Below are 43,457 nucleotides of genomic sequence, written 5' to 3' on the forward strand. Positions count from 1 at the left end.
CTGTTTGTTATGGCCTGTGCTTGGTTCTGTTTGTGGGTGATCGCCTACTACTTTGTCAACGATCCAGAGCTCGCCATTCTGCTTTTCCCATTCGCCTTACGATTGGGGATTGCGCTGCACACTCGCACCGCGTACTGGCCAACAATCTACGTATCAGAATGGGCGCTGACGATTGCACTTGCGACCCTATTAGAGCAACCTCAATGGCTCACAGTGCTGATCGCCAGTGTTGCCAGCATCCCTGTCACACTGATTGCGAAAAAATACTACTACGGTGACCAAAACCGCCACTTAGCCGTCATGGGCATTGTGATCATCATTACTGCCTTCATCAACGTAATGGCGGTCGGATTTCACGTGCCTTCTGTTTACATGGTATGGCTGGCTAGCATTTCTGGAGGCTTGCTCGTGGTGCCTATGTGCTACCTGTTGTGGAGCTATTTGTTCCAAAGTCGTTGGTCTCCGCTTAGCTCTCTCCTACTTAGTAATGCCGTTGTATTTCAGGTGCGTCATATCGTGCTTTATGCGCTGCTTTTGATCGGCAGTATTTTGGTGCAAACCAGTTTACCTGAAGAGCTAAAACGATTTGCGCCATTTTGTATGGCTATCCCAATCATCGTGTTGGCACTTCGTTACGGCTGGCAAGGAGCCCTGCTCGCCACCATGCTCAACAGCATTGCGCTGATTGCGGCTCGCAGCGGCGTATCAAATCTAGAAATCACCGATTTGTTATTATCTCTCTCGGCGCAAACCATCACCGGCATTATGCTCGGCTTAGGGGTTCAGAAACAAAAAGACCTCAATCACAAACTGCGCGGCGAACTTGCACGCAATCAGAATTTGTCTCGCCAGCTTATCAAAGCGGAAGAATCGGTAAGACGCGATATTGCGCGCGAGCTACATGACGAAATCGGCCAGAACATCACGGCAATCCGCACACAAGCCAACATCATTAAGCGGGTAAATAACACAGAAACACGCGTAGGTTGCGCAGACATGATTGAAAGACTTTCGCTCAACGTGTACGACACCACTAAGCGACTGTTGAGCAAGCTAAGACCCAAAATGCTGGATGATTTGGACTTGCAAGAATCCGTCGAGCAACTGACGCGAGAGATGGAATTCGCCAATCACGGAACAACTGTTCAATTGAACTGGCAAGGCGATTACACCAGCCTGAGTGACACACTCAAAGTCACCCTATTCCGTTTATGCCAAGAGTCATTGAATAACGCCGCCAAGTACGCAGGAGCGCAGTTGATCAATATTGAGCTGACAATTGGAGAAACGGCACTGTCACTGATGATTCACGATGATGGTGTCGGTTTCAAAGTTCAGGACAGTATGAAAGGCATGGGCGTTCGCGGCATGCAAGAGCGTGTGCACGCGTTAGGTGGAAAAATGGTTATCTACTCCACCAGCAATCAAGTGACTGGCACACAAATCAGCATTACTCTACCTAAGGTGTAACTCAAGATGTTTGGATTTTTACGTTCACCTAAATTTACTCAACCGAGTCTGAGCAACGAGCAAATCGACCAGCGTTACCGCCATTGGCGTTTGCACATTATGTTGGGGATGTACATCGGCTACGCAGGTTTCTACTTTACCCGTAAGACCTTTAACTACGCCGCACCAGCGATGATTACCAACCTTGGCTTAGATAAAGGCGATTTGGGTCTTATCGGTACACTTTTCTACATCACCTACGGCTGTTCGAAGTTTATTTCTGGCACGATTTCGGATCGCTCTAACCCTCGTTATTTCATGGGATTAGGATTGATTGCGACAGGTCTGGTCAACATCGCGTTCGGCTTTTCTAGCTCACTCGCGGCTTTCATTACTCTGTGGATCTTAAACGCGTGGTTCCAAGGCTGGGGCTGGCCTTCATGCTCCAAGCTGTTAACCACTTGGTATTCACGTTCCGAGCGTGGCTTCTTATGGGCGATTTGGAACACCGCACACAACGTTGGTGGCGCGCTGATCCCTATTTTGGTGGGCTATTTAACGTTGCACTACAGCTGGCGTGAAGGTTTTATTCTACCCGGCATCATCGGGGTGTTGCTCGGTCTATTCGTTTGTTGGCGATTGCGCGACAAACCCACAACAATGGGTTTACCAAGTGTCGGCCAATGGCGCAACGACGCACTAGAACTTGCGCAAGAAAATTACGGACGTGGCCTCACCTACCGCGAAATTCTGAAATCGTACGTATTTAACAACAAATACATCTGGCTGCTCGCGTTCAGTTATGTGTTGGTTTACATCGTCCGAACCGCAATCAATGACTGGGGAAACCTGTACTTGACCGAGCAGCATCACTATAGCCTGATTAACGCCAACGCTGCTCTGTCGATGTTTGAAATCGGAGGTTTTGTTGGTTCATTGGTTGCGGGTTGGGGCTCAGACAAACTCTTTGGCGGTAACCGTGGGCCAATGAACTTGCTGTTCGCGATTGGGATTTTCTTATCTGTCTCTGCGCTTTGGCTGATGCCTCTGACCAACTTTGCATTCCAAGCGGCGGGATTGTTCTCCATCGGCTTCTTTGTCTTTGGGCCACAAATGCTGCTCGGTATGGCAGCGGCTGAGTGCTCTCACAAAGATTCTGCCGGCGCGGCAACAGGATTCGTGGGCTTGTTCGCCTACATGGGCGCAGCATTGTCAGGTTACCCACTGGCGTTAATTCTTGAAGAATATCATTGGACGGGTTTCTTCATCACTATTTCAGTTTGTGCAGCCGTCATTGGCCTTTTGTTGCTGCCATTTTTGCAAGCGCAGCCATCACGAAAACCTCTCGAACCAAAGCCTCGGTTGTAAATCGACTTATCGCCCTTAGGGCAAATTGGCGAGTGACCTAACCGCGCTCGCCCTCCTTATTTAACGTATCTCTGCTCAATTTTTCTTCCGATTCAGTTCGGAGGGTTAACTATGGGAAAAATTCATGAATTTGAACACTATTTCATCGCATAGCTTCTTTCAAATGAACAACAAAATCCAAAACTACGCTTGGGGAAGCACCTCTTCTATTCACGATTTGTTTGGATTTTCTAACGAAACGAATGAGCCTCAAGCAGAAGTATGGATGGGTACTCACCCAAACGGCTGCTCTGAAGTTCAGGTTGAGCAAAACACGCTGCCTTTGTCTGAACTGATCAAACAAAACCAACCCGCTTATTTATCAGCAGAAACCGCAGCAAAATTTGGCGACCTGCCCTTTCTGTTTAAAATCTTAGCGGCCGAACACGCACTGTCGATTCAAGTTCACCCAAGCAAGCAAGATGCCGAAATAGGCTTCGAAAAAGAGCAAAGTGCTGGGATCCCACTAAACGCGAGCCATCGTAACTACAAGGATCCAAACCACAAACCTGAGCTGGTATACGCACTGACAAGTTACCAAGCCATGAACGGTTTTCGCTCGTATGCCGAGATTATTGAGGCATTTAGCCTTTGCGATATCGATGAGCTACGCGCGCCTCTTGACACATTCAAACGCGAAATCAACTCACAAGGTTTACGCGATTTCTTTGTGCACATTCTTACCATGGAAGGAGAAACAAAAGAGCGAGCACTGAAACAGCTTCTTGCCCACGCTTCACGTCAATCGGAGCAAGGCACTGACAGCGACGTTTTCCAGCTCATCTTGGATCTATCCACTCAATACCCTGGCGATGTCGGCTTGTTTGCGCCATTACTGTTGAATGTCATCACGCTGCAACCTGGCGAAGCGATGTTCCTGAGCGCAAGAACGCCACACGCTTACATTAAAGGTACGGGATTAGAGATCATGGCGAACTCAGATAACGTTTTGCGTGCAGGACTCACGCCGAAACACATGGATGTTGAAGAACTGGTTAAATGCACAGACTTTGTGCCTAAGCCGTTTAACAGCCTTGTTCTAGAACCCAATGCCGATGGTTGCCAAAGCCTTTATCCGGTCCCAGTGGCAGACTTTAGTTTCAGCATTCTTAACCAACCGAACAATGAAGTGGTTGATGCCAATAGCGCAGAGATTTTGATGGCGATTGATGCCGACCTGACACTCATCAGTGATAACGGTGAGACGTTAACCGCCGCGAAGGGACAATCTGTATTTGTTCCTGCTTACGTTGGCCATTACCGTATTCAAAGTGCGGGACGTGTGGCTCGCGCCTTCAACTAGTTTTTGAACAACCGATTCAAACTAACGTCTGACCCAAGGGACTGGGTTAGACAATTTATTCCTTTCATAGATTGAACCATTCCGCTCTTAAGGCACTCATGCTTACACCTTGTCGAATCCAAACACCTACAGGCCAGTTTCTCTAAGAGGCATAACCTCCCGGATCTGCCATTTACTGCAACATTCATTGTCAAAACCCATTTATGTCCGGTAAATTCGTCGCTCCAATATCAAATCACTTGGATAATAAAGGCGCTTGCACAGTGGTATTTGTTGCAAAACGTATAATCAACGTTGTAATCAAAGCCTCAATCACTACAATCTCTGGTTCGATTTTTCAGTTAACGTTTGTATGCCGAAGTTAAACCAAGATAACCCTGTTCAAAGCTCCGCCCTTTCCGATATCGAAACCAGCAGTAAGATTCAATCGGCATTAGAACCGAAGTTTCACAAGCCAGAGAAACGTCTCTGCTTAAGCCCTGGCCTGTCGGATAAGCATTTGGCGCGCCGTTGGCAAGTATTGGAACACGTGACCAATAAAGATCATCTCCTTGATCCTTTCACGCAGTCACATTGCGATGCTTACTCCAACAACATCGAGCACTTCATTGGTACTGTTAATGTGCCGGTCGGCATTGCAGGCCCTTTGCGCGTCAACGGCTTGTATGCGAACGATGACTTTTTGGTTCCGCTCGCAACGACAGAAGCCGCGTTAGTCGCTTCCTACAACCGTGGCGCAAATCTTATTACCGCCGCTGGTGGCGCGAGCGCATTGTTGCTGAGTGAAGGGGTGAGCCGAACGCCAGTGTTCGCCTTTAATAACCTTGCCGACGCTGGCCAGTTCGTCAGTTGGGTTGTGACCCAGTTTGACGCATTTCGTCAAATTGCGGAATCCACCACCTCACATGGCAAACTCAAAGACATCAATGTAAATATCGAAGGAAACCACGTTTATTTGGTCTTTGAATACGTGACTGGTGACGCTTCCGGACAAAACATGGTGACCATCGCAACAAACGAAGTGTTCCATCATATTTTGGCGACCAGCCCAATCAAACCAACTCAAGCATTCTTGGATGGCAACTTATCAGGCGACAAAAAACCAAACGCGCACACACTGCGCTCGGTACGCGGTAAGAAAGTATCCGCCGAAGTGACCATTCCTGCTGAGTTGGTGGAAAAATATCTGCATACGACGCCGGAGTCTATGGTTCAATTTGGCAAAATGACCACAGTGGGCGGTTTACTCAGCGGGACAATTGGCGTCAACGCGCATTACGCAAACGCGCTTGCCGCGCTGTACATTGCTTGTGGTCAAGATGCCGCTTGCGTTGCAGAGTCTGCCATTGGAATCACTCGTATGGATGTGGACGCTCAAGGCAACTTGTACGCGTGCGTGACCTTGCCAAACATCATGGTGGGGACGGTTGGTGGTGGTACTGGCCTTCCAACGCAAAAAGCATGTTTGGATATTTTGGGTTTGCACGGCAACGGCAATGCGAAAGCGTTAGCCGAAGTCGCAGCTGCGCTTTGTCTGGCTGGCGAACTCTCGATCGTGGGCGCATTTTGTGCCGATCACTTTTCTCGTGCTCACCATAAGCTTGCCCGAAAATAACCTTTGTTGCTTTGTACAAGAGAACATCCGTGTGGTTTTCTCTTGTGCAAACCAATGGACTTTATTTATTGGCTCAATAATTTCTTGAAACTAACTTAAGCCTTAACAAACATACCAATCTCTTGTTAACAGTACTTTAGCTGTCCCCCTTCTATATCCATTGCGATATCTCTGCTTGTTACTCTTCATTGGCCATATTTAATATCAGTATCTTAGAAAAAATAGCATCAAAAACTTCTAGCACTATAGTACCAAATTCATCGTTTGAGTTTTTTGTTCACCACTTATAGCTACTATACTCGCCTATGCAGCTGCTTGATTTTCATAAATTTACTAAACAGCTCAAAAGAGCTTAATAACTCCCGTTAAATGGACTTAAATCGTTACTTCGGGTAAGCGAGTTAACTATGAGACGTCAGAAGCTAAATAAAATCTCTGCTTGGGTACTAGGATTGGCTATCTTATTGCTGAGCCATGTGCCTAATGTATCAGCACAAATACAGCAATCCCCATCCGATCAAACCGTTGCGCGTTTTCTCTATCAAACCTCTTTTGGACCAACTCCTGCGTTAATTAATGAGGTTAGGGAAAACGGGTTAGGGGACTGGATACAGAAACAAATCAACCTGCCAGCAACCTACCATCAACCACTTTATCAAACGCCTTTTTCTAAAGGCCTACAGTCAAACCGAGAAAATGCTTGGTATCAGATTGTTGTTACTGCTGAAGATCAGCTCAGACAGCGAACGGCTTATGCATTGAGTCAGATCGTAGTCGTTTCTCGTTATGGCGGCGTTCTTTCCAGCAAACCTACAGGGTTAGTGAATTACTACGATCTGTTGGTTGAGCATGCGTTTGGCAACTACCGAGACCTGTTGTATGACGTTTCCATCCATCCAGTCATGGGGAGCTATTTGTCTATGCTCGGTAGTGCAAAAGAAAATAGTGCGACAGGAACGCTTCCCGATGAGAACTTTGCTCGAGAGTTAATGCAGTTATTCACTATCGGTTTGTATGAACTCAATTTAGATGGCAGTAAAAAGCTAAACCACGCAACAGGCAAACCTATCCCCACGTACAATCAAACTGATATTCAAGAGCTCGCGCGAGCATTAACTGGATGGAAAAATTCCGACATCGCATTCGTGAAACCGATGCGAGTTATCAGTCAAAGACACGACACCGGCGAGAAGCGATTTCTAGGGAACGTGATCCCATCGGGTCTAACCGCACAAGAAGAGCTTTCAAAAGTGATTGATATGTTGATGTCTCACCCAAATGTTGCTCCATTTGTTTCAAAGTTACTTATCCAACGTTTGGTCAGTTCAAATCCAAGCCCAGAGTACGTCGCGCGTGTTGCTACGATATTTAACAACAATGGGGAAGGAGAAAAAGGCGATCTAACCGCCGTTGTTCGAGCCATATTGCTCGACCCTGAAGCATTAGGGATGACGGATACCCCGCCTATAAAAGTGAAAGAACCGATACTGGTCCTGACTAATTTTCATCGAGCATCAGGTTTTACGGTTAAAGGATCACGTTACGAAGACGCAACAACGATGATGAACATCGCTAATCAAGGGCCGCTTCGTTCTCCTTCCGTGTTTAATTTTTACTCTCCAGACTATCAGCCGTCTAACGAGTTTACGGAGTCTGGTATTAACTCTCCAGAGTATGAACTTCTCAATTGGTCTGTTTATACCGATTTGGTCAACTATATGTTAACCAGCACTCGTAGAGGAGGTGGTGATTCCTACCACTTCGATCTTAACGAGCTTTATCTTCTTCTAGACGATCACCATGCCTTAGTCGAATTGGTTAACGAGCGTTTCTTTGCTGGAACGGCTTCTGCTGAATTGAAAGAGCTCATGCTCACCGCCCTGAATGATTATCGTGGGGACTATGTGCCAACAACAAAACTCGCTCTAGTGATATTTACCGCCATTTCTGGCGACGAATTCTATATTCAGGATTAGGAGTGAATTATGGATATTTCACGACGACATTTTATACAAAGCACGCTATCGATGGGCGCACTAGCCTCTCTTAGTCTGCCAGGTTACTCTCTCGCAGCGCCATCCAATGACTTTCGAGCATTAATATGTGTGTATTTAGCTGGCGGAAACGATGCGTTCAACACCGTACTGCCATTATCGGAGGCGCACTATCATCAATATTCCAAAGTCAGAGGGCCACTCTCTGTCGCCAAAGAAGACATACTCCCTATCAATTTGAGTGCTGTCGATAGCTCAAATCACCCAGTGAAGCTCGGCTTACACCCAAAGTTAAATGCGTTAACTTCCGTTTTCGAACAAGGCGATGCCAGCATCGTGCTCAATAGTGGCATTCTCAACCATCCCGTCACCAAACAAGCTATTGAGCAAGGTGAAGCATCACTACCCGAGCAACTGTTTTCTCATAATTCTCAAACAGACGCTTGGTTACTTGGTGGAATGAGCGAGTCTAAAAATCTTGGTTGGGCTGGCAGAATGTTGGATGTATTAAACTCTGAATCAGAAATAACACCGCTATACAGTGTGCATGGCAACTCGCTTTGGTTACGGGCAATGGAACACCGCCAAACCGTCCTGAAAAAAGATCGTGCAGTTCAGCTTACCGCGATTGATAACCCGCTATACAAGGGGATCTATGATCGCCTTCTCTCTCATCAAACTGACAATCCATTTAATGGTCATTTTAATTTGATGGTTGATGAGTCGATGGTAATGAGCAGTGTACTGAGCGAGCAACTCAACCACATTGCTGACGAGCCGCTGTTTACGTCATCGACGCTCGGCAAGCAGATGCAAACCGTGTACAAATTGATAGCAAGCCAAGATGTCCTGAAGCAGCAACGACAAGTCTTTTTCGTTAAACACTCTGGGTACGACCTGCACGATTCGCAATTGGCACGTCATCCAGTGCTACTTGAGGATCTCGCGACAAACCTTTTAGCAATGTATCGTGCGGTCGAACGGTTAGGGCTAAACAAGCAAGTCACCTCTTTCACTATGTCTGACTTCGGTCGACGGATGATGAGCAACGGAAATGGTACCGATCATGGCTGGGGTGGCCATCAACTATTAATTGGAGGCGCGGTAAATGGGAAACAACCTATCGGTACATGGCCGGAACTAATACTGGGCGGAAACGATGATTACTCTCAAGGCCGACTCATACCCAAAATTGCCGCTGATCAAGTTGGTTCAACACTAGCGCAGTGGATGGGCGTGAGTGATAACGCTGCACTGGAATATGTGTTCCCGAACATCCGTAATTTTACTCATTCAAACCTAGGTTTTATGGCTTAAGATATTTTACAGGTTAGCTGTAGAACGCATCATCAAATAAGGGAGCCTCGCGCTCCCTTACTCATCTTATGTTTGCAGAGTGTCCGTTACACCTCGTCGCGACGGCGTTCGTTACACAGCTTAATGGCACGCTCAAGTAATTCTAACGCGGATTGCTCACATTCAGGCAGAACCGCATCACTTTCAGAAACTGGCGTTACGCGGTCACCCCATTTCAATACTGCCGCACCCCATGTCAAACCTGCACCAAACGCAGCAAGAAGCATATTATCACCTGGGTTAACTCGACCTTGCTCTACCGCTTCACACAATGCAATTGGCACCGTCGCAGCTGAAGTATTGCCATAGTTTTGAATGTTAACAAACGCTTTGTCGTGTGGAATTCCAGACAGGTCACACAAGGTTTGAATAATACGAATATTCGCTTGATGCGGAATCACAACATCGATTTGTTCCGTCGTTAACTGTGATGTTTTCAGTACGGTTTTCGCAGCTAGCCCCATGCCTTTTACTGCACGTTTGAAAATTTCTTGTCCTACAAAGTTGAAATCCCAGTAACCGTTGTCTTCCGCAAAGCGATCCATACAAGTACCAAACTTTGGTACGGACAGAATATCGCGGCCTTTTGCGTCACAACCGATTTGAGACTGTAGTAAACCCGTTTCTTTTTCCGTTCTTGATAACACAACGGCGCCCGCACCATCACCAAATAGAACAGCGGTATCTCGCATTGCCCAATCGATGTAGAAAGACAATCTTTCCGCACCAATAATGATCGCGTTACGATAGTTACCTGATTGAATCAAACGTGTGCCCGTTTCTAGGCCATAGACAAATCCCGTACATGCGGCATTTAAGTCAAAGGCAGCGGCTGCACGAATACCTAGGTTCTGCTGTACCTTAGACGCGATATTTGGAATCAATGAATCTGGTGAACAAGTCGCCACAATGATTAAATCCACGTCTGTTGCATCGACGCCTGCTCGAGCTAATGCATGTTTAGCAGCAACGGTCGCCATGTCTGACGTGTTTACATGACTAATACGGCGGTTTTCGATACCAGTGCGGGTACGAATCCACTCATCGGAAGTATCGAGGAAAGTGCTAAGATCATCGTTAGAGAGCACGGCTGGCGGAACACATTTCCCCCAACCTGTAATTTCAGCGTAGTAATTTGTCATCGCAGACCTATTTATTGTTGTATTTTAATAAAATTTCTTAGAACCTTAGGCTCAAATACAAACCTGCGCTGCGTTATTTCGGCAGGTTAAAAAATAAGTATACAAATAATGAGGCTGACTGGTAAGTCATGTTTTCATCAATACGTAATAAAGGAAGAAGTCATGTCATCGTTTAAAACTCGCTGCCCTTCGTGCGGCGGTCTAAATCGTGTCCCTAATGAGCGCGTTGCCGAATCTGCAACTTGCGGTAAATGTAAAAGTGCACTTTTAGACGGCTCGCCTATCGAAGGTACACAAGATAACTTTTCTGCTCTATTACAAAGTGATATGCCTGTTGTAGTAGATTTTTGGGCCCCATGGTGCAACCCGTGCGTTGGTTTTGCTCCTGTTTTCTCTGATGTTGCTCATGAGCAAGCCGGAACAGCTCGTTTTGTTAAGATTGATACCGAAGCTCAACAACAACTTGCGGCGCAATTTGGTATTCGCAGTATTCCTACCATTATGGTTTTCAAGAATGGTCAACGCGTTGATATGATCAATGGTGCGTTACCTAAAACTCAATTCGATCAATGGTTAAATCAAGCACTTACTAAATAATCTTCCACGCCAACCTTGTTTGTAGGTTGGCGTTTTTATGCAACTTATCAACCTATCTAGTTAACAAATATTATTTGTCGAAACGACTTAAATTTATCATTTTACTTGCCTAACTATTAGCCTCATATTCGCGCCGAATAACCCTCAGATTTCATTTAACTTATAGGCGCAAAACAGTGGAAAACACAGTCGTTCCTGCAGCATCACCACGAGTTACAGTTCCAGTCGTCGCACTGTCTCTTTATGCGGTGGCTTCGGGCTATTTAATGAGCTTGATCCCTCTCATGCTCGGTGAATACAACATCTCAGCAGATTACGCGAGTTGGTTGGCGAGTGTGTTTTATGGCGGCTTATTAACCGGTGCTATTTTTATTGAACGTATCGTACGTCAAGTTGGTCACCGTAACGCGTTTATTGGTTGCTTGGCCGTATTTTCGCTAACTATCGTCACACTACCCGTGTTTGCTAACGGATTGATGTGGCTTGCCGCTCGCTTTATTGCGGGTATCGCGGTTGCTGGTGTTTTTGTCATTGTTGAATCTTGGCTAATGTCTGGAGACGAAGCATCGCGTGCGAGACGTTTGAGCTTGTACATGCTATCGCTTTATGGTGGTTCAGCATTAGGCCAGTTTGGTATTGGCGTGCTTGGCGTAAGTGGCGGCGTTCCGTTTATTGCGATCACGACGTTGATCCTAATGGCGATGCTGGTGCTAATGTTCATTGAGTGTGAGCAGCCAAACAGCCATGAATCAACCGCTTTATCATTTAAGCAAATTGCCAAACTAAACCATGCAGCAATTATTGGTTGTGTTGTTTCAGGTTTGACCTTAGGTGCGATCTACGGATTAATGCCAGTTGAGTTAACTAACCGTAAAATTAGCCATCAAGACATTGGTACATTGATGGCGCTAGTGATTCTAGGTGGCATGCTAGTTCAACCAATGGTGACCGCGTTAAACAAATACATGAGCCGCACAGTGCTAATGGCGTTTTTCTGTATTTTGGGTATTTTTTCGATCGGTATGACGTTTATTTCCTCGTCAGCCGTGGTATTGGCTGCTGCATTATTCTTTTTAGGTGCAGCTACTTTTGCCTTGTACCCGATTGCAATCAACTTAGGTTGCGAAGGACTTGATGAACGCTTTATTGTCTCTGCGACACAAGTCATGCTGTTTAGCTACAGCATCGGCTCTGTTGCTGGTCCTGTTGTCGCTGATAAATTTATGGGCCAAGAACACGGCTTGCTAGGCTACTTGTTTGCCGCTTTGGTTGCGACTGGCGTATACATGCTACTTGCTGCGAGCAAAACCAAGCAGCGTATGGCCGCTGGCCTCTAATCACGCCGCTTCTACTCAACGAGCTCAACGAAAACGAGGGCATGTCGCCCTCGTTTTTTTATTCTTCGCATTTTTGTTTAGATAAACGCTTGTGACGGTTTGACGCGTTCGCTGCAGGCTTTTCCGGTACCATGCGCTTTTCATGAAGCAAATGACGAACCGCCAAGATGGGATGTTTCAGTAACATTCTGGGGCCAGAGTAACGCATGACCAAACGCATTTGTTCTTTCGGCTCTGGTTTGTAGCAGTGAATCGGACATTTATTACACGTCGGTTTATTCTCTCCATAAGGACAGCGGTCGAGGCGCACTTCTGCGTATTCAAGCAGCTCACTACATTCTGAGCATAAGTCACGTTTTGTTCCATGATGGTCATGACAGTAAACCTCTACCATGGCTTTTACTGTCTTAAATTCAGTGGCGAGTTTGCCAAGTAAAATATCGCTCATGCGCTATCCAAAAATCACAACATCATTGTGTAAAGTTCTAACGTGCGGCCATTATCATATTGCTGCTCAACTCGTTCAAACTCAAAGCCCAGTTTTTTGAGCAAACTTATACTACGAATATTGTCATTGTTGGTGATGGCAACCAAATTATCGAGTTTCATTTCCTCTCTAGCGTATTCCAGCACTGCGGTTGCAGACTCCGTTCCGTAGCCGAAGCCATAAGCGGAAGGTAAAAATCCATATCCGAGATCATAGTGTTGTAATGTGTCACGTTTAACCAACCCACAAATCCCGATGGGTTGCCCATCTTCTTTCTTCTCTACAACGAGTAAACTCACGCCTTTAATTTGTTGCATGCGTAGCATGTTTTCTTTTATGTAACGCGCCGCTTCATATTCGGTACGAATTTGTTTGTCTCCGACAAAACGGTAGAAGTCTGGGTGGTTATAAAGTTTTAGTATAAATGGTGCATCATCTACACTCACAAGACGCAGTATCAAACGTTCGGTGTACAGTGTTTTCATTTGGGCTCCATTAAAACGCGATAGATGATTGGACATAGGAACGTACTTGAATTTTGCGACCGATACCGGCGCTTATTTAGTTGTAACTTGATAAAAAAGTAACTATCCTGCCTCGCTAAATTAAAGGACCACCACCATGAACCGCAAGAAGAAAATCAATCAGATCTTGAAAGCGAAGCAGAAGAAGCATAACGCTAAGCTACATAAGAGCAATAAGCCGCGTTATATCTCCAAAGCTGAACGCGCGAAAATGGAAGCTGAAGAACAAAACCAAGCTTCAGAACACACGGAAAACGTTGTAGACACAGCGCAGACAGATCAAGCCTAAAAGAAAAGCCGCTTCAAGCGGCTTTTTTGATATTCGGAGATAGTTAGCTTTAGTATTCGACACTGTAGTTCAGTGTGAATGTGCGACCTCTTCCTTTGTAGTCGTACGCTGCAGCATCGTAGTGTGCTGCATAAAGAATCTGCGCACGTTGTCCCCAAGCGGTTGTGTAGTCTTCGTCAAATAGGTTTTGAATACCAAAACCTAACTGCCCGATAGGTAGTGTTACGTTACCAAGAAGATCAAACGTAGTGTATCCATCTAGTTTATTGTTTGCGTCATCTTCGTAATCAAACATCGTCTGGCTTTGTAAACGTACTGAATAGCCATCCTGATAGTAAGCCGCCCACGCGTTCGCTTTTGATGTACTTGCTTTACCCGCGCTTAGATCTTCCCACTTACCGTTGGTTTTAAGCTCAGAAACCACATAGTGACCTGATGCACCTAACAAAATATCACGGTTTACCCAGTAGTTAATGTTTGCTTCGGCACCGTATACACGTTGCTCGTCATCAACATTGGTGATTAGGAGCGTCTTCTTGTCATACTTGATTGAGTTATCCAAAACCGAATAGTAACCCGCCGCTTGCAGTGCGACAGTATCCGTATCTAATCGGTAACCAATTTCATAGCTGTCCGTTTTGATGCCCGACATTTTTGAGTCAGATACATTAATGCTATTGTTCAACGCGTAGTGACCATTTGCATCCGCGGCATCGTAGCTACCTTGGCCGTAGTACTTTGCAGGATCAGCGAGTTCGAAACCTTGAGAGAAGTTCGCCCAAAGCTGAGATTCATCGTTAAGCTGATAAATGGTGCCCAAATTAAATAAGCTCACAGAGTAGTCAGTGCTGCCACCTGGTACCGCATCCGCTGATACACCATTACCCGATGCGATCTTCTTTTGTATACTATAGGCAACAAAATCATCAATCTTATTGTCCATGTATTGGTAGCGGTAGCCTGCTTGTACTGACCAATCTTGATTGATTTGGTAATCCCCTTGGACAAACATTGCGTAAGACGCCACATCAACATCTGGGTAACGCCCCACTTCGGCATAGGTTCGATTAATTAAGTTCCCAGAGCTGTTCGCAATGGTTGGATCGAACAGAGCCTGGTTACTTTCAAAACGGTCTAAGTACGCATCGACACCATAAACAAGTTTGAATGACTCCCAGCTTTTAGCTAACGCTAAGCGCCCAGCAAAAACTTCTGTTTTTTGTTGAGAGGCACTTTGGTAATAAGGAGTAAAGGTTTGGTCTTCACTACGGTAAGATAACTCGCCTATCAGTTGATGACCGAATACGCTGTCGTGAGCGTAGTTCGCACTTAAGAGAACTCGCTCTGTACCATGTTCACGGTCGGAATCGAACCCCTCTCGTACATTAACAAATTTATTGTTAACAATGTACAAACCGTATGGCGAGTCTTGCTGGCTGTCATAGTATTGTGCGACAAGGTTTAACTTGCTGGCATCGGAGATTTGAATCTCGGTCGATCCCATAACATCGAGCGTTGAATTATACTGCAAAGAGCCCTGTGAAATGTCTGGGGTGACAATGTCGCCATTTGCGTCAAATGCACCTTGTGTCTCGGTGTACACAACCGAACCTCTAGCGGTAATTCGCTCATTACCACCCGAGATAGACTGAGCGAGTTTGTAATCAAAGTCATCGCTGCTATTAAAGCCTGTAGTGCCACTCACGTAGGATTCAAACGACAAGTCATCCGAGTACGCTTTCTTGGTGATAATGTTAATAACACCACCAGTAGCGCCTGCACCATAAATGGAGGTTGCACCAGATAGTACTTCAATTCGCTCGATGTTGAATGGGTCTATTGCGTCTAACTGACGACTAATCGGGCGAGAAGACTGTAACGAGACACCATCAATCATTACCAACATTGCTCTACCGCGAAGGTTCTGACCATAGTTAGTTCGACCACCGGTGCCGACGTCTAAAGAAGGGATGGTTGCAGAAAGAATATCACCCAGTGTCTTGCCCGCACGATATTGCTGAGCAATCTCTTCTTGGCCAACAAACCAAACCGTTCCTGGAATATCGGAGATCGATTTCGGCATCACACTGCCTACAACAACCAATTGCTCATCGCTTGGAGTCGATGTTTGTTGAAGATCTTCTGCTGCTATTGAGCTAACTGCGTATCCACTGCTCATCGCAAGTACGATGAGATTGAAAGAAAACGTCCTTTTCATCATTGTATTTATCTTTTTGTTGTCAACAAGAGCATGCAATGATACTTATTCTCACTCTCAAATCGAGCACTGTTACACAAGTTAAATAAATGTTAATTAAGAACCTTCTTGCTCATAAGCTGTCGATTTTCCTCTAAACGAGGACAATCTGCACAAAGCTTTCTGCCTTCACACTTATAGACTAAACAACAACTTTTTCTTACTAACTTTAGCGACTGATCTGATTCCGTCTCATGAAGTGAGCGGCTATTATCAACATCCAAACCCATTGCGCTTAGCCACAAGACCGCATGCTCCTGAAGTGTCGAGTTAGTCATTTGCGGAAAGCGCTGTTGGAGACGAATTAAACAAGCCATGATTCCGTCCGACATCAATTGATGGGTGAAGCCAGGACGAATGCGTGTCCATTGACTCATCTCTTGTTGATAGAAGTCGAACAGTTCTCGGATTTGACGCCCCGCCTCTTTTATCAACGCTTCTGGCTCGCCATGTATATGCGCTTCGTCGGCGAATCGGTACCCAGAAACAAAACAAGGTTTGAGGTGCTGCGCTATCTCGCGAATGTTTGGCAACGTGTGGTAACCGTAAATAGAGATGAATGCGACATAAACTGGCTGCCAACAAAGTAAATCCCACGTTCTTGTCAACCAATATGCTTTTCCCGCTTCCGGATGAGCCTCCGAGATTTGCTGGTAAAGGCCTTGGATGATCGGGTTGATATCATTCTCGATATGGATAGCTTCTTGCCCTATCTCGCCGATATCACCGTGTAGGTAAGGTGTAATCTCACTCGAAGTTTGAAACAGTTGCGGGAAAAATTGCTCAGACATGATGGCTTATTGTTGGTGTAGTCATTCTGACACCTTTATACCCAAGCACCAATCGCAATGCAAACTATTATTCTTTGCGTTTTCATAACAAAGAAGCACTCTTAGGGTTAGTTATGAATGTATTTCCGAGTTCTGTGAAGCTGTAAGGTCTGGTTACGTATGCGATGAATAGCAACAAACTCTTAAACCTCTTCGCATTTAACGCTCACATGATCGCAAAAATACACAGCATAAAAACACCCTGATAAAACTGTGTTAACAGTTTCCCTGTGTAGCGTGAGTTATTGCCAATAATTGAATATTGCTGTTTCTTATCCAGCGGATTGTGAACAACATGAAGTATTTTCTTTCTGAATATCGAGACAATACAAAGAGGTAATTTGGCTATGTAGCCCTCTGTTTTGAATAAGGAAATCCACATGTTGTATCTTGAGTTTCTATTTTTGCTCGTGATGCTGTATATCGGCTCACGTTATGGTGGTATCGGCCTTGGGGTCGTATCCGGAATTGGCTTGGTGATTGAAGTCTTCATCTTTAAGATGCCGCCAACCTCTCCTCCTGTCACCGTTATGTTGATCATTTTAGCGGTGGTAACATGTGCTTCCATTCTTGAAGCCGCTGGCGGTTTGAAATACATGCTGCAAGTTGCCGAGCGTGTGCTTCGTAAGAACCCAAAACGCGTCACCCTTATTGCTCCGTTCGTGACTTACTTTATGACCTTCCTACTTGGTACAGGTCACGCGGTTTACTCTATCATGCCAATCATTGGCGACGTTGCACTTAAAAATGGCATTCGTCCAGAGCGTCCTATGGCTGCCGCTTCTGTCGCGTCTCAAATCGCAATCACAGCCTCGCCAATTTCAGCAGCAGTGGTTTACTACTTGGCGCAACTCTCCGACATTCAACACGAGATCACTCTGCTCTCAATTCTGCTCGTTACTGTACCTGCAACCTTATTCGGTACGTTGTTGATGTCACTTTACAGCCTAAAGCGTGGTAAAGAGCTAGACGACGATGAAGAATACCAAGAGCGTTTGAAAGATCCTGTGTGGCGCGAAAAGATCCTCAACACAACTGCAACGTCTCTTGATGAAGTACTACCAACAAGTGCTCGTAACTCTGTATTGCTGTTCATTGCTTCTATCTTGGTTATCGTCGTTATCGCGATGTGGCCAGACATTCGTACCATCGTAGATGGCTCGAAGCCAATCAGCATGGCAGTTGTGATTCAAATGATGATGCTCTGCTTCGGCGGTATCATTTTGCTTGCGACCAAAACTGACCCGCGTGACGTACCAAATGGGGTGGTATTTAAATCTGGTATGGTGGCGGCGATTGCTATCTTCGGTATTGCATGGATGTCAGATACCTACTTCCAGTACGCTATGCCTCAATTTAAATCCGGCATCGTAGAGATGGTAACCAACTACCCTTGGACATTCGCGCTTGCGTTATTCATTGTGTCGGTTGTGGTGAACTCTCAAGCTGCAACGGCTCGCATGATGCTACCTGTTGGTCTCGGCTTAGGTTTGGAACCTGCGCTGCTTATCGGCTTGATGCCAGCGGTATATGGCTACTTCTTTATTCCCAACTACCCTTCAGATATCGCGACTGTGAACTTCGATACCTCGGGCACAACTAAGATTGGTAAGTGGTACTTCAACCACTCATTCATGTCTGTGGGCTTAATCGGCGTGATTGGTGCGTGTTGCTTGGGTTACTTGCTAGGGCAAATGATCATTCCTTCGTAACTAGCCAAATCAACGATAAATTAGAGGCGAGTCATTGTACGTTTTCGTACAGCCTGAGTGACTCGCCTTTCTTTATTGCACTATTAACTACAGCAAGAAATCGTCATCAATCGCGACAAAATTGTCGGCACAATCAATCAGAGTTTGAGATGTAAGTTTAGGTACACCATAAACGGTCACCGTTTTATTGAAGCGCTGCTGAATTCTCTCTACTAGCAGACTAAAGTCTCCATCTCCCGAAACTAGAATCACTTCCTCAACTTCGGGAGCAATTTCAATTGCATCGAGAGTAATACCCACATCCCAATCGCCTTTCGAGCTGCCATCACGACGCTGGATGTAGGGTTTAAGCATCACCTCAAATCCAACACCGCGTAAAATGTGATGAAACTGACGTTGTTTTGGATCGTTACTCGCGATGGCATAAGCACGAGCACTTACCACCTCTTTCCCTTGTGTGGCGACATACCAAAACTGGTTGTAATCAAAATTGCTTCGATACGCTTCGCGACAGGTGTAATACACATTCTGTACATCAACCAAAATGGCGATTTTTTGTTTGCTTTCCGAACTCATCTATTTCTACGCTCAATTTATTTGCTGCCTACCCTATGCCAGTTTTGGAAAAAGCACAATGAGCCAATTCCACTAAACTTAACGTATAAAAAGTTATTTGGGTTTCTAGGGGAACTGTCATGGGCGGAAAGTTACTAGTGATACTGCTTTCCTGTATCTTGTCATCGACAGCATTTGGTTATCCAGCGCACTCCAAATACTGGCCACATAGAAGTGTGCTCTACTTTGCGCCGGAAAATGATGAATACGTCAAACAATTCTTGCTAGAAACACTTATGAATGAGTGTGAGTTGGAAGACAGAGATGTCGTCACACTGGTCATTACAGAACAAGGTTATACTTTTCCTGCTTGGCTTAAAGAAGAGTTCGACCTAAAAATGCTAGCTCGTCTTTATGCGGTCGAAAAAGGTTCTCATACTGCTATTTTGCTTGGTAAAGATGGTCTAGAAAAGCACCGTTGGGGCGCAGAAACAGACTGGCCGTTTATCAACAACCTCATTGATCAAATGCCTATGCGTAAGCAAGAAATGCAGAGGCAACAAAGCCCCTGTAAAATATAGTCACTTCTGGGCAGTATTACTTTGCGAACCAATCCAACTTGTTGTGAAGTTGAGTCACGCTGCCAACCACAATCAATGCTGGGCTCACGGCTTGCTCTGCCATGATCGATAGCTCGTTCAACTTTCCTTGGAACACGCGCTGCTCTGGACGCGTACCATTTTCAATAATGGCGCATGACATCTCAGGATCTAACCCATGAGTGATCAGCTTATCCATAATATGGCCGCTTTGCTTCAAACCCATGTAGAATACAAGCGTGTTATTAGACTGAGCTAGTGAATGCCACTCAATTTCACGACCATCTTTTTGTACATGACCAGTGATAAATTGAACACTTTGCGCATGGTCACGGTGCGTTAATGGAATACCAGCATAAGCCGTTGCACCCGCTGCTGCTGTGATACCCGGAACCACTTCGTATTTGATACCAAATTCCGCTAGCTCTTCTAACTCTTCACCGCCACGGCCAAAGATAAATGAGTCACCGCCCTTCAGACGCACAACACGCTTACCTTCTTGTGCTTTCTGCACCAAGACTTGGTTGATTTGATCTTGAGGCACACAGTGAAAGTCTAATTTTTTACCTACGTAGATCATCTCTGCTGATGCATGAGCCAATTCTAGAATGTCTTTCGACACCAAACGGTCGTATACAACAACTTCAGCCGCTTGAATGGCTTTTAAGCCTTTTACTGTGAGCAAATCAGGATCACCTGGACCTGCACCAACAAGAGAAACAAAGCCGCTGTTTAAAGATGAGTGAGCAGTAGTCATATCAATGCCTATCGAAAAATTTAGATATAAAGAGTAACACTCGCGTTATGCACTTAGGGCTAAAACCACTCTAAGGAGTTATTACTTTTTATAGCTAAATCAATAAAATATGTCGCAAAAGTGAAAGTTAAAAATTGAAATCTAGTTAGAGAATAGTCCCGCCCATCCAGAAGCGGGACCATATTAAGCGAATTACCCGTTAATGGTTATTTAGCCATTGCAGGTTGCGCTTTTACTTCTTCTTCAGCATTGATAGAAGGCGCAGTTTTAGCGTGAGTTAGGTACAGTGGAATACAAGTCATTACGAGACCACCAACAATATTACCTAGAATGGTTGGAATAAGGTTGAAGTTCAACCAAGTCGCGATACCAAAATCCGCACCTAGAATCATACCTAGTGGGAATAGGAACATGTTTACTACGGTGTGTTCAAATACTAGCGCAAAGAAGATGAAGATTGGGAACCACATCATTGCTACGCGACCAGACACCGAACGTGCCGTCATGTTGCCGATAACGCCTAGACACACCATTAGGTTACAGAAGATGCCGCGTACGAAACATGTGATCCATCCGTCCATACCCATGTTTTCAAAACCAAGGCTACGCGCGGTAGAAACAGCGACAAATTTCTTCGCTACTGCGTTCAGTTCTAGAGAGAAGTTACCTGTTAGAGAGATAGCCACCAGGTAAGCAACGATCAGAGAACCGATAAGGTTACCCAAGCCTACAAGACCCCAACAACGGAAGATACGACCCCAAGTGATGCCCGGACGGTTCGCAAACTTAGCCAGAGGCGCTAGACCAAAAACACCGGTTACTAGGTCATAACCCATCACACTTAGAATTACGAAACCAACGGGGAAAACAAGTGCACCTACAAGGCCGATACCCGTTTGTACAATCGCGGTAATAGCAACCACCACCGCAAGCGAAAGAATAACGCCAGCCATCGTACCGCGAAGCAGAAGATCTCGCGTGCTTGTATTGGTTTTCGCTTCACCAACATTGATCATGGTTTGCACGAATTCTGCAGGCTTAAAATCAGTAGACATGAATGTGTCCTTATCCAAAATTGAAAGTTAAAAAGTTAAAGATTTAATAGAGAAAGGCTTCCCGTTGACACCTGAACGCTGTCTACAACACCTCGCTTCCCTGTTCCCCTGAGTTGATGCTTGGAAAGCCTTTGTCTATTAAATCTAGGTTTCAGTTCATTCCCTCCCCTAAGAGGAGGGAATGAAAACCAAGCTTACGCAGAGATTTCTACTTCGCCGTTGGTTACGCGGGTTTTGTACGCTTTCACGCTAAAACGCTCGTCTTCCATGCACGCACCTGTTGTCAGGTTAAAGCGTTGCTTCTTAAGTGGGCTAGCCACCCAAAGCTCGCCTTGGTGCTCACAGATCAAACCGCGAGAAAGCACGTTTGATTGGAAGAACGGGTCTGTGTTGCTGATCGCCAGCACTTCTTCTGCTTGTGTTGGGCGGAATACCGCAACTTGCTGACCATCAACCAGTGCACAAACACCCGTGCCCGGTACGATGTCGCTGATTTGGCAAATCTTTTCAAATGACATAATCAACCTTCCCTTATGCTTCAGTGATCGCTACGTGTAGGATGTCGCCTTTCGCTTCAGGGTGTTTTTCCGTGAAGGTTGCTGGGCGGTGCTGTTCACGCTCTTGTACAAACACGACGTTTTCATCGCGCTTGTCAGAGTTGATGAAGTGCGCGAAACGAGTCAGTTGTGATTCGTCGTTGATGGTCGCAGTCCACTCACACTCGTACTCGTCTACAAGCTTCGCTACGTCTGCTTCTAGTTGAGCGTTGATGCCAAGTTTGTCTTCAACAATCACTTCGCGTAGGTAGTCAACGCCACCTTCCATGTTTTCCATCCAAACTGATGTGCGTTGTAGTGGCGCAGCAGTACGAATGTAGAACATCATGAAGCGGTCGATGTACTTGATTAGCGTTTCTTTATCTAGGTCACTTGCAAGTAGGTCTGCGTGACGAGGTTTCATACCACCGTTACCACATACGTACATGTTCCAACCTGCGTCAGTCGCGATAATACCAAGGTCTTTACCTTGTGCTTCCGCACACTCACGAGTACAGCCAGAAACACCGAACTTCATCTTATGAGGTGTACGAATGCCTTTGTAACGGTTCTCGATGTAAGAACCTAGACCAACAGAGTCTTGAACACCGTAACGACACCAAGTAGAGCCCACACATGTCTTGGCCATACGAAGTGCTTTTGCGTACGCTTGACCTGTTTCGAAGCCAGCATCGATAAGCTTGCGCCAGATCTCTGGAAGATCGTCTTTTTGAGCACCGAACAGACCAATACGTTGAGCACCGGTTACTTTGGTGTATAGGTTGTATTCTGCAGCAACGTTCGCTAGCGCACTCAGTGCTTGAGGTGTTACTTCACCACCCGCCATACGTGGGATAACAGAGTAAGTACCGTCTTTTTGGATGTTACCTAGGAAGTTATCGTTCGTGTCGTGCAGCTTAACCAGTTGTGGCTTAAGAATGTGCTCACCCCAGCAAGAAGCCAAGATAGAACCAGCCAGTGGTTTACAAACTTCACAGCCGTAACCTTTGCCGTATTTCTCTAGAAGCTCATCAAACGTTTTGATCTCTTCAATGCGGATTAGGTGGAACAGCTCTTGGCGTGAGTATGCAAAGTGCTCACACACGTCGTTCTTCACTTCGATACCAGATTTAGCAAGCTCAGCATTTAGAACAGAGGTCACTAGAGGAATACAACCACCACAGCCTGTACCTGCGCCCGTCACGGCTTTGATGTCGCTCAATGTGTGGTGACCATCAGCAACCGCTTGTGCGATCTTGCCTTTGGTTACGTCGAAACAAGAACAGATTACTGCGCTTTCTGGTAGAGCGTCTGCACCTAGTGCTGGTTTCTCAGCGCCTGCGTGTGCAGGAAGGATCAACGCATCCGGGTGTTCTGGTAGGTCGATTTCGTTCAACATAAGTTGAAGCAGGTCACCGTAGTCAGAGGTGTCGCCAACCATAACCGCGCCAAGCAGTTTCTTGTTGTCTTTAGAAACGATAAGACGTTTGTAAACTTCTTGTTCTTCGTTCTGGTAAACGTAACTCTTACAGCCTTCAGTACGACCGTTCGCGTCACCGATAGAGCCTACTTTAACGCCAAGAAGTTTCAGCTTCGCAGACATGTCAGCGCCTTCGAATTTGCTTTCTGTGTTACCTAGTAGGTGATCAACAGCAACTGTCGCCATCTTGTAGCCAGGAGCAACAAGGCCGTAGAACATTTCGTTCCAAGACGCACATTCACCGATAGCGTAGATGTTCTCATCAGAAGTCTGACAGTGGTCGTTAATAGCAACACCTCCACGAGGTGCCACTTCTAGCTCCATTTGGCGTGCTAGTTTGTCTTGTGGACGAATACCTGCAGAGAATACGATGAAGTCTGTTTCTAGCTCTGAACCGTCAGCAAAACGCATAACGTTGCGTGCGTTTGTGCCTTCTGGCGCAATCTCAAGCGTATTTTTGCTGGTGTGAACGTTCACGCCCATACGCTCGATCTTTTGACGAAGCTGGTTACCACCAGCCAGGTCAAGTTGCTCAGCCATTAGTTTTGGCGCGAACTCAACAACGTGCGTTTCTACACCCAGTGCTTTCAGTGCGCCTGCTGCTTCAAGGCCTAGCAGACCACCACCGACAACAACGCCTGATTTGCTCTTCTTCGCACACGCTTCGATCGCTTTAAGATCTTCGATAGTACGGTAAACAAAACAGTCTTTGCTTTCGTGACCTTTGATAGGTGGAACAAATGGGAATGAGCCAGTAGCAAGAATCAGCTTGTCGTATTGAACTTCACGGCCAGTGCTTGAGTAAACAATGCGGTTTTCACGGTTGATGTTAATCGCGCGTTCGCCGATCAGCATGTTAATACCGTGTTTCTCGTAGAAGCCTTCTTTTACTAAAGAAAGTTCATCTGCAGTATGGTGAGAAAAGTAAGAGGAAAGGTGCACACGGTCGTATGCGACACGAGGTTCTTCACAGAAAACCGTAATGTCTATATTAGACATATCAGCTTTCTCGACTAAGTCTTCAATATAACGGTGCCCTACCATACCGTTACCGATGACTACTAGCTTCAACTTGCTCATTATAATTCCTAAGGGTCAGGTTCTTATCACTGAGCTCATTGTTAATTGTGAAAGAAAATTAATACATGATGTAAATCAATTACAATTTCAAACTACCCTAAAGGGGTAGATGAACGTATTTATCTGACTATTGCGAAATAAAAAGTAATTTTTTAACGGATATTGGTAGTTTTAACAAACTGAGATAACCGAAGCCATGCTAGCAACGGACTATACCGTTTTGCTTTATGAAGTAAGGCTGACCATCGAAACCGAGCACACCTACGATAAATCCTGTTTTGCTTCTAAACGACGCACTCACTTGACTTCACCGTTTCAAGGTGATCAGAGAACAATATCTGAAGTGATTGAAAGATTTAGAAAAATCAAGCTTCACAACAAAAATTTTTTACTAGCTAAGTCGCACTATAAAGACTAAAATCGGGTTTAGTTCATATGGAATAGCGTCCATATGATTGATACCGTAATTGACATATAGAGTGCCGTCCCATTTTTGTGAGGCGGCCTTTTATTTGGGAGTCATAAAATGTCAGAAAACAATTCTATCTACATCTCAAGCTTAGATATGAACCGAATCACGGCCTTGTTGGATAAAATGCCAAACATCGCAGCGGAGCTTGTGGAATTAGAAGCAGAGCTCGACCGAGCAACAGTTCTTGAGCCAGAACAAATGCCAGATAACGTGGTCACGATGAACTCGACTGTAGAGTTTAAATTTTCAGGTGAAGATAGAACCATGACAAAGACACTGGTTTACCCTTCTGAACTGAAAAGCAGTGATGATATCTCTATTTTTGCGCCCGTAGGCAGCGCACTGATCGGTTTGTCTGTCGGCCAAAAACTTGAATGGCCAATGCCAAATAATCAAGTGAAGACAATTGAAATTGTCGATATCACATACCAACCTGAGCGTTGTGGTGCACTAAACCGCTAGCCCTCAGTAGTCCCGGTGCAAAGGCCTCCATTTAAGACTTTGCACCAGGAGAGCCCCTCGCTTACCCCCTATTTCCTTCTTTGTTTTCCAAGCATTTACTTTGCTGCTCTTAAGTAACATCACCGATTCTTTATTATTTACCGCATATTCAATATTTATATCTCCAAGCTCAATCATAGAAATTGCAAAGTATTTTTCGTATATTGTCGCTCCGAAAACGACGTAAATTATGCGCAAAATGGAAGAATATCTAACTCGAATTGCCTGCTTAGAAAAAGAAAATGAAGAGCTGAAGCGGAAGAATGCGCGACTACAAGAAAAGTTGAATGCTGCACTCGACAGTAATGGACTGTGTTTGTGGGAGCAGCATATTCCTTCAGGTACTTTGACGATATTCAATATGCAGTGGGGCAAAATGCTAGGTTATCAGCCCCATGAGTTAACCGCGACGGTTGAAACGTGGAAAAACAATCTCCACCCTGAAGATTATGATCTTGCGGTGGGTGCATTTGAAGATCACCTAGCTGGCAAAACCGACCTTTATGAGGTAGTTCATCGCATGATTCATAAAGACGGCAGTGATAGTTGGGTCTACGATCGAGGGCGCATCGTCGAGTATGGTTCTGATGGCGAACCACTACGGATGATGGGTACTCATATCGATATTACAAAAGAAAAGCGTTATGAGCAGCAACTGGCCAAGTTGGCTTCGAGTGATCCATTGACTGGATTGTTAAATAGAAAAGCAATTGAGGAAAACTTTAATCATCAACCTCAAACCGAACCGTCTCAGCAGTCTGCTTTAGTGTTTGTTGATATAGATAATTTTAAAGCAGTTAACGACCAGCTAGGCCATCATACTGGCGACACCCTCCTCATCAATATCGCCAATAGCTTAACAGAGCTTGCGTCAAGCAAGTCTCAAGTTGGACGCATAGGAGGCGATGAATTTGTTATCTTAAACTGGCATTCAAGTCGAGAGGAAATATCCCAACTTTGCAATCAACTCTTAGATTCAATCATTCCAGCGATAAATCAAGACTTACATAAAGTAACGATAGGAATGAGTATCGGTGTTTGTCTCTTTAACAAAGGAAAGCAACCGTTTAATGAAGTGTATCAAAAAGCCGATCACGCAATGTATGAGATAAAGAAAAATGGCAAAAATGGAGTACAATTTTTCAACTTAAAAAGTTGATATCTCTCCATAAATCATCATGTTATGAAATCAGTCATTTGCTACAACTTGAACTAACTAAAGATAAATTCTTTATATCTAAGCCAGTTACCGAAATTACCCCTAGGTACTCATAAATTTGGCACGATACAAATAAATCCCCTCCTCTCCTAGCATCAACCCAATAAGCAACTACACTCATTTAACTGATAGATTAATTACTACTATTATGAAGGGAGTTGTTTTTGATGGATACAAAACAGATTTCTACAGTTATCATAATTTTAGTTCTTTCTGCATTAGTAGTTGCTTATTTAAAGTTAACAACGGTATCAAATGCTATCCACAAACCTACAACAATCGGTATATCTAAGACGCCTCTGTCAGCCCCTTTTATCATTGCAGAGCACATAGGTGCGTTTGAAGAAAACGATTTAAACGTCGAACTTATCATGTGCTTTGGAGGGGTCGAATGTTCAAACCTACTTCTAGAAAACCATGTTAATTACGCCACTTTTTCTGAAAGCGTACTGATGTTTAAAAGCTTTGAATACAAAGATTTAGCAATAATCACTTCTTTTGCATCTTCTACGAATGATATTAAGCTGCTAACTAAAAAGCGGTCTGGCATAGAAAGTATAGATAAATTACCAGGAAAAAAGGTTGGTGTAATAAAAAAGAGCGCTAGCGAATATTACTTAGACTTGTTGCTACAGGTAAATGACATTGATTTAGAAAAAGTAGAAAAAATATCATCAACAACGCAGGTTATTATAAATCATTTAATGCAAGGAAACGTCGATGCAATATCTACTTGGGAGCCATACGGATTTATGGCCAAGAATAGAATAAATGAAGAAGTAAAGAACATAGGAATTATTGGCGTGTATAAACTTTACTTTTTGCTTGTATCAAAAGAAATACACATTGAAAAATCAGATCAAGAAGTAATGAAAATAATAAAGTCACTTCATCACTCAATTAACTGGATGGATAAAAACCCTCATTTAACAATGAAAATATTATCACAAAAACTTAACACAACAGTTGAAGAAATATCTTGGAGTTGGGATGATTATAACTTTCGATTAAATTTAACGAATTCTTTATTATTTACATTACAATCAGAAGCTAATTGGGCATTAAAACAAAACTATGTAGAAGGACAGATTCCAAATTACAGAAAAATATTTAAAGAAAACTATATCAATTCATATTTTGATGGTCTAGATTAAAATGCATCGTTCGTTAAACCACTATTTAGCATCACTATTCAGTCTAAGCGTAATACTATGTATCAGCGTTATAGTATACATAAGCTTCATAAAAATAGAAGATTATAAAGCCAAGAAACAATTAAACCAAATAATGGACATACAAATATCATTAGAGTCATTAAGTAGTTATCTTTGGGCTTACACTCAAAATAGGGGGAAAAACAATTTCACACAATTCATGATTTCTCATAACAAATTAAACGAATTATTATCTCAAAATGAAGATGTTTTATACCTTACTAAAGACCTAAAAAAAATGAATCTCGAACTGTATTTTTTAGTTCAATACGAAAATAATCATTTACTAGACAAAGATCGCCATTATGATTCAGTCTTAAATTATAATAAATCAAATCCTGTCATACAATCCAGAATAAACATTGTATCCCAGGATATGAATAATGAAATAATATATATTTATAAAAAAATACTTAATAATAAGTCTACAAAACTACAAAATTTAAATTATTACACTCAAGCAGGTATTATTTTTATCTCTCTGGTTGTTATGCTATTATGCTTTTATATAAAAATAAAGTTCAAGAGAAGCTTTCAAAGGTTTATAAATGGAATAAAACAATTAAGCAGGTCAAATTTTGACTATAAAATCCCTTCAGAAAATCAATTCACGGAATTTGAAAATCTGTCTTGTTACTTCAATAAAATGGCGGCATTGTTAAACCACACAACAATATCAAAATCAAAACTTAAAGAAGAAGTAGAGAATCAAACTTCAGTTCTAAATCGTCAAAAAGAAAGTTTGGTATTTTTGTCTGAGCACGACTCCTTAACTAATATCTACAATCGTCGAGCAATAGAAAAACATTTGATCCAGCTTACGCGTAATTTCAGAGGCAGTGAGAATAGTTTTAGTTTGTTTTTTATAGATTTAAATTTATTTAAGGATATTAACGATAGCCATGGCCATGAGGCAGGTGATGCAGTGTTAAAATCTGTAGCTAGTAGATTATCAAGTATTATCGACGAATCAGACATGGTAGGCCGCTTTGGTGGAGATGAATTTATTATTATTCATCGTTCACACACAACAGGTACGTCTCTGTCTGCATGTGCACTACGCTATATCCAAGAAATAGAAAAAGTAATTCATTTTAAAGGTAAAGAGTTATGCGTCGGAGCTAGCATTGGTATTGCACTCTATCCTGAGCATGGGTCGAATGTACATGAATTATTAACAGCGGCAGACAAGTCTATGTATCAGTCAAAACGTTCTAAAGCTAGCTCGTTCACTATTGTCGACAACAGCAGTTCGCTGTTAAAGAGGCCTATGTTTTAATCTAAAGTAGCTGTGGAAACGTTCTACATGCGAATATTCAACGACATCGACCACTGTGGCCACTTACAGTAATAAAGCCGCTTTTATCACATAGCAAAAGCTAAACTCGTAAGCTAAACGCTCTCCAGGCATTGAAGAAAAATAATCCATTGTGAATGGTTAATCCTCCCCTTTTAAACGTCAACTTTCACCACCATATGATAGTTAAGATTCATTAACAGGCTATAACTATCCTATGTCTTTTCCTCGTTTATCTGTTCTGGATTTGGCACCCGTGTCCGACGGAACAAACTTCACCGAAACGTTCGAACGCTCCGTTGAATTAGCTCAATCAATCGAGTCCTGGGGCTATCATCGGTTTTGGATGGCTGAACACCATAACATGCCCGACATCGCCAGTGCCGCAACCAGTGTATTACTCAGTCATATTGGAGCGCACACGAACTCGATCCGTTTAGGATCAGGTGGAATCATGTTACCTAACCATGCACCACTAGTTATTGCAGAGCAATTCGGAACGTTAGAGGCATTATACCCTGGTCGTATTGACCTCGGATTAGGACGCGCACCAGGCACCGACTACCAAACAATGCATGCATTAAGGCGGGAACCAGAGCATATGGATCCTGACTTTGAAGAGCTGTTGGAGAAACTTAATTTCTTTCTTGGTCCCGTATCTCGAAATCAACCAGTCGCGGCTTATCCAGGTAACAACACATCTCTGCCGATTTGGCTTCTGGGGTCGAGTACATACAGCGCACGTTTAGCAGCTAAGAGAGGCTTACCTTTCGCATTTGCTGCACACTTTGCTCCAGATGCAATGTCTCGTGCTCTAAACTTTTATCGAGATGAGTTTGTCCCATCCGAGCATTTAGCTCAACCCTATGTGATGATTTGTGCCAACGTTATCGTAGCGGATACTCAGTCACATGCAGATTTTCTCGCGACAACAGAGAAGCAAAAATTCTTAAAAATGATTCGCGGCAATCGCGAAAAACTTCGCGCACCAGTGAAAAGTATGGCACCACTATGGTCAGCACAGGAAAAGCTTCACGTTGAAACTCAATTACGTGAATCTATCCATGGTGATCAAACATATGTAAGACAGAAAATTGAGAAACTTGTGGAACGCACTGGGGCAGATGAAATTATGGTAAACACGATGGTGTTTGAACAATCTGAGAAGTTGAGATCCTACAGGTTACTATCGGAACTCATGGACAAGTAAAAGAATGGAGGCGCCTCCCGGAGTCGAACCGAGGTCCACGGATTTGCAATCCGCTGCATAGCCACTCTGCCAAGGCGCCTTTCTGATATTGTATCTCTGTCACCAAAGATTTTGATGGTGCCCCGGGCCGGACTTGAACCGGCACAGCGCGAACGCCGAGGGATTTTAAATCCCTTGTGTCTACCAATTCCACCACCAGGGCAACGCAATCATGCGATGGGTTAGACACCATCTGTCTCTGCGGCCTTTGCCGTGAGAACGAGGCGTACTTTAACGGATTAATTTATCTGGTCAACAAAAAATTAGTCTCTTTTATTCAAATGGTTAAAAAGCCAACTCAAACGAACAAAGGGCGATCATTTTGCTCACAAGAACATCAGCATGTTTTGCTCTCGTTTACTTTGCTTCATCACTTCATGTCAATGAGGAATCGACAAGTCGCACAAATTGGCAGTATGGGTATAAACTTAACTCGTACTGCAGGGGACAAATAAGCGCTCATCATGTTTCGAAAGTCATCATTTCAATTACCGCTACATACTGATTCCGAACTCGACTTCGTAGTGTCCCACTTCTTACTTACTGAATTTGATTATGCACGCTCTCTGGAACAGGGGATCGTCCATGACTTGGACCCTGAATATACACACCAGTATCGCGTCACACTAAGGCGCATACGCTCACTATGCTTACTACTTCGCGAACTGATCCCTCCTTTTGAGCAGCGTATTTTGAAACCTCATTTAAAAACAATGATGAAGAAAACAAATAAGCTGCGTGATTTGGACGTATTTATCTTGGGCAAAAAACAATACATTGAAATGCTCCCAAACCACAAATCGTCTCTTGAGCAGCTTTTTGGCTTTATCGAAGCCGAACGTGCTTACGAACAGGCAAAAGTTACGCGTTGGCTAGCTACAGAAGAATACACAACGCACTGCACTTTGGTCAGGAATAGTCTGTTGCGAAGTACGCAACACGAACGAGTGGATAGCAACGTACCTGCGTTACTCTTCGCAAGCCAAAAAATCTCCGATCAATCTAAAAAAGTTGATAAAGCACGGCGCAAGATCTCGGACAAAAGTCGTGACAGCGTGATTCATTCGATGCGGATAAAGTGCAAAGCGCTGCGTTATCTGTTAGAAGGGTTTTCCACGCTCTATCCTTCCCAACAGCACAAAAACAACGTGAAACAACTAAAACTATTGCAAGATAAGCTCGGTGACTTTAACGACACTTCAAGTCAAATTGAATTTTTCGCACAACTCAAAGAGACAGCAAATCTCAATAAAAAAGATCGTAAGGCTTTGAAAAAGCTAATTAACGTGCTTAGCGAACATCATGAACTCTCTCGCCAAACCATCTTGACGCATTTAAGCCAGTTTGAGTCTTTCATTCGCGATACCAATACACAGAATCTCTACCGACCCTAAATCAAGGTTCACGTATTTTTAATATTCATTAATTACAGTCAACCGTTAAGCTCCACTAAGAAAGATAACGTGAAACCATTAAAACGATACCAATACGAGCGCTATGCGGTGCTTTGTAATCTCGCCTACCCTCGCGTCTTCAGGCAAACTCAATACGGGTTCGATCCTAATGGGCAACGAGTCATTAGAAATGAACACGGTAAGATTATGATTCGCGTGCTCTGGAGTAAAAAACAGAGTGAAGTGGTCGTAGTGATTAAAGGCTCACACAGTATCAGTGATTGGTTGTTGAACTTCGCGATGTGGACGAGAAGCTGTCGAAGGTTGGGACTAAACTATCGCATTCACGCGGGTTTCTATCATCTGTTGTTCCAAGAAAGTTTACCGAGCCGGAATGAAGATCGGTTAGGGTTGACCGTGATCGAACGCCTCGAAGGTATCGTTGTACCGCTCATTCTTAGGGGAAAAAGAATCACTATTACTGGCCACTCTTCAGGTGGCGCGATTGGCAGTGTTTTTGCTGACTATATTGAGAAAAAATACCCAAAAAGCATTAAACGCGTGGTCACTTTCGGACAGCCCGCTGTCGGGGATTGGACGTTTAAGAAACGCTACCGTTTGGGGCACAAAACATACAGGATTTGTTGCGACATCGACATCGTGACCTTTATGCCGCCCGTACCTTTTTTGTATTGGCATGTAGGCAAAATGCTATGGTTATATAACGGGAGAATATACGAGAACACCCCAACGCTCATACGGCTTGGGCGCTCCTTATTTAGTTGGTTAATGCGACCGTTCTCTTATCACTTTATGAGTAAATACATTCGCGACAAAGACTTTTTTGATGAACGCTGAGTTAAACATCCGAAAGGTATGACGTACAGACACGAAAAAGCCGGACTTCGCCGGCTTTACGATTAAGTGGTGATCTACAGAGAGGCAATTTCTTTTTCAAGTTGATATTTGTTATCTGTAACAATTCGCTCTAACACTTCAACACGTCGCTTCAAGTCACCAATTTGCTTGTTAAGGTTATCTTGTTCTTCTCGGCTCATCGTATTACGTTCAGATATCTCCAACGCTCTTACTTCTTTACGATGGTTCAAGATTAACTTTATTATCCCGCCCCCAAATATGGCACCGAACACAATAGCCACAACCAATACATCAGCAATAGATTCCATTCTTTATCTTCCTCTAGATTATGCTCAAATATAAGTTACTCATTTGTAGAATGAATATCAAATAACACATTGATTCATTGAAAAGTTTTATTAAGAATTGCCTACTCTGTATCAAAATCACAAGAATGGATTATTCAACGCCAACCCAAACCGAGACAGATCCGCCGTTTACTGGGAACTCAGCCCAACCATTCGCATCAGTCCAAACTTCTTCAGTTCGGATACCCAACTTGTCTACGTAGCGAGCACTTGGTTTACCCGTATACATCCACTTCGAGCCGCCAGGTCCATCACTCATGATCACGGCCATTGAATGTGGATGCTTTGCATCACCTTCTCGAGTCCAACCAATTACATCCCAGTGGTCGAGATAAGAATGTTGTTTGCCATACGCATAATCTTTACGCAGTGTTACTAGCTCTTCAATGTAAGGCACTTTGACCATATTGATGTCATGTCCTTTATCACTGTACTGCGCGCCGTAGTAATCTGCATAAAACACGGATGGATAACCTTCTTCACGCAATAAGATAAACGCGTAAGCGAGCGGCTTAAACCACCAATCAACCGTCGACTCCAAAGCCTGCAAAGGTTGAGTGTCATGGTTTTCTACTAAGGTTACCGCTTTGACTGAATTGTCCTTCATCAGCGTACCATCCATGATTTGACGCATATCGTAGCTACCACCCGATTTAGAAGCATTGTAGAAGTTCATGTGTAACGGTGCATCGAATAGAGACATGCTGCCAGAAGTTTTGGTGATAAAGTTATGCAGCTGATTCACATCGTAGTTCCAGTACTCTCCGACCGTGAATAGTTCTTTCCCTGTTGTCCAACGTAGGTGATCAATCCATTCTTGCAGGTATTGATATTTGATGTGCTTCACCGCGTCCATTCTAAACCCATCCACACCCGTCATGTTGATATACCACTCGCCCCAGTCTTTCAGCTCTTGCTTCACTTCAGGGTGATCCATGTCTAGATCAGCGTACATAAGGTAATCGTAGTTGCCTTTTTCCGAGCTAACTTCCCAATCCCATGCCTTACCCTCACCTTTGAATTTGAAGATAGCTTTTTCTTCGCCAGCATCGTCCCAGTCCACGCCATCAAAGTGGTACCACGTCCAATGAAAGTTTGAGTACTTGTCGTTGCGCCCAGGGAAATCAAACTCTACCCACGCTTCAATCCATTTATCACCAAGTTCAATATTTCGGTTGTTCCAATCTACTCGCTTGGTATCAACCCAAGACTTTCCATCCGCACCACCGCGATGGTTTAACACCACATCGCCATAAATCTGGATATTGTTTTTATGGGCAGCATTGATGGCGCTTAGGTACTGATCTTTGGTGCCATACTTGGTGCGCACCGAACCTTTTTGATCAAACTCTCCCAAATCGTACATATCATAAACGCCATAACCGACGTCGTTGCTACCACCAGCACCTTTATAGGCGGGTGGTAACCATAACGCAGTAAAGCCGTTATCAGATAGTGCCGACGCGTTGTTTTCAACTTGTGTCCAGAGTGCACCGTCATTTGGCACATACCAATGGAAATACTGCATCATGGTGCCATTTTGTGCCGCCATTACAGGCGAACTGAGCAGCAAAGTTAAGGGTAAAAGTGTAGGTTTAAGGTTGAATGTTTTCATTATTTTTCTCTCACGTTAAGGACTAGAATCCTCCTTTCTGCATATACGCACCAAGCGATACTAACTATGACGCTAGCTAGGTTGCTGCCTGTAATACAAAAAGTTCGGATTACAATCGAAGAGAAACTATCACCAATCACACTATACAATTATTGAGTTGTCTAACATTTATAAAATCAATGATTAGCGCATTAAAAATATTGAATGGTGATCAAAACATGGGAGACTTTAGGAAAGCGCGAAGGGTTACGAAAAGGCGGACTAAAAACGAAAAAAGCCAGTCATTTAAGACTGGCTTTCGAAATAGTGGAGGCGCCTCCCGGAGTCGAACCGAGGTCCACGGATTTGCAATCCGCTGCATAGCCACTCTGCCAAGGCGCCTTTCTGATATTGTATCTCTGTCACCAAAGATTTTGATGGTGCCCCGGGCCGGACTTGAACCGGCACAGCGCGAACGCCGAGGGATTTTAAATCCCTTGTGTCTACCAATTCCACCACCAGGGCAACGCAATCATGCGATGGGTTAGACACCATCTGTCTCATCGACCTTTGCCGTGAGAACGAGGCGTACTTTAACGGATTAATTTATCTGGTCAACAATAAATTTTATCTTTTTGATTTAAGTGCTTAAAAAGCGATCTGACTAGTACATTTGGCATTCAATTAGACCAATAAGCACCCGTTCCCTTTCATTAGCCCTGAAGTCATACGCATACTAGTGTCCGTAACTGCTTCGAGGTAAACACGCGACTATCACGTTATGAACGCTGATCTTTTCACCGCTGTAACATCTGTAACAATTTAATTCCCTACTCTTGGCACGATTGCGTACAGAACATCATATTTTGTTACTGATAACTTTATATCGAATGTGGTCGTACCTTTATAAAATCATTGACTTTTTTTATTTTCAAACAAAGCTCAATTCATTATCGAAAATATCAATAAATAATGGTACGTTACACGAGTTGCAGTAATTTAATGGACATATATCACATATAAGGATGTGGTTTACTTTGGCGACACAACATAAGAAAAACAAGGTATATCACTAATGTCTATCAAGAATCTTTCTATAGCGAAAAAGATATCGCTATCGTTTTTACTCATTGCCATCGTCAACATTGCATTTGGCGTGTTTTTATCTACAGAGCTCAAAAGCATCAAATCTGAGCTTTTAAACTATACCGATGATACGCTTCCTGCAATGGAAAGGGTCGATTCGATTCGAGATCATTTGTCTCGCTGGCGCCGAGCTCAATTTGCTGCGTACACTTATGAAGACGCAGACCAAGTCAAAACTAAAATTTCTAACAATATTAGAGAACGCGAAAAGATCACTAGAGAGCTCAACGCTTACGGTGAAACTATCTGGCCTGGCGAAGAGCAGCAAACTTACCAGCGTCTTATGCGTCAATGGAAAAAGTACTTGGTTACTATGGACCAGTACAATGAAGCGATGCTAGCTAACGACAAAAGCAAGGCCCACCCTATTTTGGCGAACTCTTTGTCTGCTTTCGAAGCGGTTGACTCAGAGTTAGGCGAACTAATCCGTCTCCTTAAAGAAGCTATGGACAGCAACAAAACTCATATCCTGTCCTCTGTAAATGGATTGAGTAATTCTTCAATTGCAAGTAACGTGATTATTCTACTGATCATGGTAGGCATGACATACGTGCTGACTCGCCTAATTTGTGGCCCACTTAAACTTGTTGTTGAGCAAGCAAATGCTATCGCAACAGGTGATCTATCAAGTGACATTGACCGTAAAGCAATCGGCAATGATGAGCTTGGTGAACTGGCAGACGCGACCACTAAGATGCAAGATGACTTACGCCAAGTTATCGATAACGTGATTGCTGCAGTTACTCAGTTAAGCAGCGCCGTCGAAGAGATGAACCAAATCTCCGATATTTCTGCGTCTGGTATGAAAGATCAACAGCTGCAAATTACGCACATCGCAACAGCAATGACAGAAATGAAAGCGGCCGTAGCCGATGTTGCTCGTAACACTGAAGACTCAGCGAACCAAGCTAACGAAGCAAACCGCCGCACACAACACGGTGTTCGTGAAACCCAAGGTATGGTTGACGCGATTCAAGAAGTTTCAAACGTAATTGGCGCTGCAGGCGATACCGTAGCTGAGCTTGAACAGCAATCGAATAAAATTAACGTGATCGTGGATGTTATCCGCGACATCGCCGATCAAACCAACCTACTTGCACTTAATGCAGCCATTGAAGCGGCGCGTGCTGGTGAGTCTGGTCGTGGCTTTGCCGTCGTTGCAGACGAAGTTCGAACTCTTGCCGGCCGTACGCAAGATTCAACGAGTGAAATCACTTCGATCATTGAGCAGCTACAATCACTTGCAAAAGACGCAAAATCAGCCACTGAACTTTCTAGAACCAGTATCTCAGAATGTGCAGAACAAGGCATTCAATCAAAACAGCTGATGAGCGACATTGAGCATTCGATTTCGGACATCTCAGACATGGGTACCCAAATCGCCACGGCTTGTAACCAGCAAGACTCCGTTGCGGAAGAGCTTAACCGCAGCATTGAAAACATACATTTGGCATCTCAAGAGGTCTCGCAAGGCTCGGAGCAAACCGCACAGGCGTGCCGCGAACTAAGCCAGCTATCCATTTCTCTTAAAGATGTAATGAGCCGCTTTAAACTGAGTTAAACTCAGTGGGTACCTTAGTAGATATCAAATCAATCCCGATTTGCTTAAATTGAATGTCATCACTGAGGTATATTTAGGTATATATTAAATCACTATCTTAACAAACGCTCCAAAGCACCACTTGGAGCGTTTTACTTCGTCAGGTACTTTCCCCAAGTACTCAATAACATAACCAATACAAAAAACGCGTACGGAGACTTTATGCGCTTAAATAAAACCTTACTATCACTGACTATCGCTGCTGCAATCGCGGTTCCTGTAATGCAAGCTACTGCTGCTCCTCTGCAAATTAGCAATACAGCAGCAAAAGCAGAGCAAGTTCAAGGTGCTAACGCTTGGCTAGAAATAAACTTAGGTCAGTTCCGCGATAATATTGAGCAGTTTAAATCGCACATGGATGGCAAAACGAAAATCTGCGCCGTGATGAAAGCCGACGCATACGGTAATGGTATCGCAGGCCTGATGCCGACTATTATCGAACAACAAATTCCTTGCGTTGCCGTTGCAAGTAACGCCGAAGCACAAACTGTTCGCGACAGTGGCTTTAAAGGCCAACTTATGCGTGTACGCTCAGCGGATATTGGCGAGATTGAAGCCGCAATCGACCTAAATGTCGAAGAGTTGATAGGCACAGCAGAGCAAGCTAAAGCACTGTCTAAACTAGCCGAGAAAGCTGGTAAAGAAATCAAAGTTCACCTTGCTCTGAACGACGGTGGTATGGGACGTAATGGTGTTGATATGACGACAGAAACGGGCAAGAAAGAAGCGCTAGAAATCGCTCAACAAGCTGGCGTTAACATTGTTGGTATCATGACTCATTTCCCTAACTACAATGCAGACGACGTGCGCCAAAAGTTAGCTTCATTCAAAGACAGTTCTACATGGCTGATTAAAGAGGCGAATCTAAAACGCGACAACATTTTACTGCACGTAGCAAACTCTTACACCGCGCTTAATGTTCCTGAGGCGCAGCTTGATATGGTTCGTCCTGGTGGCGTTTTATACGGAGACCTACCGACTAACCCTGAGTACCCTTCTATCGTGTCTTTCAAAACACGCGTGGCATCCGTTCACCACCTGCCAAAAAATAGCACAGTCGGTTACGACAGCAGCTACACAACAAGCAAAGAAAGCTTAATGGCGAACATTCCTGTTGGTTACTCTGATGGCTATCCACGAAAAATGGGGAATACGGCAGAAGTTCTGATCAATGGCCAACGTGCAAAAGTTGCGGGCGTTGCTTCAATGAACACCACAATGGTAGATGTTACAGGTATCAAAGATGTTGAGCCTGGTTCTGAAGTTGTTTTGTTTGGCTCCCAACAAGGCAAAACGATTTCAGCTACTGAGATGGAAAAACACGCAGAAGTCATCTTCCCTGAACTATACACGGTTTGGGGAAGCGCGAACCCTCGTGTCTACGTAAAATAAACCTATTCAGTTATTCGTAACAGAGCGAAAAAGCGAGCCTCGTGCTCGCTTTCTTTCTTATTTACTAATCTGTACTAGCTCGTGATGTTATCAATTAAACAGAGCTTACTATTTCTGTTGTTTTACTCTCCTTTAGCACTACCAAGTACGACTCTCTACACTCTGTTTCTTAAAGCCGCTTGGATGGCTCATTTTTATATAGCACTTAGTGTTTGAAAGCCCCTCCAATTGATGTTAAACATGAAGTTTACAAAAGAATAACAAACACACTCGTATGGCACTGCCCCTTTGCCTGCTAGCTAGGTATCTCTATGACAGAAAATACTCAACATCTTCAACGCTCCTCCGCTGAGTTGCACGAATTTAATCGGCTTGACGTCTGGAACGGATTCACTCAACTTTTACCCCTCTCTATGTTCGTGGTCATATTTGGCCTCGCTTTCGGTGTTGCTGCGGTACAGACTGGACTAGATGTATTTCCCACTATGTTGATGAGCACACTGGTCTTCGCCGGTGCTTCACAATTTGCCACGTTAGAAATGTGGGGAGCAGAAGTCCCTCTCATTCCAGTTCTTATTACTGTATTTGCGATTAATGCTCGTCACCTCTTGATGGGAGCCACACTTTATCCATGGTTACGACAACTCCCACCAACAAAACGTTACGGTGTAATGCTGGTAGCATCAGACGCTAACTGGGCAATGGCACTCAATGCATTTGGTAGAAAAGAACCAGGCTTTGGCTTGCTTGTTGGTGGCGGCTTAGCGATGTGGTCTTTTTGGATTGTGGGCACCTGGATCGGCATTTATTTTGGTAGCGCAATCAAAGATCCGGTGGGCCTCGGGCTCGATATGGTTATGGGATGCTTCCTGCTGTCTATGGTGGTAGCCGGGCCGAAAGACTTAAGAATCTTTGCGATTTGGGCCATAGCAGCAGCATCTTCTATGTTGGCGTATTGGTATTTGCCAGAGAATAGCCACGTAGTGGTTGGCGCCATTACTGGCGGAGTATTGGGTGCTTGTTGGAAGGAGAAGAAAGCATGAACATCGAAACAACCATAGGTGGCACACTGCTTATCATCATCGCTATGGCGTTAGTCACGCTCATAACCCGCTGGGGCGGAGTGTATGTTATGTCATTCATTCCAATTAGCGAACGGGTTCAACGTTTCATTACTGCGATGTCAGGCTCCGTATTGGTTGCCCTTTTAGCTCCGCTAGCAGTAGAGGGTGATAATGGTGCTAGAGCAGCACTGTTTTCTACTGCTGTTGTCATGTTCATCGTGAAAAAGCCTCTACCAGCAATTGCAGCAGGCATCATCGCCGCCGCCGCGGTACGTGCTCTTTAGTCGCTGTTTCAACGCCGATACCAGTCATCAATAAAAGACCCAAAACACAAAGCCCTGATGTCACAAGTGTCATCAGGGCTTATCTTATGCTCATCATTTGAACGATGAACAACGATTATTAATCATAGTGAGACAGCACATTACGCACAGCAGTTACAATTGCGCTTATATTTGTCCATTTTACCAATACCAGGGTTAAAGGTATTGGTTGGGTCTAATTCGTGGTAAAACTTCTGCAACGAGTTTTCGGCTTCATACAAGTGACCCACATTATGTTCTGCTGGGTATTTGGCACCACGGCTTTTGAGGTGCTCTAGCATCAGCTTTTTCATCAACTTCGTGTCAGTCCCTTTTTTGAAAATGTAATCTTGATGGAAGACGTAACACATAAAGTGACCATAATAGAGCGCTTGAACAAGGTTCTTACTCACCTCTTCAGGCAAAGTTTCTAGCCACTCTTCATCATTGCGTCGCAATGCGATATCAAGTGCAACGATGTCTTCTACGTCTTTTCGATGAATCGTCTCGTACCGAATTGCTGCACCAGCGGCTGCAAAGCGATGTAAATAAGCTTTTTTACCCTCTTCCGGCGTACACTCGAAGAAATCACAGTCGTCTTCAACAGCCCAAACTTCTTTGAGGTATTTTTGTGCTTCAGCAATACCACCATCACTCATTTTCAATACCAGGTGATGCTCATACTTGTCACGGAAATCCAGCATTCGCTCTGGTAAATGTTGTGGGAACAACTTGCTCGCGTAGTACAGAATGGTGTCTGGCAGATATTTACTGACAAACGGGATGCGCTCTAAGAAGTTTTCTACCTTAGCTTTAAGTGCGAACATTTTTGGCAGCTTATCTGTGCCTAACAAGTCGATGGATAAGAACACATCCTTGCCGTACTTCTCTGCCATGTTGAAGATATCTCGATGCAAGTATTCTCCCATCTCAGGCAAGTTATCAAACGTAGATAAGAAGTCTTTTCGCAACTTCGTTAGTTTCGCAGGGTCATTGGTGCCAAGGTAAAAAACCTGCTCTTTTTCGGGTACTGGGTAGCTGTCAACCCGAACGGCAAAAACACCCAACTTGCCAGCACAGCCACTGGCTTCAAATAATCGGCGTTCATCGGCATTAAAGCGAGAAGGAATGTCAGAAGTCACGTCTCGAACACGTTCATCGTATTCTCTGTCTGATGCCATTCGCTCATCATGAATGATCTTCGCTGGGTCAAAGTTCCCTTCTTGCAGGTTTGTTAGAATTTCTTCTGGCGTTTCACCTAATCCTTCAATACCAAGGTGGTTCACCAAATGTAACTGGCCTTGCTTATCGACCTGCGCGTAGATCGCCAGTTCCGTATAAGCAGGACCACGCTTAACTAGCGCACCGCCTGAGTTATTGGCGATACCACCGACCACAGTGGCACCTAGCGATGAAGAGCCGATGATAGAATGCGGTGCTCGGTTCACTGCCTTCAACTCTTTCTCCAAAGAGTGTAAGCTCGCACCAGGCAAGCAAACCGCCTGCTTACCACCATCTAATAAGTGAATCTTCTTGATTTTGGTAATATTGATCACAACCACATCGCGATCATAATCATTACCACTCGGAGCTGAGCCCTCTGTTAAACCTGTTTTAGCCGCCTGCATGATAATGATGCAGTTTGCTTCAACACACTGTTTAATAATCTTCCATTGTTCTAGAAGAGTGTTAGGAAACACGATAGCAAGCGCATTACCACTACCCGAACGAAACCCCGAGCGGTAATATTTCGTTTTAACCTCGTCGGTTAGAACATTTTCTTCCCCCACGATGGTTTTAAATTCTTCAATCAGCTGCTTTTGTTTCATATCCGTATCTCTAGTTATTGTACTTCGCTCACAACACCGCTTAGCGGCAGGCATAGCGTTTGAGCCACTATAAGCAGTCCATTTCTCTGCGTCTATGTCAGACGGGCGAGCAATACGTAATCAATAAACAACAAACAAAATAATTCTTTATTTTTCTGTCACTTATCTTTCACATTTGAGAAATTTAACGTAAGAAACAGACCGTTTCTTAAAAGAAACAATAGCAAAACCATTTGTTAACAGTTGTGCGGGGTATCTTGTTATCAATATTAGTGAAGAAAACGAGGAGAAGCGTAAGCCCCTAAATTTAAGAGGATTCTTAGAAATGAAGATGGAAACATAAGCTCAACACCAATATAACGATCGGTGTTGAGTTATTGGCTTAAAATCGATGGTTTTGACTTTGAAAGCTTGAGTATAGATGATCGATAAAGATCTTAATTTTTTCTGGTTGCTGACGAGTGTAGGGATACACCGCATAAATACCCAAACATTTGGCTGTTTCGTCTTTAAATAACTGAATCAGACTGCCTTGTTTTAAGTCTTCATAAACCAATACACGCGGTACATAGATGATTCCCAGCCCTAACAGCGCTACATTTCTCAATACAGAAGAATTGTTGGTACAGAGGTTACCGTCGACGGTGATTTGATATACCTCGTCTCCATCTTTAAACGCCCACTCATGCGCTCCGGTTTCTTGGTAGGAATAGACTAAACAATTGTGGCTAGCCAAGGCTTGAGGTTGTTTAGGTATGCCATGTTTAGCTAGGTATTGGGGTGACGCGCAAATGATCCAATTCGCATCCACCAGCTTTCTTGCAATCAGACTAGAATCTGGCAACACACCCGTTCTAATTGCCAAATCAAAACGTTCATTCATGATATCGACGAAACGATTATCTAGATCCATATCGATATTGATGTCTGGGTATTTCTGATTAAATTCATTAATCACTTGAGGAAGAATTAATTCACCAGAGATAGTAGGCACCGAAATTTTAATGTGTCCAGATAAGTTTTTACCTAAACCCACAATGGATTCTTCCGCCGTTGCCACCGCTTGATAAACCGCTTTTGCATGAGTAAAAAACGCTCGTCCTGCTTCAGTCAACGTTAGCGTTCGCGTTGTTCGGTAGAGAAGCTGTACACCAAGCTCTTGTTCAAGCTTGGCAATGCGTTTACTGACGACCGATTTAGTCAGTGACATATGTCTAGCGGCAGCACTGAATGAACCTTGCTCGATCAAGTGATAGAAAATGATGTAATCGTCGGTATTTCTCATGCGTCTTCGTCAAATCCTTTGGAAGCCCGTATTGTAAACTGAAATTGGCTGAGGTGCGAAGCATCGGGTCACACTTAATATCAGAAACTCGTGACAGAGATGGGGTTGCTAAGCTCACAGGTAATGAAAAAGAGATGGTGTGAATTTATCAGTCTTCAGATACAAAAAAACCAGCTTTCGCTGGTTTTAAGTTGATGCACTTGGCATCGAGATACCGCCATGGCCATATCTGAATAATTTGGAGCGACACACGAGGTTCGAACTCGTGACCTCAACCTTGGCAAGGTTGCGCTCTACCAACTGAGCTAGTGT

36 protein-coding genes and 4 tRNA genes (1 of these 40 cut by a window edge) are annotated in these 43,457 nt (G+C 44.0%); 22 read left to right on the forward strand and 18 right to left on the reverse strand.

Annotation, left to right across the window (positions count from 1 at the left end; genetic code table 11):
• The 6 genes from uhpB to R7F64_RS13380 all read left to right on the forward strand — a co-directional run.
• Positions 1-1,470 carry the 3' portion of a signal transduction histidine-protein kinase/phosphatase UhpB gene (uhpB, locus tag R7F64_RS13355; protein ID WP_318071780.1) on the forward strand. 33 nt of this gene lie to the left of the window's left edge, so 1,470 of the gene's 1,503 nt are visible here — the last part of the coding sequence; its start codon lies beyond the left edge, outside the window; the stop codon is at positions 1,468-1,470.
• Between the two features lie 6 nt (positions 1,471-1,476).
• A complete protein-coding gene (locus R7F64_RS13360) occupies positions 1,477-2,817 on the forward strand; it encodes an MFS transporter (RefSeq protein WP_318071781.1) in 1,341 nt (446 codons plus the stop codon).
• 124 nt (positions 2,818-2,941) lie between these two features.
• Positions 2,942-4,159 carry a mannose-6-phosphate isomerase, class I gene (gene manA / locus R7F64_RS13365; RefSeq protein ID WP_253657103.1) on the forward strand — a complete coding sequence of 406 codons (1,218 nt, stop codon included), beginning with the start codon at positions 2,942-2,944 and terminating at the stop codon, positions 4,157-4,159.
• 352 nt (positions 4,160-4,511) lie between these two features.
• Positions 4,512-5,774: a hydroxymethylglutaryl-CoA reductase gene (locus R7F64_RS13370; protein ID WP_047101062.1), complete on the forward strand. Its 1,263-nt coding sequence runs from the start codon at positions 4,512-4,514 to the stop codon at positions 5,772-5,774.
• A 407-nt stretch (positions 5,775-6,181) separates the two neighbouring features.
• The gene (locus R7F64_RS13375; RefSeq protein WP_318071782.1) at positions 6,182-7,750 is read left to right on the forward strand and encodes a DUF1800 domain-containing protein; all 1,569 of its coding nucleotides are present in this window, start codon (positions 6,182-6,184) and stop codon (positions 7,748-7,750) included.
• Between the two features lie 9 nt (positions 7,751-7,759).
• Complete coding sequence (locus R7F64_RS13380; RefSeq protein WP_262640164.1) at positions 7,760-9,085, forward strand: DUF1501 domain-containing protein; 1,326 nt, start codon at positions 7,760-7,762, stop codon at positions 9,083-9,085.
• An 86-nt stretch (positions 9,086-9,171) separates the two neighbouring features.
• Here the strand turns inward: R7F64_RS13380 and R7F64_RS13385 are convergent, their stop codons facing one another.
• Complete coding sequence (locus R7F64_RS13385; protein WP_262651307.1) at positions 9,172-10,266, reverse strand: ketoacyl-ACP synthase III; 1,095 nt, start codon at positions 10,264-10,266, stop codon at positions 9,172-9,174.
• 162 nt (positions 10,267-10,428) lie between these two features.
• On the opposite strand from R7F64_RS13385, the gene trxC reads away from it, so the two are divergent.
• Together trxC and R7F64_RS13395 are read left to right on the forward strand one after the other, a co-directional pair.
• Complete coding sequence (gene trxC, locus R7F64_RS13390) at positions 10,429-10,863, forward strand: thioredoxin TrxC (protein WP_005376074.1); 435 nt, start codon at positions 10,429-10,431, stop codon at positions 10,861-10,863.
• A 176-nt stretch (positions 10,864-11,039) separates the two neighbouring features.
• Entirely contained in the window at positions 11,040-12,200 is a 1,161-nt protein-coding gene (locus tag R7F64_RS13395) for an MFS transporter (RefSeq protein WP_017634647.1), read from the forward strand.
• A 58-nt stretch (positions 12,201-12,258) separates the two neighbouring features.
• On the opposite strand, the gene R7F64_RS13400 is transcribed toward R7F64_RS13395, so the two are convergent.
• Both R7F64_RS13400 and R7F64_RS13405 read right to left on the reverse strand, forming a co-directional pair.
• Positions 12,259-12,648, reverse strand: coding sequence for a nitrous oxide-stimulated promoter family protein (locus tag R7F64_RS13400; protein WP_005376070.1), 390 nt, complete (start codon positions 12,646-12,648; stop codon positions 12,259-12,261).
• Between the two features lie 14 nt (positions 12,649-12,662).
• Complete coding sequence (locus tag R7F64_RS13405) at positions 12,663-13,172, reverse strand: GNAT family N-acetyltransferase (RefSeq protein ID WP_005376068.1); 510 nt, start codon at positions 13,170-13,172, stop codon at positions 12,663-12,665.
• 136 nt (positions 13,173-13,308) lie between these two features.
• On the opposite strand from R7F64_RS13405, the gene R7F64_RS13410 reads away from it, so the two are divergent.
• On the forward strand, positions 13,309-13,500 hold the full coding sequence (locus R7F64_RS13410; RefSeq protein WP_005376066.1) for a DUF2986 domain-containing protein: 192 nt from the start codon (positions 13,309-13,311) through the stop codon (positions 13,498-13,500).
• Between the two features lie 49 nt (positions 13,501-13,549).
• Here the strand turns inward: R7F64_RS13410 and R7F64_RS13415 are convergent, their stop codons facing one another.
• Positions 13,550-15,721 carry a TonB-dependent receptor gene (locus tag R7F64_RS13415; RefSeq protein WP_318071783.1) on the reverse strand — a complete coding sequence of 724 codons (2,172 nt, stop codon included), beginning with the start codon at positions 15,719-15,721 and terminating at the stop codon, positions 13,550-13,552.
• 89 nt (positions 15,722-15,810) lie between these two features.
• Positions 15,811-16,548: a siderophore ferric iron reductase gene (locus tag R7F64_RS13420; protein WP_005376062.1), complete on the reverse strand. Its 738-nt coding sequence runs from the start codon at positions 16,546-16,548 to the stop codon at positions 15,811-15,813.
• Positions 16,549-16,967: 419 nt separating this feature from the next.
• On the opposite strand from R7F64_RS13420, the gene R7F64_RS13425 reads away from it, so the two are divergent.
• Positions 16,968-18,299 (forward strand): anaerobic C4-dicarboxylate transporter, encoded by a 1,332-nt coding sequence (locus R7F64_RS13425; protein ID WP_005376060.1) that lies wholly within the window; start codon positions 16,968-16,970, stop codon positions 18,297-18,299.
• 87 nt (positions 18,300-18,386) lie between these two features.
• On the opposite strand, the gene R7F64_RS13430 is transcribed toward R7F64_RS13425, so the two are convergent.
• Entirely contained in the window at positions 18,387-18,875 is a 489-nt protein-coding gene (locus tag R7F64_RS13430; RefSeq protein WP_005387978.1) for an NYN domain-containing protein, read from the reverse strand.
• Between the two features lie 119 nt (positions 18,876-18,994).
• On the opposite strand from R7F64_RS13430, the gene R7F64_RS13435 reads away from it, so the two are divergent.
• On the forward strand, positions 18,995-19,435 hold the full coding sequence (locus R7F64_RS13435; protein WP_017820187.1) for a DUF4174 domain-containing protein: 441 nt from the start codon (positions 18,995-18,997) through the stop codon (positions 19,433-19,435).
• Between the two features lie 16 nt (positions 19,436-19,451).
• Here R7F64_RS13435 and cobA read toward each other — a convergent pair whose 3' ends face one another.
• The 4 genes from cobA to nirB all read right to left on the reverse strand — a co-directional run bounded on the left by cobA (position 19,452) and on the right by nirB (position 24,361).
• Entirely contained in the window at positions 19,452-20,210 is a 759-nt protein-coding gene (cobA, locus tag R7F64_RS13440) for a uroporphyrinogen-III C-methyltransferase (RefSeq protein ID WP_258639446.1), read from the reverse strand.
• Between the two features lie 206 nt (positions 20,211-20,416).
• On the reverse strand, positions 20,417-21,265 hold the full coding sequence (locus R7F64_RS13445; RefSeq protein ID WP_005387971.1) for a formate/nitrite transporter family protein: 849 nt from the start codon (positions 21,263-21,265) through the stop codon (positions 20,417-20,419).
• Positions 21,266-21,459: 194 nt separating this feature from the next.
• On the reverse strand, positions 21,460-21,783 hold the full coding sequence (nirD, locus tag R7F64_RS13450; RefSeq protein WP_005387969.1) for a nitrite reductase small subunit NirD: 324 nt from the start codon (positions 21,781-21,783) through the stop codon (positions 21,460-21,462).
• Positions 21,784-21,796: 13 nt separating this feature from the next.
• Complete coding sequence (nirB, locus tag R7F64_RS13455) at positions 21,797-24,361, reverse strand: nitrite reductase large subunit NirB (protein WP_318071784.1); 2,565 nt, start codon at positions 24,359-24,361, stop codon at positions 21,797-21,799.
• A 526-nt stretch (positions 24,362-24,887) separates the two neighbouring features.
• On the opposite strand from nirB, the gene rnk reads away from it, so the two are divergent.
• The 5 genes from rnk to R7F64_RS13480 all read left to right on the forward strand — a co-directional run bounded on the left by rnk (position 24,888) and on the right by R7F64_RS13480 (position 30,274).
• The gene (gene rnk / locus R7F64_RS13460; protein ID WP_005376048.1) at positions 24,888-25,295 is read left to right on the forward strand and encodes a nucleoside diphosphate kinase regulator; all 408 of its coding nucleotides are present in this window, start codon (positions 24,888-24,890) and stop codon (positions 25,293-25,295) included.
• A 238-nt stretch (positions 25,296-25,533) separates the two neighbouring features.
• Positions 25,534-26,493 (forward strand): GGDEF domain-containing protein, encoded by a 960-nt coding sequence (locus tag R7F64_RS13465; protein WP_025767735.1) that lies wholly within the window; start codon positions 25,534-25,536, stop codon positions 26,491-26,493.
• Between the two features lie 227 nt (positions 26,494-26,720).
• On the forward strand, positions 26,721-27,707 hold the full coding sequence (locus R7F64_RS13470; protein ID WP_267923254.1) for an ABC transporter substrate-binding protein: 987 nt from the start codon (positions 26,721-26,723) through the stop codon (positions 27,705-27,707).
• Positions 27,708-27,840: 133 nt separating this feature from the next.
• The gene (locus tag R7F64_RS13475; protein ID WP_267923253.1) at positions 27,841-29,046 is read left to right on the forward strand and encodes a diguanylate cyclase domain-containing protein; all 1,206 of its coding nucleotides are present in this window, start codon (positions 27,841-27,843) and stop codon (positions 29,044-29,046) included.
• Positions 29,047-29,281: 235 nt separating this feature from the next.
• A complete protein-coding gene (locus tag R7F64_RS13480; protein WP_318071785.1) occupies positions 29,282-30,274 on the forward strand; it encodes an LLM class flavin-dependent oxidoreductase in 993 nt (330 codons plus the stop codon).
• Positions 30,275-30,279: 5 nt separating this feature from the next.
• On the opposite strand, the gene R7F64_RS13485 is transcribed toward R7F64_RS13480, so the two are convergent.
• Positions 30,280-30,353 (reverse strand) — tRNA-Cys (locus R7F64_RS13485).
• Positions 30,354-30,389: 36 nt separating this feature from the next.
• Positions 30,390-30,476 (reverse strand) — tRNA-Leu (locus R7F64_RS13490).
• Positions 30,477-30,777: 301 nt separating this feature from the next.
• Here R7F64_RS13490 and R7F64_RS13495 point away from each other — a divergent pair.
• The gene (locus R7F64_RS13495) at positions 30,778-31,707 is read left to right on the forward strand and encodes a CHAD domain-containing protein (protein WP_258660902.1); all 930 of its coding nucleotides are present in this window, start codon (positions 30,778-30,780) and stop codon (positions 31,705-31,707) included.
• Between the two features lie 69 nt (positions 31,708-31,776).
• Positions 31,777-32,565, forward strand: a complete 789-nt coding sequence (locus R7F64_RS13500; RefSeq protein WP_005375991.1) for a lipase family protein — start codon at positions 31,777-31,779, stop codon at positions 32,563-32,565.
• 74 nt (positions 32,566-32,639) lie between these two features.
• Here the strand turns inward: R7F64_RS13500 and R7F64_RS13505 are convergent, their stop codons facing one another.
• The 4 genes from R7F64_RS13505 to R7F64_RS13520 form a co-directional block, all read right to left on the reverse strand.
• Positions 32,640-32,894: a hypothetical protein gene (locus R7F64_RS13505; protein ID WP_005375990.1), complete on the reverse strand. Its 255-nt coding sequence runs from the start codon at positions 32,892-32,894 to the stop codon at positions 32,640-32,642.
• A 130-nt stretch (positions 32,895-33,024) separates the two neighbouring features.
• Positions 33,025-34,548 (reverse strand): alpha-amylase, encoded by a 1,524-nt coding sequence (amyS, locus tag R7F64_RS13510; RefSeq protein WP_318071786.1) that lies wholly within the window; start codon positions 34,546-34,548, stop codon positions 33,025-33,027.
• Positions 34,549-34,855: 307 nt separating this feature from the next.
• Positions 34,856-34,929 (reverse strand) — tRNA-Cys (locus R7F64_RS13515).
• 36 nt (positions 34,930-34,965) lie between these two features.
• Positions 34,966-35,052: transfer RNA gene (locus R7F64_RS13520), tRNA-Leu, on the reverse strand.
• A gap of 550 nt (positions 35,053-35,602) precedes the next feature.
• On the opposite strand from R7F64_RS13520, the gene R7F64_RS13525 reads away from it, so the two are divergent.
• The 4 genes from R7F64_RS13525 (at position 35,603) to R7F64_RS13540 (ending at position 40,013) form a co-directional block, all read left to right on the forward strand.
• Positions 35,603-37,234, forward strand: a complete 1,632-nt coding sequence (locus tag R7F64_RS13525; protein WP_005375988.1) for a methyl-accepting chemotaxis protein — start codon at positions 35,603-35,605, stop codon at positions 37,232-37,234.
• Positions 37,235-37,435: 201 nt separating this feature from the next.
• Positions 37,436-38,665 carry an alanine racemase gene (gene alr, locus R7F64_RS13530; protein ID WP_182016106.1) on the forward strand — a complete coding sequence of 410 codons (1,230 nt, stop codon included), beginning with the start codon at positions 37,436-37,438 and terminating at the stop codon, positions 38,663-38,665.
• A 311-nt stretch (positions 38,666-38,976) separates the two neighbouring features.
• The gene (locus R7F64_RS13535; RefSeq protein ID WP_054865294.1) at positions 38,977-39,708 is read left to right on the forward strand and encodes an AzlC family ABC transporter permease; all 732 of its coding nucleotides are present in this window, start codon (positions 38,977-38,979) and stop codon (positions 39,706-39,708) included.
• Complete coding sequence (locus R7F64_RS13540) at positions 39,705-40,013, forward strand: AzlD family protein (protein ID WP_005375985.1); 309 nt, start codon at positions 39,705-39,707, stop codon at positions 40,011-40,013. Before R7F64_RS13535 ends, R7F64_RS13540 begins: the two co-directional genes overlap by 4 nt.
• 140 nt (positions 40,014-40,153) lie before the next feature.
• Here R7F64_RS13540 and dld read toward each other — a convergent pair whose 3' ends face one another.
• Both dld and R7F64_RS13550 read right to left on the reverse strand, forming a co-directional pair.
• Positions 40,154-41,860 (reverse strand): D-lactate dehydrogenase, encoded by a 1,707-nt coding sequence (gene dld / locus R7F64_RS13545; RefSeq protein WP_318071787.1) that lies wholly within the window; start codon positions 41,858-41,860, stop codon positions 40,154-40,156.
• A gap of 382 nt (positions 41,861-42,242) precedes the next feature.
• Positions 42,243-43,145: a LysR family transcriptional regulator gene (locus R7F64_RS13550; RefSeq protein ID WP_318071788.1), complete on the reverse strand. Its 903-nt coding sequence runs from the start codon at positions 43,143-43,145 to the stop codon at positions 42,243-42,245.
• Positions 43,146-43,457: the final 312 nt, after the last annotated feature.

The organism is Vibrio sp. Vb1980, from assembly GCF_033338615.1.
In the GTDB taxonomy this organism is placed as follows: Bacteria; Pseudomonadota; Gammaproteobacteria; order Enterobacterales; family Vibrionaceae; genus Vibrio; species Vibrio alginolyticus.

Coding starts and splice junctions, on each gene's coding strand:
- R7F64_RS13360 (WP_318071781.1), top strand. CDS start 1,477: ATGTTTGGATTTTTACGTTCACCTAAATTTACTCAACCGAGTCTGAGC.
- manA (WP_253657103.1), top strand. CDS start 2,942: ATGAATTTGAACACTATTTCATCGCATAGCTTCTTTCAAATGAACAAC.
- R7F64_RS13370 (WP_047101062.1), top strand. CDS start 4,512: ATGCCGAAGTTAAACCAAGATAACCCTGTTCAAAGCTCCGCCCTTTCC.
- R7F64_RS13375 (WP_318071782.1), top strand. CDS start 6,182: ATGAGACGTCAGAAGCTAAATAAAATCTCTGCTTGGGTACTAGGATTG.
- R7F64_RS13380 (WP_262640164.1), top strand. CDS start 7,760: ATGGATATTTCACGACGACATTTTATACAAAGCACGCTATCGATGGGC.
- R7F64_RS13385 (WP_262651307.1), bottom strand. CDS start 10,266: ATGACAAATTACTACGCTGAAATTACAGGTTGGGGGAAATGTGTTCCG.
- trxC (WP_005376074.1), top strand. CDS start 10,429: ATGTCATCGTTTAAAACTCGCTGCCCTTCGTGCGGCGGTCTAAATCGT.
- R7F64_RS13400 (WP_005376070.1), bottom strand. CDS start 12,648: ATGAGCGATATTTTACTTGGCAAACTCGCCACTGAATTTAAGACAGTA.
- R7F64_RS13405 (WP_005376068.1), bottom strand. CDS start 13,172: ATGAAAACACTGTACACCGAACGTTTGATACTGCGTCTTGTGAGTGTA.
- R7F64_RS13410 (WP_005376066.1), top strand. CDS start 13,309: ATGAACCGCAAGAAGAAAATCAATCAGATCTTGAAAGCGAAGCAGAAG.
- R7F64_RS13415 (WP_318071783.1), bottom strand. CDS start 15,721: ATGATGAAAAGGACGTTTTCTTTCAATCTCATCGTACTTGCGATGAGC.
- R7F64_RS13420 (WP_005376062.1), bottom strand. CDS start 16,548: ATGTCTGAGCAATTTTTCCCGCAACTGTTTCAAACTTCGAGTGAGATT.
- R7F64_RS13425 (WP_005376060.1), top strand. CDS start 16,968: ATGTTGTATCTTGAGTTTCTATTTTTGCTCGTGATGCTGTATATCGGC.
- R7F64_RS13430 (WP_005387978.1), bottom strand. CDS start 18,875: ATGAGTTCGGAAAGCAAACAAAAAATCGCCATTTTGGTTGATGTACAG.
- R7F64_RS13435 (WP_017820187.1), top strand. CDS start 18,995: ATGGGCGGAAAGTTACTAGTGATACTGCTTTCCTGTATCTTGTCATCG.
- cobA (WP_258639446.1), bottom strand. CDS start 20,210: ATGACTACTGCTCACTCATCTTTAAACAGCGGCTTTGTTTCTCTTGTT.
- R7F64_RS13445 (WP_005387971.1), bottom strand. CDS start 21,265: ATGTCTACTGATTTTAAGCCTGCAGAATTCGTGCAAACCATGATCAAT.
- nirD (WP_005387969.1), bottom strand. CDS start 21,783: ATGTCATTTGAAAAGATTTGCCAAATCAGCGACATCGTACCGGGCACG.
- nirB (WP_318071784.1), bottom strand. CDS start 24,361: ATGAGCAAGTTGAAGCTAGTAGTCATCGGTAACGGTATGGTAGGGCAC.
- rnk (WP_005376048.1), top strand. CDS start 24,888: ATGTCAGAAAACAATTCTATCTACATCTCAAGCTTAGATATGAACCGA.
- R7F64_RS13465 (WP_025767735.1), top strand. CDS start 25,534: ATGGAAGAATATCTAACTCGAATTGCCTGCTTAGAAAAAGAAAATGAA.
- R7F64_RS13470 (WP_267923254.1), top strand. CDS start 26,721: ATGGATACAAAACAGATTTCTACAGTTATCATAATTTTAGTTCTTTCT.
- R7F64_RS13475 (WP_267923253.1), top strand. CDS start 27,841: ATGGACATACAAATATCATTAGAGTCATTAAGTAGTTATCTTTGGGCT.
- R7F64_RS13480 (WP_318071785.1), top strand. CDS start 29,282: ATGTCTTTTCCTCGTTTATCTGTTCTGGATTTGGCACCCGTGTCCGAC.
- R7F64_RS13495 (WP_258660902.1), top strand. CDS start 30,778: ATGTTTCGAAAGTCATCATTTCAATTACCGCTACATACTGATTCCGAA.
- R7F64_RS13505 (WP_005375990.1), bottom strand. CDS start 32,894: ATGGAATCTATTGCTGATGTATTGGTTGTGGCTATTGTGTTCGGTGCC.
- amyS (WP_318071786.1), bottom strand. CDS start 34,548: ATGAAAACATTCAACCTTAAACCTACACTTTTACCCTTAACTTTGCTG.
- R7F64_RS13525 (WP_005375988.1), top strand. CDS start 35,603: ATGTCTATCAAGAATCTTTCTATAGCGAAAAAGATATCGCTATCGTTT.
- alr (WP_182016106.1), top strand. CDS start 37,436: ATGCGCTTAAATAAAACCTTACTATCACTGACTATCGCTGCTGCAATC.
- R7F64_RS13535 (WP_054865294.1), top strand. CDS start 38,977: ATGACAGAAAATACTCAACATCTTCAACGCTCCTCCGCTGAGTTGCAC.
- R7F64_RS13540 (WP_005375985.1), top strand. CDS start 39,705: ATGAACATCGAAACAACCATAGGTGGCACACTGCTTATCATCATCGCT.
- dld (WP_318071787.1), bottom strand. CDS start 41,860: ATGAAACAAAAGCAGCTGATTGAAGAATTTAAAACCATCGTGGGGGAA.
- R7F64_RS13550 (WP_318071788.1), bottom strand. CDS start 43,145: ATGAGAAATACCGACGATTACATCATTTTCTATCACTTGATCGAGCAA.